The organism is Flavobacterium chungangensis (assembly GCF_042654045.1).
GTDB lineage: Bacteria > Bacteroidota > Bacteroidia > Flavobacteriales > Flavobacteriaceae > Flavobacterium > Flavobacterium chungangensis.
Window position 1 is genome coordinate 1 of sequence record NZ_JBHSFY010000017.1, and the last position, 57,671, is coordinate 57,671.

Below are 57,671 nucleotides of genomic sequence, written 5' to 3' on the forward strand. Positions count from 1 at the left end.
AAGCTAAAGTCTTAATCAGGATATGAGTCTCAAGCTCAGAGGAACGAACAGTTTACTTTTGCTTCCTTTCTCAATCATAAATCTACTTAAATTTTAAAAAACAAATCTAAAGGAGGAACGAAGGATCGCACTCGTAAATCAACAAAGATTGGAGAATTACCTTTCGATAGTTTCTAGTGTGATCCTTCGTTCCTCAGGATGACATGCTAGACGCTAAAAACAACAAATCCGACATGTTTAAAAAACCTGTCAGGTTAATAACCTAAAAAAAATCCCAAACTCCAACAAAATTTGGAATTTGGGATTTAAAAATTGAAAATTATTGTTTTTTTATTCAACTATATTAGAAGTAGTGACATAAAAATCTTTATCGACTTCTACTTTTCTGTCTTCGCTTGTTGTTTTTACTGATTGCCATTCTGTGGTTGGTTTCAGCCAAGTTTCAACACCGTTTAATTTTACTCTTACTGGCATATCAAATTTAGAAACACAGTTTGTCCAGTGGTAACCAAAAGTTCCGTTTTTAAACATATATTCAAATACCGGAATTTGAGTTGTAGTTAAATATTGTGCAAAAACTCTGTTGAAGTTAATTCCAGATTGCTCATTAATATAATCCTGAATCTGTTTTCCTGTAACTGTTTGATGATAGAAAGTCTTGTTCATACCTCTTAAAATCGATTTCCATTTTGCATCATCATTGATGACCTGACGAATCATATGTAGCATTGAAGCTCCTTTTGGATACATATCGCCAGAACCTTCATTGTTCACATCATAATGTCCGATAATTGGAATATCATTTTGAATATTTTTTCTACATCCAATTACATACTCTGCACCAGCTTCTTTTCCGTAGTAATACTCCACAAAAAGGCTTTCCGAATAGTTTGTAAAACTTTCATGAACCCACATATCAGCGATATCTTTATAGGTAATATTATTGGCATACCATTCGTGCCCAGATTCGTGAATAATGATAAAATCAAACTTTAATCCCCATCCTGTTCCGCTCAAATCACGTCCTAAATATCCATTTTTATATTGATTGCCATAAGTTACAGAACTTTGGTGCTCCATTCCTAAATATGGAACTTCAACCAATTTATAGCTGTCTTCGTAGAACGGATAAGGTCCGAACCAGCTTTCAAAAGCCTTCAGCATTTTTGGAGCATCTTTAAACTGCTCTTTTGCTAAAGCTAGATTATCTTTTAAAACATAATAATTACAGTCTAAGTTTCCTTTTTCGCCTTTAAAAACCTCAGAAAAATTAACATAATCACCAATATTGATGTTTACGCCGTAATTATTAATCGGATTTGCAACATACCAATTGAAAGTTTTAGTCCCGTCTTTTTCTTTTTTAACGCTCTTTAATCTTCCGTTTGAAACCTCTGTTAAGTCTCCTGGCACATTTACGCTAATCAACATATTCTCCACTTCATCGTACATATGATCCTTACAAGGCCACCAAACGCTCGCGCCTAAACCTTGACAAGATGTCGCAATAAAATCTTTTCCGTTTTTATCTTTTTTCCAAGAGAAACCACCATCCCAAGGAGCTCTAACAGCTTCTTTCGGTTTTCCTTCAAAGAAAACTACAATTTCTTTTACTGCACCAACTTTTTGCTTTTCTATTAAAGTAATAAAGAAAGCATTTCCATTTCTTTCAAATTTTAAATCTTTACCATTCTGAGTCACTTTAGTAATATTCATTGGCTCCTGTAAATCGATCTGCATACGATTGTTCTCTGTTAAAACAGTATAACGAACAGTATTTGAACCTGAAATAAATTTTTCTGCAGGCTTAACCTTTACATCAAGGTGATAATATTTTAAATCCCACCAAGCTCTTTCTTTTGTAATGCTTCCGCGTAAAGTATCCTGATGTGTAAAAACGGTTTCTGACTTATTTAAAAGTCCCTGAGCATTTGCAGAGAAACCAACCAAAAAGGCGATAAAAATGCCACTAAAGTATTTTTTCATTATTTATAAATTTGTACGAAATAAAGGAATTAAATCAGTTTATTTTCAACAAATGTAAACATTCATATCTAGTATTTTAAAATTTTATGATTTTCGTCAGAAAAAAAAATCAGTTATTTCAATTAATCTTCTCTATTTTAGTGGTTTCAAAATATTAGAACTCAAATATGAGATTTAGCACAATACTTTCGTCTTTGCTGGTAATAATTACAACTACTGTGAATTCACAAAACACCCTCATTCATAAAACAAATAAAAAAATAAAGATTGATGGTGATTTAACCGACTGGAAAACACCTTTTCTCGGCCCTTTTGTGATTCATAATACAGGAGAAAATGCCACTCAAAAAACTTTTGTTTCACTTTCGTGGAATAATAAAAATCTTTACATCGCTTACAACTGCACTGATTCTAAAATTGTTGGAACGCTACAAGCAAAAGATTCGCAGATTTTTCAAACAGACGATTTAGCTGAAATTTTTCTTGACCCTGATGGAGACAGCCAAAACTATATTGAAATTGGTGTAAATGCATTTTCTACCAATTATGATTTACTTTTAAAATGCATTTCGGAAGAATGCGGCGGATGGAATACCTCAATGGATTTTGATATTAAAGACTTAGAAACTGTCAGTAAAATCAATAAAGACGGATACACTGTAGAAATAAAAATTCCTTTTTCTAGTCTTAGAAAAATTAAAAATGGCGGTTTTTCGAAACCTAAAGTCGGAACTAAATGGAAAGGAAATACTTTTAGAATTGATTACGGTAACACAACCGAATATCTTGCTTTACAGTCGTATAAGAGTTCAAAATTTGGTTTTCATCAGCCGCAAGAATTTGCAGTTTTTGAATTTGTGAAGTAATTATATAACAGGAAAAAATTGTACTTCTGTTGGCTTAAAATATTCTGCATTCTCAACTAAAAACTTAAAAGCCGAATTCGTTTTTGTCATTTTATAAACTTCAAAAATAGACTTGTTGCGCACAAAATGAGCATTTTGATAAAATCTATCATTAAAATTTCCATAAAATGAATACGTTTCCAAAAACATATAAATCCCTTTCTTTAGAATTGTAGGATTTACAAAAGCTTTGGGCAAGAATATATCGAGAAAAACATCATTATCTACATACAACTCTCCAGTACTTTCATTAATTGGATAAAAATTCCCATATGGAGATCTTTCCAAAAATAAAATCATTCTCTGTCCTTTTTTTAATTCTTTATTTCTGGGATCACATAGCCATTCTTTCCAGATTGCTACATTAATTTTTAAGCTTGATTTCCCTTTTATGAACTCACTTATCGTGAACTCATATTCATTTTCAGAAACTTTAGAAATAGTTCCGTCAACAATCAAAACAGCTTTAGAAATAACCAACGAATATGGCATTACATTTTTCTTAAAGCCATAATTTAAACTCGGAACCAAAAGCAAAAACAAGTATACAGCTAATCGCATAAATATAGATTTAATACTAAAATAGTATATTTTTTTGTTATGAAAACATTACAAACATAGCCCGCTGTTTCAACCGCGGGAGGGCACGCAATATAACAATACGTTTCCCGCGGTTGAAACCGCGGGCTATATTAACAGATGCTTATGGAATTATTTAAAACTATTTCTGACGTTTCTTCAAAACTTCCACAACATCATTCAATTGATATCCTTTTGCTTGAAGCAGAATCAAATAATGAAACAATAAATCAGCGCTTTCGCTAAGGAACAAATCATCATTATCATCTTTTGCTTCAATAACCACTTCTACAGCTTCCTCGCCAACTTTTTGAGCAATTTTATTGATTCCTTTTTCAAATAGAGAAGCTACATAACTTTTCTCCGAATCAGCATTTTCTCTTCTAGTTTTGATTGTATTTTCTAATTGAGAAATAAAACCATAATTCACGTCATTTGGTTCTTGCCAACAAGTATCTGCACCAGTATGGCACGTTGGCCCAACAGGTTTTGCTTGAATTAAAAGCGTATCACTGTCGCAATCATTTTTAATGCTTACTAAGTTTAAAAAGTTGCCACTCTCCTCACCTTTTGTCCAAAGTCTTTGTTTTGAACGGCTAAAAAAAGTTACTTTTTGAGTTTCTATTGTTTTTTGAAGCGATTCTTCGTTCATATAACCCAGCATCAAAACATTTTTTGTTTCTGAATCTTGGATTATAGCTGGAATTAATCCGTGTGCGCTTTTGATATCGATTTCCATAATTATTTTAGATTTTTAATTTCAGATTTTAGATTCTCAAAGCTGAAATTGATTTTTTTATTTATTGATTGAAATTTGGATTTTTTACAACCTTACTTCAATACCATTATCCCTAAGTTCTTGTTTCAAAGCTTTGATTTCGATTTCCTTAAAGTGAAAAACGCTTGCCGCCAAAGCCGAGTCCGCTTTTCCTTCTTTGAAAGAATCAACAAAATGCTGAATATTTCCAGCGCCTCCCGAAGCAATAATCGGAATATTTACTAATTCAGAAAGCTTAGCCAAAGCCTCGTTTGCAAATCCGTTTTTAGTTCCGTCATTATCCATCGATGTGAACAAAATTTCTCCCGCACCACGTTCTGCAACTTCAACAGCCCAATCGAATAAATTCAACTCAGTTGGCACTTTTCCGCCAACTAAATGCACAATCCATTGTCCGTCAATTTGTTTAGCATCGATTGCCACAACAACACATTGACTTCCAAACTTCTGAGCCAAATCATTGATTAACTGCGGATTTTTTACCGCCGATGAATTAATCGAAACTTTATCGGCTCCATTATTCAACAGAATATCAACATCTTCTACAGATGAAATTCCGCCGCCAACTGTAAACGGAATATTGATTTTCTCTGCGACGCTTCGCACCATATTTACCAATGTTTTGCGTCTTTCTTCTGTTGCCGAAATATCCAGAAAAACCAATTCATCTGCTCCTTCTCTTGAATAAATTTCAGCTAATTCAACAGGATCTCCAGCGTCACGTAAATCAACGAAATTAACGCCTTTTACGGTTCTTCCGTTTTTTATATCTAAGCAAGGTATTATTCTTTTTGCTAACATATTTTTGTTGTTTCACAGAGTCTCACAAAGAATCTACAGAGATTCGCAAAGATTTTTTTGTGAATCTTTGCGCTTTACTTTGTGCATCTTTGCGAAATAATCTATTTATTTAAAATATAATTTTCTAACTGTTTTAAAATAATCCTTCCTTCGTAGATCGCTTTTCCGATAATTGTTCCTTCACAGCCTAACTCAGCTAGTTTTGGAAGCTCATCAAAAGTAGAAATTCCTCCAGAAGCGATTAATTTTACTCCTTTCGCTTCTGCTAAGATTTTGCTGTATAAATCGAAACTTGGACCTTGAAGCATCCCGTCTTTTGCGATATCAGTACAGATAACATACTGAATTCCTTTTGACTGATAATTCTGAATAAACGGAACCAAATCTTCATTAGATTCTTCTAACCATCCAGAAACGGCAATTTTTTCATCTTTAGCATCAGCGCCCAAAATAATTTTATCTGAACCGTATTCTGAAATCCATTTTTCGAAAATTGCTCTGTTTTTGACTGCAATACTTCCGCCCGTAATTTGGTTTGCACCACTTTCAAAAGCAATTCTCAAATCGTCATCCGATTTTAATCCGCCTCCAAAATCAATTTTTAAACTAGTTTGATTGGCAATTTGTTCCAATATCTTATAATTGACAATTTTGCTCGATTTTGCACCGTCAAGATCAACTAAATGTAAATATTCAATTCCGTGTGCTTCAAATGATTTCGCTACTTCAAGCGGATTTTCATTGTAAATTATTTTAGTATCATAATCACCTTTGGACAAACGAACACATTTTCCTTCAATGATATCTATGGCTGGTATTATTCTCATGTTTTGATATTTTAGATTTTAGAGTTCAGATTTTAGATTCTCTAAAAATTGATATTTTGATTGAAATTGATTTTTGATATTGATTTTCAATTGGAATTTGGAATTTAAGAGATTGGAATTTCAAAATTTTACATTTTTAAAAAATTTCCTAGAATCTTTTCCCCAACATCACCGCTTTTTTCTGGGTGAAATTGAGTTCCGTAAAAATTATCTTTCTGCAAAGCCGATGCATATTCAACATCATAATTTGTTGTAGCAATAGCTTCATCACAATTTGGCGCATAAAAACTGTGAACCAAATACATGAATTCATTTTCACAAATACCTTTGAACAAATCGGTTTTTAAATCATAAATTTGATTCCATCCCATTTGTGGCACTTTTACGTTGTTTGAAAATTTCAAAACATCAACATCAAAAATTCCTAAACCTTCTGTATTTCCTTCTTCTGTTTTATTGCACATCAATTGCATTCCAAGACAAATTCCTAAAACAGGCTGTTTCAATTCTGGAATCAAACCATCCAAACCGCTTTCACGAAGTTTAGCCATTGCCGAACTCGCTTCGCCCACACCCGGGAAAATCACTTTATCGGCCGATTTAATTTCGTCCGGATTATTACTCAAAACTGCCTTAAATCCCAATCTTTCAATAGCAAACATAATGCTCTGAATATTTCCTGCTCCGTAATTTATAATTACTATTTTCATTTTGTTTTTTGTTTGTTTTGTTTCAAGTTTAAAGTTTCAGGTTTCACGTTCTGTTGAGCAACTTGAAACTTGAAACCTGAAACTTGAAACAAATTTTAAAGCATTCCTTTAGTTGAAGGCAAAATCATTTTCTCAGTGTCTCTTTTTACGGCTACTTTTATCGCTTTTGCGAAAGCTTTAAAGATTGCTTCGATTTTATGATGTTCGTTGATTCCTTCTGCTTTGATATTTAAGTTCGCTTTTGCGCCGTCTGTAAATGATTTAAAGAAGTGATAAAACATTTCTGTTGGCATTTTACCCACCATTTCGCGTTTAAACTCGGTTTCCCAAATCAGCCAGTTTCTTCCTCCAAAATCAATTGCTGCTTGTGCTAGACAATCATCCATTGGAAGACAGAAACCGTAACGCTCGATTCCTAATTTGTTTCCTAACGCTTTCGCAAAAACTTCTCCTAAAGCAATTGCAGTATCTTCTATGGTATGGTGCTCATCTACTTCTAAATCTCCTTTTACTGTAATTTCTAAGTCCATTTGACCGTGACGTGAGATTTGATCTAACATATGATCAAAAAACGCAATTCCAGTATCGATTTTGCTTTTTCCTATTCCATCAAGGTTTAAGTTGATGTAAATATCCGTTTCGTTTGTTTTACGCGTAATAGAAGCAGAACGCGCTTCTAATTTCAAAAACTCATAGATTTTCTTCCAATCCATTGTTTGTAAAACGATTGTTTCGTTCAATTCTTCACGTTTAGATGAAATCTCATTGCTTCCAGCACCATCCGTGTCATTCATAAAAATGGCCTTCGCACCAAGGTTTTTAGCCAATTCCACATCTGTTAAACGATCTCCTAAAACAAAAGAATTCTCTAAATCATATTCGGGATTGTTCAAATATTTAGTCAGCATTCCCGTTCTTGGCTTGCGCGTTGGCGCATTTTCTTCTGGAAAACTTCTGTCTACGAAGATTTTATCAAAAACAACTCCTTCGTTTTCAAAAGCTTTTAGAATAAAATTCTGCGTTGGCCAAAACGTATCTTCAGGAAAACTATCCGTTCCTAAACCATCCTGATTGGTTACCATTGCTAATTCGTAATCTAATTCGCTAGCGATTTTAGCCAGATATTGAAACGCTTTTGGATAAAACTCTAGTTTATCTAAGCTGTCTAATTGTAAATTTTCAGGTTCTAAAACAATCGTTCCGTCACGATCGATAAAAAGTACTTTTTTCATGTTTTTATTTTTGAGAATAAAGAAAAAAGAGTAAAGAAAATAGACTTTTCATTCTAGCTCAAAAGTTCTTTCATTTTTTTCTTTCTTCTTTACTCTATATTCTTTCTTCTATTTCAACAACTTCAATTCTCTAATTACAACTGCATTTTCTTCTTTCGTTCCAATTGTAAAACGAAGACAATTTTCGCATAAAGGCTGTGTTGTTCTATTGCGAATAACGATTCCTTTTTCAATTAATTGATCGTACCTTTTGTTAGCATCATCCACTTTGGCTAAAATAAAATTGGCTTCTGTTGGATATACTTTTTCAACAAAACTTACTTCAAGTAAAACTTTAAGCAATTCTTCTCTTTGCTCAATAATAGAAGCTATTTCCTGTTTTATTTTATCAGAATCTTTCAAACGTTCTTTCGCTCTTTGCTGCGTCAATTCGTTTACATTATAAGGCGGTTTAATTTTATTTAAAACCGAAATCACAGCTTCAGATGCATAACAGATTCCTAAACGAATTCCAGCCAAACCATACGCTTTTGAAAGTGTTTGTGTAATCACTAAATTTGGATATTCGTCAATTTCCGTCAGCCAGCTTTCTTTATCAGAGAAGTCAATATAAGCTTCATCAATAACAATTAGACCATTAAAATTTTGCAACAATTTCACAACACTTTCATCTGAAAACGAATTCCCTGTCGGATTGTTTGGCGAACATAAAAAGATGATTTTGGTATTCTCTTCAACCGCTTCTAGAATCTTTTCAACTTGAGGCTGAAAATCTGTCGACAGGAGAACTTCTCTGTTTTCAACAGCATTAATATTCGCTAAAACGCCATACATTCCGTATGTTGGAGGAAGCGAAATAATATTGTCTTTATTAGGCTCGCAAAAAGCTCTAAAAAGCAAGTCTAAAACTTCGTCGCTCCCGTTTCCTAATAAAATCTGATTTTGTTTTACTAAATTATTCTTAGCCAAAATAGCTTTAACTGAATTCTGCTGCGGATCCGGATAACGGTTTACGCCATTTTGAAACGGATTTTCATTGGCATCCAAAAAAATCATTTCGGCTGTATCAAAATCTTCAAACTCATCTCTTGCAGACGAATATGGTTTTAAGGATTTTACGTTTTCACGTGTTATTGTATTTATATCGAATTTCATTTCTTTTATTTATTTTTTAGAATATAGAAAATAGAATAAAGACGATAGACTCTCTTCTGATTTGCAGTTTTTTTACTCTTTGTTCTATATTCTATACTCTTTTCTCTTTATAAACTCTTCAATCTTAATGTTACAGCATTTTTATGCGCTTGTAAACCTTCAGCTTCAGCCATAGTTTCGATGGCGCTTCCTATATTCAGAATTCCTTCTTTAGTAATTTTCTGAAAAGTCATCGATTTCATAAAACTGTCCAGATTTACACCGCTGTAATTCTTTGCATAACCATTTGTTGGCAAAGTATGATTCGTTCCTGAAGCATAGTCTCCAGCACTTTCAGGCGTATAATTTCCAATAAAAACAGAACCTGCATTTACGATTCCATTACAGTAGAAATCATCATATTCAGAACAGATTATAAAGTGCTCTGGCCCATATTCGTTGATTAAATCTAAAGCGATTTGATCGTTTTCCACATAAATTAATTTCGAGTTTTCGATCGCTTTCTCTGCAATTGCTTTTCTTGGAAGTGCTTCTAACTGAGATTGTACTTCTTTTTCCACTTCTCCAATTAGTTTTTTTGAAGTCGAAACTAGAATCACCTGGCTATCTGTTCCGTGTTCTGCTTGAGATAATAAATCTGAAGCCACAAAAGCTGGAACCGCTGTATCATCGGCCACAATTAATAATTCTGAAGGCCCTGCAGGCATGTCAATTGCAACTCCAAATTGCGTTGCCAATTGTTTTGCTACCGTTACAAATTGATTTCCTGGTCCAAAAATTTTATATACTTTCGGAATGGACTGTGTTCCAAAAGTCATTCCTGCAATTGCCTGAATTCCTCCAACTTTTAGAATTTTAGTTACTCCGCATAAATTCGCCGCATATAAAATTGCTGGATTAATTTTGCCTCTTTTATCTGGTGGCGAACATAATACAATTTCTTTACAACCCGCAATTTCAGCAGGAACCGCCAACATTAAAACAGTAGAAAACAAAGGCGCTGTTCCTCCAGGAATGTACAAACCAATTTTTTGAATTGGTCTTTTCTCTTGCCAGCAATTTACTCCTTCAATTGTTTCCACTTCGACTCTTTCTGTTTTCTGAGCATTGTGGAATTTATAAATATTTTCTTTTGCTAATTCAATAGCTTCTTTTAATTCATTAGGAATCAAACCAATCGCTTCAGTTATTTCTTCTTCTGAAACTTCATAATTATCTTGTGAAATTCCATCAAAAATCGAAGTGTATTTCGCTACAGCTTCATCTCCTTTTCTTTGTACTTCTTTGAAGATTTCTTTTACTGTAACCTCAATATCATCAACGGTTTGAGTTGGCCTTTTTAATATTTCTGACCAGATTTCTGGTTTTGGATTATCTATTTTATTCATAATATTTTCAATATTAAATTCCAAATATCTAAAATCCCAAATTCCAATTCTTTATTTAAAAAATTAACGCTAAGCTTGGAATTTGGAATTTAAAAATTGAAATTTCTTTTTATAGTACCATTTTCTCGATTGGGCAAACTAGAATTCCTTCTGCTCCTACTTCTTTTAGCTGGTCAATTACATCCCAGAAAGTATCTTTGTCGATTACGGAGTGAACACTGCTCCAACCTTCTTGCGCCAACGGAAGAACCGTTAAACTTCTCAAAACGGGAAGGATTTTTCCAACCGCTTCGATTTTATCGTTTGGAACGTTCATTAGGATATATTTCGAATTTCTAGCTCTTAAAACCGCTTGAATTCTAAATTTTAAAGTATCAATGTGTTTTTGGATTTCTGGAGAAACTTTTGGAGAAACTGCTAAAACTGCTTCGCTTTTTAAAATAACTTCAACCTCCTTTAAGTTGTTTTTAAAAAGAGTGCTTCCACTTGAAACGATATCTACAATTGCATCTGCAAGTCCAATATTTGGCGCAATTTCCACTGAACCAGAAATTTGGTGAATATCTACCTTTATACCAAATTTACTGAAATATTCGTTAACCGTGTTTGGATAAGAAGTCGCAATACGAAGATTGGCTAAATCTTGAACTGAATTGTATTCGAAAGTTTTAGGAACTGCTACCGAAACTTTGCATTTTGAAAACCCAAGTTTCTGAACCACTTCGATTCCTTTTCCTTTTTCTACCAAAAGATTGTCGCCAACAATTGCTAAATCTACTACTCCATCAATTAAATACTGTGGAATGTCTGAATTTCTAAGATATAAAACTTCAAGAGGAAAGTTTGAAGCTTCTGCTTTTAACTGGTCGATTCCATTGTTGATTGAAATACCGCAGTCTTTTAGAATTTGAATGCTGTCTTCGTTTAAACGACCCGATTTTTGAATTGCAATTTTTAAAGTACTCATTTTTTTAGTTGTTTGTTGGATTAATAGTTTGAGTACAAAGAGAGTTAGAATTAAAAAACCCGTTTGATGTACTCAAACGGGTTTTAAAATATGATGATTTACACGCATATCATTAACACATCGCTTGAGAGCAATAATGTAAATGATGATGATGTAATTGAATTGAAATCATGATTGGTTTTGTTTTTTACTTCTTTGATTCGGTTGCAAATATACTAGATAAAATAATTAAAAAGCAATTTTTATTTTAACTTAACGACAGTTTATTGTTAAAAATCGTTTTCTACAGCATTTTACTTAATAAATTTAAAATTACTTTAATGAATTATCATATTCTTCAAAAACCAATAATACCTTGGTTCCTTTCCCGATTTCGCTTTCAATTTTAAATTTAATCTGAAGCAGATCGGTCATTCGTTTTACTATAAACAAACCAAGCCCTGTTCCTTTTATTTCAGAGTGATTTAAGGAATCTGATCTAAAAAACGGATTCAAAATAGATTCTAGATCTTTCTTTGCAATTCCAATTCCTTGATCTGAAATAGTGCACGAAATTTTTTGATTTTCTCTTGATAATGAAATTCTAATTTCGCTATTCGGTTTAGAATACTTAACAGCATTTGAAATGATATTTCGAAGAATAGTTACCACTAAATAATTATCAGAATAAATATAAAATTCTTCTTGAGCATCCAAAATCACATTTATTTGTCCTGACTTTATTTTCTCTGTATTTAATGTCAGCACGTCCAAAACGACTGCGTTCAGATAAACATTTTCTTTTAAAATGTTCTGTTTTTGATTCTCAAAACGAGCCATCATAAGCAACTGATCGACAAGAGAATTTAAATGATCAACTTCATTAATACAATAGTTAATCTTCTCTTCGTATTCCTTGCTATCACGAGGTTTACGAATAAGTACTTCAAGTGTTCCTTTAATTACAGTTAAAGGCGTTCTTAATTCGTGTGAGGCATCAGATGTGAACTGTTTTTCGCGTTCAATCGCGTCTTCAATTCGATTCAATAAATTATTAATGGTCTTTGAAAGTGTAAACAATTCATCCCTGGTTTTTGGCAGTGGAATTCTTGCTTTCAGATTGTCTTTCGTAATAATTTTCGAAGTTTGAATAATATTATTTATTGGTTTAATACTTCGTCCTGCATAAAATCTTGCTAGAAAGAATAAAATCAAAAGGATGATTGGAAAAGTAATCAATAAAGTATCCATTAGATTATCCAAAACTTTTGAAGAATCCGAAAGCGACATTGCAATAATCAAATAACCTACTTTTTCAGATTGTACATGAAGTGGAACTTGTATCTGGCGAATTTTACTGCCTAATAATTTGGTGTCAAAAGGATGAAATTCTTCTTTCTTACCATGAAAAACGAGTTTCTCATTTTTTAAATTAGGTGATTTTTCGATAATTTTTTTGTTCAAATCCAAAAACTGAACAAAAATAGGGTTTACATCTACTGAATTATGTTCTCTTTCCTCCCATTCTTCGGCATCCATAAAAATTACAGCGCCTTTTTCTATTCTTAGTTCTTTAAAGTGGTCCTGAACTTCTATATTTAAATTCTCGTCAATATGATTGTAAACAGTGAGTCTTACAATAAAATAAATAGCAGAAAAGACTACCAAAACTAGCAATCCTGTTCCTACAATATAATTTAATGCAATTCTATTTCTAAAGGATAATGAAGTCATTTTATTAATCATTGGCGATATATCCAATGCCACGGATAGTTTTTATATAATCTTCTTCAATTTTAAGATTGAGTTTTTTTCTAATTGCATTCATAAAAACATCAATAACACCCGTGTCGTATTCAAAGTTGATTTCCCAGACATCTCTTAAAATCTGATTTCTTGTACAGACTTTCCCTTTATGCTGAATTAAATAGGCCAACAATTCGAACTCGCGCTGTGTAAGCGATATCTCTTCATCTCCTTTTAAAACAATATGTCTGGCCAAATCCATCGTAATGTTTCCGAGTGTCAAGGTTTCAGCTTGCTGTTTATTTCTAAAGTGAACTTTAATTCGCTCCACCAATTCCTCGAAGCTAAATGGTTTTTTGATATAATCGTTTGCTCCAGCTTTTAATCCTTCTATAGTTTCCTGAACTGTATCTTTTGCAGTCAAAAAAATAATTGGAGTAGTATGATCTTTAACTCTGATTGCCTTACAAAGATCTAAACCATTGATTTTTGGCAACATCCAATCTAAAAGAATCAAGTCAAATTTTTGTTCCTGAACCAATTCGAAGCCTTTAGAACCATCGGCTGCGGTTGTAATTTGATACCCTTCTTCTTGTAAGCCTTGTTTTAGAAACTGAACAATTCCTACTTCGTCTTCTACTATTAAAATATGCATCTATCGTATTTAATTAAGATTCGCATTCAATTATACAATTCAAAGATAGAGAATTTCACTCTCAGAAATAAACCTAATTATCAAGAAATAAAGATAATCAGCATCTTAAGCAAACTTTAAGTTAACGTTAAGTAAGGTAAAAGTGGAACTTAATCTGGCATTAATCATTCAAAAGTAATTTTGTAAAAAAAATAAAACATATGGATTTTTATAAAAAACTTTCACCTTTTTACAATCTTACAGTATTCTATTTTATTGTGAGTTTCATACTTAGAATAGTTTTACTGTTTCATCCAATTACACAAAGTTCGTTTACTTTTGCTGAAAGCTTGAAAATCTTTTCATTAGGCTTAGTGTCAGACTTTTTTGTTTTTATTTTAGCTTCAGGTTTCTTGTGGCTGTATCTTATTTTTATTTCAAATTCTAAATACAACAAACCTTACGGATATATTATTTTTGGAAGTTTTGTGGCGCTTTTAATTTATATCGCTTCTGGAAAAAGCATTTTTGATGAATATGGCGGCGCTTTGCCTAGAATTATTTTAATTTTTGTTTCGATAAAAACACTTCTTTTTTCGCTTTTTCTTTTCTTGCCAAAACACAGAGATAAGATCCGATTTTGGCTTTTTGCTTTTGTAATTTTTCTTTATGTTTTACTGATTTTACAAAACGCAATAAGTGAATTTTTCTTCTGGAATGAATTTGGTGTTAAATACAATTTCATTGCTGTCAATTACTTGATTTACACCAATGAAGTAATTGGAAACATTATGCAGTCTTATCCTGTAATTCCTATTATCTCTGCATTATTTATTATCACTGGAATTATTACGTTTTTTATCATAAAAAAATCAAGAAACTATATTGACAAGATTCCTAGCTTCAATGAAAAATTAAAAATTACAGCCATTTACGGCATTTTATTTGTTTTTTCTTTATTGGCGATTCCTAGCTTAGCTAAAACAGAAAACTCTAAAAACATATTTGTTAATGAGCTGCAATCGAATGGTATTTATAAGTTCTATTTGGCTTTTCAAAACAATAAATTAGATTATTTTAAATTCTACAAAACGATTCCAAACGAAAAAGCTTTTGCAATTCTAAAGCAAGAAATGCCCGCTATTTCAGGAAAAAACACTTTGCACGAAATAAAAGAAGATTCGCTAGAACAACATAAAAATGTAGTTTTAATTACGATTGAAAGTTTAAGTGCGGATTTCATGAAAACGTACGGAAACGAACAGAATATTACCCCATTTTTGGATAGTCTTGCTCAAAAAAGCCTGCTATTTACAAATGTGTATGCGGCTGGAAATAGAACTGTACGCGGTCTAGAAGCCGTAACTTTGTGTCTTCCTCCAACGGCTGGAGAAAGCGTTGTAAAAAGAGAGGATAATAAAAACAAATTTTCGACTGGATCTGTCTTTCTTCAAAAAGGTTACAATGTAAAATTTATGTATGGAGGAGATGCTTTTTTTGATAATATGCAGGATTTCTATACTGGAAATGGTTACCAAATTATTGACAAATCTAGTTTTGCCGAAAATGAAGTTACTTTTTCTAATGTGTGGGGAGTTTGTGATGAAGATATGTACAACAAAGCGATTAAAGTGATGAATGCTGAAGCGAAGGAGAATAAGCCTTTTTTCAATCATATTATGACAGTAAGCAATCATAGGCCTTTTACTTATCCTAATAATAAAATTGACATTCCTGGGGATATTAAATCTCGCGATGGCGGTGTAAAATATACCGATTTTGCTTTAAGCCAATTCTTTAAGCAAGCTCAAAAACAGCCTTGGTTTAAAAATACGGTTTTTGTAATTGTTGCCGATCACTGTGCATCGAGTGCAGGAAAAACAGAACTTCCGTTAGATAAATATAGAATTCCAGCTTTAATATATACTCCAGATATGAAGCCTGAAAAATGCACTAAATTAATGTCTCAAATAGATGTTATGCCAACATTATTTGGCCTTTTAAATTTTGATTACCAAAGTAAATTCTTTGGATGTGATGTTTTCAAACCAGATTATCAGCCAAGAGCTTTTATTGCTACCTATCAGGATTTAGGATTAATAAAAGACAATGTTTTGACTATTTTATCTCCAAAACAGCAGATCAAACAGTTTCAATTAAAACAAAATAGCAAAGCTAGTATTTCTCCCGAATTCCAAATTCATTATGATGAAATACCATTGAAAACAGAAAACAAGAATCTAGTTAACGAAACTATTTCTTATTATCAATCAGCTTCTTACGTGTTGAAAGAGAAAGAATATCAGCTTAAAGATTTAACCAATAAGAATAAAAAATTATACGCAAACATTCGTTAATGTAAGCAATCAAAAAAGCCGCAAATTATGAATTTGCGGCTTTTTTTCTATTTCAATAGGAAACTTGAAACAAAAACTTAATCGTTTTGACTTTTCATTCCAAACAAATCTCCTTTTTGGAACATTTTCAAATCATCCTGTAAAAATTGATAGTTTCTTTGAGTCACAGCTGGCGCATCTAAATCACTCAAATCTGGTTTTCCAGCATTTATCCAAGCCGTATACCAGAAACTTGCAGTTGCTGCAATAGCTTTTTTCATTTGGCTTTCAACCATTCCGTTCAATTGTTCGTGCAGTTTTTTAGCATAGTCATCAGAGAAAACAGCTGTATTGTATTTCGTTTTCAATACATTTCCTTCAGCATCCATTTTAAACACTTTGTCTTGCGGAGTTGCTACTCTTAATTTTTTGTCGATATCCAATAAAGGCTGTGCTAAACTGTGCGTATCGTTGATCAAGTCCCAAATTGCTTTGTGAACATCTGGATAATATTGCGCTTCAGGAACATTTAATTTGTAATTTTTAACAAACAACTCTGGCAATCTGCTTTCCCAAAGTGAATGAATTCCTTTTTGGTCTGTTAATTGTCCATCGTGATTTGCAGAAGTATGCAATGGCATGTGTGCATCACCAACATAATGACCTAAATCTGCCGCTAGGAATAAGATTTCAGCTTTATTTTTTTCTTTAAAAGCTTTAGTCAGTTTTGCCATCATTTCTTCCAAATACCATGGCAAGATTCCGTTATCCGATAAGAATTTAGCATCGTATTTTTGTTTCGCTTCTTCTAATGTTTTTGGATAAGTATCAGCAGCACCAAAGTTTTCCATATCAAAATAGTGTCTTTGGCCTTCTTCTTTATAATTTAAAGCATATTTACGGATATCTGGAACCGAAGCTTCTTGTGTAATAAAATCAATGTGATTGTAGAAAAATATCTGTAATTGTTTTGGTAAAGCCATTACAGCAGCTTTGTTAATACGCTCATGGCCAACATTTCCCCATGACAGCATAATAAAGCCAATAATTAATGCACCGAAAGCGATTAATTTTGGTCTCATTTGGATTTTTTTCATTTGTTTTTTTATTAGAGGGAGCAAATTTAGCTTTAATTAAAGAATACGCAAAAAATACTATCAATAAGATTCTACAATTTTTATTTTTTGATATTTTGAGCTTTAAAAACAGCATAAGCCTATATTAACACTAATTTTCTTTATACATTTGCTTTACTAACAAAATCCAATTTTATGCGCCATATTACCTTAAATTTATTTCTATTAATTTCTACTTTTTGCTTTGCACAAGAAACTGATTTACAGCTAAAAAATGTTAGCGATACACTATTAAACCCAAAAAGAATCCTTAAAGTTTCCGATCCGCTAAACGGTGAGAAAACAATGCAAAAACTATTTCCTGGCAATTTATATCATCTTTCTGATAAAAATACGTTTATAAGCTGGAAATGCAAATCATGCCAACCTTCTCCTTTTCTTGATGTAAATGGCGTAGAAGGCGATCAAATGTTTCCTTATGCAGAAGGCGTTGCCACTAGACTTATAGCGAATATTGATTACAGCGATTCAAAAGGAAATCAATTTAAAATTTTAGCTTTTAATCATTCTGTTCATGACGAAGACGGACTTCAAACAGGGCGTTTTTCTGGTGGATTGTTGGGCGTGGCTAAGTTTGCAAAGAATGATAATGTTTGGGAAATGAGATCTTTTCAACCTGCAGTAGCTGCGTTTGGGGCTTTTGCGCGATGTCCGACTCCTAAATTGGTTGAAATTGGAGAAGATCAATATGCTTTCACTTTAATTCATGCAAACGGTGGTGCTGGCGGCGCTTATGAAGGCTATCTTTATCTGATTGCTGGTTTTGGCGGAAAATATCAGCCTATTCTGGAAGTCAATAATTATCAGTTGACTAACTCTTCTTTTATCGCTTGGAGCGGATCTTACAAAGTAGTCAATGAGAATCCTAAGAAACATTTTAGAGACATTATCATTACCACAAAAGGAACTTATAATATAAAAGCAAGAGGTGAAGATGAATTTGACGTTGCGTTTCCTGAAGAAATTGCAACAATGGCCAAAACCAAAAAAGCATTTGATTTTGAGATTGAAAGACGTTATTCATTCAAAGGAAAATTTTACAAAATGATTGACAAACCAATTGTAAAATTCTCCAATGTAAAATAATAGTTGAAAAACTTTGAGTATAGTTTTACCACAAAGAACGCAAAGTTTATTTACCTAAAATTTTGAATAAAACGCAAAGTTCGCAAAGCTTTGCACAAAAAACTTTGCGAACTTTGCGTAATTCTTTGTGCTCTTTGCGGTTAAAAAATATTAGCTCAAATAAAGAATTGACACTAAAGCTAAAATTGCAATAAAAATCCAAAGAAAAACGCCTTGTAGCAATGGCTTTACTCCTACTGCTTTTAAAGTGGCAAAGTTTAAAGTCGCTCCAATTAGGAACAAAGTTATGGTTAGACCAATTTTTGCAATGCCTACAAGATGTCCTGTAAAAATGGCTGTTGACGGAACATACGTATTTACTAGCATCGCTATAACAAACAAACCAATAAAATAAGGAATCTTTATTTTTGAATTTTTGCTTTTAAAAAGAAGAGCGGTCAAGATTGAAATGGGAATAATCCATAAAGCTCTGGCTAGTTTTACTGTCGTAGCAACTTGCAATGCTTCTGCGCCATATTTATTGGCAGCACCAACTACAGAACTTGTATCGTGAATGGCAATAGCGCACCAAAGACCGAAATCTTTTTGTGACAAATCTAATTGATGGCCGATAAACGGAAAAATGAACAAAGCAATTGAATTAAGTATAAAAATAACTCCCAAAGCAATTGAAGTCTGATTTTCATTTGATTTGATAACGGGCGAAATGGCAGCGATCGCACTTCCTCCGCAAATTGCTGTTCCGCAAGAAATCAAGTGAGACGTTTTTTTCTCTGTTTTAAGCCATTTCCCTAACAATAATCCAAAAAGTAAAGTGCTGAAGATTGAAAAAACCGTTAGAACAAAGCCTTCTTTACCCGCTGAGACAGCGCTATTGGCGTTCATTCCGAACCCTAAACCAACAACCGAAAACTGTAGTAAAAATGTAATGGCTTTGTGATTAAATTCTACAAATGGATTTCCGAAAAGATTCACAATTAAAACGCCTAATAAAAGAGCCATTGGCGGAGAAATAATCGAAAATACACACAATAGAATTACGGCAAGAAAAAGGACTTGCTGTAAGGACTGATTAATTTCAAATAATTGTACTGTTGTTTGTTCTTTTGTTTTCAAAATAAATGGATTGTTATTATGAAGCAAAGTTCCGCCGTTTATATTGAAAACGCCAATCGTAAATTGCAATTGGCTATAACTTCAAGTTATAATGAGAAGCTAAATTTTGAATAAACAGTTCTGATAATGAATCTGATTTTCCTTGTAAGGTAGCCACATAAAAACATCTTTCTATTGATAACTTTTCTACATCTAAAACAATCAATTCTTTATTTTTCAACTCTTTTCTCACAGCATGAATAGACATAAAAGCAAAACAATCTGAGTTTAGTAAATATGATTTTATGCTTTCTGTACTTCCTAATTGCATTTCTATCTGTAAATCGGTTAGTTTTAAATTTACTTTTTTTAATGCAAATTCTATAACTTCAAGTGTTCCAGATCCGCGTTCACGAGTTAGAAATTTCATTGATTTTAAATCGTTTACCGAAATTTCATTTTGTTTGACAAAAGGATTATTGCTGTTACAGACCAAAACCAATTCGTCTTTTAAAAACGGAATGTATTTTATAGATTGATTTTTAGATTGTCCTTCTACAATTCCGATTTCGATTTCTTTATTGATTAAGGCATTTTCTATTTGTTCTGTATTTCCATTCAGCAAATTCACTTTTATATCTTTTTGCTTCTGATGAAAACGCGCCAAAACGGGAGAAATAATATATTGAGAAATAGTTGTACTCGCTCCTAATCGTAATAAACCTTGACGTTCTTTATTGAAAGAACTCATTTCAAAGTCTATTTCGCGATAGATATCAAAAATACTTTTAGTATATTTTAGAAGGATTTTTCCAGCTGGAGTTAAAGCGATTTTAGAACCGTTTCGTTCAAAAAGTTTTGTTTTATACGTTTCCTCTAATTCCTGAATATGTTTGGAAACTGCTGGCTGTGTAATATATAACTCTGTTGCCGCTTTAGTAAAATTAAGGCGGAGCGCAACGGTGTAGAAAACTTTTAGCCTGAAATCCATTTCAAAAAAATTAAAGATAAACAATTATTGCCAATCTATTGGAAATGTTCCAGATTCGTTTAATAATAAAACTAAATTATATTTATCTATTTTTTTATCTTTTCTATAAATATAAACTTTTTTTGAAAATGCTTTTTTAACTAAACTGTCGTCTTTTTGAATATCGATCTTATAAGAATTAAAATTAGCAAAATTGAATTTCTTTTCCACACCATCCACAGTGATGTTACCTTTTACATTTTCATTAATTTCAGTGATCACAAATTGATAGTCATTTCTATTTTCTTTTCTAGCGTTTATGTAAATCCAAAAAAAAATAGCACAAAAAAACAGACTAAAGAAAATGAAAACTTTTTTAAAAGACATAAAACTTCATTTTAAAGCAACCCATTATACTTTCTAACAAACCATTCAATTGTTAGTAAAGTAGCAATCAAAATCAACAACCAAACCCAGTCAATAATTGGAGTTTTACTTGAGATGTTTTTTTCTATTGATTTGTATTCTTTGTTTTCTAAAAGAGTATTAATCAACTGATCGGCTTGATCTTCGAAGAAAGCTTTTCCTCCTGTTTGCTGAGCCAATTGCTGTAATTTAAGTACGTCTGGATTTACGAATTGCTTTTCGATATCAAAATCTAAAATTTCAAAATGACTTGCGTATGAAGTATTCGAGTTTAATTCTTTTACTGTAAAGTTATATTTTCCTGCTGGAAGTCCTTCTAAATTAGCAGAGAAAGAATTACTTCCTTTCAATAAATCATAATTCTTAGTTTGTTTCGTCGCAGTATTTACAACAGTAATGGTAAGTCTGGCTTTTTCATCAAACTCATAATTTTTATTGAAATATTGCGCGTTAATAATGATTTCTTCTCCAGAATTATAAAAACTTTCGTGAGATACTACTAACGATTTCTTTGAAGTCGATGATGCTAAATATTGAATAATTTTATCCATAAAAACATCATATTTTTCAAATGACTGATTATCGACATGACTTTGCAAACGCCATTTCCAGCTATTTTCACCTAAAAGAAAAGCGGTTCTTTTTCCTTGATTTTCGGCAAAAGCCAACAATGGAGCATTTGTAGAAACGTTTCTAATTTTTGAAGAAAGTAAAACAGAGATATTTCCGTTGGTGCTGATATTTCCAAACGGATTTTGTAAAGGCGGGAAATTTTCAAAACCGATATTATCTATTGCAAACAGGTTGAAGGCTGATTGGAATTCACATAAAAAATCTTCTCGCTGATTACTCATTTTAAAAACAAGATTGTTCTGCTGCTGATTTAGAAAATTGAAATCGGTATTGTTTCCTGTGATAATAAAGGTATTTGTTCCTTTTAATTTATTGTTGTCAAATATCGCTTTGAAAGCTGTCGTTGGCTGATATAAAACCAAAACAGAAATATCGTCTAAATCGCTAATTTGATTTGGTTTAACTAATATTACTTTACGCTGTGCATTAACTTCAATTGAACGTTTTAAAGCGGCAATATCTGGATGATTTATAACTGAAACAATCGCAACAGTTGATTTTTGATCTATGATTTCTACTGCAAAATTTTTGACATTATTGTAACTATTTTTTTCTTTTGCAGATGATTGAATATTGGCTTTATAAATCTGTAATCCTACTTTGTCGGCTGGAAGAAGCAAATTTAGAGAAGCTGTTTTCTTTGATGGCGAGAAAGATAGTTTTTCTTTTGCTACAACTGTACTTCCTTGCGTAATGGTAAATTCTGCATTTGTAGTTTTATCTCCTGCATATTGCAGAAAAACTTCAACTGGAAATTTATTTTTGTGAAAAGCGTATTTATTTACGTTTAACTGATTGATTTTTAAATCAAAAAAAGTGGTTGTATCTCCCACAACCAAAGGATAAACTTTATTGACAGGATCAAAACGATATACATAATCGTTTCCTGTAGTTTGATTTCCGTCAGTAATAATGACTGTTGGGAAAATCAGATTTTTGTGGATGCTTTTTAGATTTTTGGCAACTTCGTCTAAATTAGTCTGATTTCCTTTGAAATCAAATTGGTCTGAAGTTTTAAAATCATTGTCAAACTGATAGGTTTGAACATCAAATTTTTCTTTTAAAGCTGGATTCGAAACCAATTTTTGGTATAATTCAACCGCTTTCTGGTCTGATTTTAAAGCAGCAATAGAACTCGAATTATCAACAACAACTGCTAGAGGTGTTTTGGTGATTTCGAGAGAATTCTTTGAAATAATCGGATTGATCAATAAAACCAACAATCCGAAAATGGCCAGAAAACGTAAAAAAGCCAAAAGTATAATCACATTGGATTTACTTTTGGCTTTGAAAAAATATTGAAAATACGACAAACCACCAGCAATTACTAAAGAAAGCAATAATAAAAGAATCGTGTTTGTAGTCATATTTATTTGGTGTTCAGTAATCAGTTTTTTAGTGATCAGACTTGTTTTAGTGTTCAGAGTCAGAAAAACTGAATACTAAAACCTGAACACTGAAAACTATTAAGTAAGCATTCCTCCGCAAACATTAAGAACTTGTCCTGTAATGTAAGCACTCATGTCTGAAGCTAAGAAAAGACACGCGTTTGCAACGTCTTCTGTAGTTCCTCCGCGTTTCAACGGAATACCTTCTCTCCATCCTTTTACTACATCTTCGCTTAATTTTGCAGTCATTTCAGTTTCGATAAAACCTGGAGCGATTGCATTGCAACGAATATTACGAGAACCTAACTCAAGAGCTACAGATTTAGTAAATCCGATTGCACCTGCTTTAGAAGCTGCATAATTTGTTTGACCTGCGTTTCCAGAAACTCCAACAACAGAGCTAATATTGATGATAGATCCTGCTCTTTGTTTCAAGAAAGTTTTCTGAATCGCTTTTGTCATATTAAAAACCGATTTCAAATTCACATCTATTACTTGGTCAAAATCTGCCTCAGACATACGCATTAACAAATTGTCTTTTGTAATTCCAGCGTTGTTGATTAAGATGTCAACAGTTCCAAAATCTGCTAAAACAGCATCAACAAAAGTCTGCGCTTCGTTAAAATCTGCTGCATTAGATTGGTATCCTTTAGCTTTTACTCCTAAAGCATTTAATTCTGCTTCTAAAGCTTCTGCAGATGCTGCAGATGAGCTGTATGTAAAAGCAACATTTGCTCCATTTTTAGCAAAAACTTCAGCAATTCCTTTTCCAATTCCACGGCTTGCACCAGTAATAATTGCAACTTTTCCTTCTAGTAATTTCATATTCAAAATTAATGTTAATATTTCTTTACAGCTTGTGCCATTACTTATTTGCATTTTCTGCTAAAAAAAGAAAATTCCATAAGTTTTACCTATGCTATAAATGACTTGTCAAATATATAATATTTCCCTTTTTAAAAAAAATAGCATTAGTGTAATTTATAAATAAGAGCTTTTCTTTAGCATAAAACAAAAAACCGTTTCAATTTGAAACGGCTTTATTACTTAAAAGTTTCCCTGACACTATGATTAAGGCAAATCAAATTCTGGAGCTGGAATAATCTCAACTGGCTGATCAATACATGGATGAATGTATTGCCCCATTACGGCTCCATCTCCTGTTTGACAATCCCAAGTTAAGTCTCCAGCTTTAATACTTCTTTGCTCGTCGCGGTTCAAAATCTCAACCCCTTGAAAATTTAAAATTGATTTTAACATAATTATTTGTTCTTTGGTTTTTTGGTAAACTCAATCCTTTAGTGTCTGTTGAGTTTTCAGACATGAAAAATTAATTTCAGCTTTAAATATAAGAAAAAAAGTATAATATATTTACATAAAGAAAGATTAAACTTAAAAAACAAAAACAGCTCATAAAATGAGCTGTTTCCCCCAAAATAAAAAAACAAAACTAAAAATCTTCAATGTGATTGTGCAGCATTTTTAAAGATGCAGTTGGTACCACTATTATATTTTTGCAGCCTTAAAACTTATTGGCAATATTTATTCGTCTTTATCTTCATTAATCTTATCCATGACTACACAAGCAATCGCAATTATTATTGACAGATACAAATAAGGTCTTAAATATGGATAATAATATTCATTTACAATCAGCAGTCCTATTAGCCAAAAGAATATTGCTATTGTTGCTGGTGTAATTATTTTTTTAATCATAATATCTATAAATTAAGAAGTTATATACTTGATTCAGAAATTATGCTGGATAAAAGCAGCTCAAAAAAATGAGCTGCTCTTTAAAATTAATTAAGTTTCCAAGTTGTCATTCTAAACGGACTTGAAGCACTTGTAAATGTATAAACCGGATCTGCGTAGAATAATCTGAAACTTTCTGCTTTTACATAAATTCCTTGCGGATCCATGAAGTATTTATCAATACTTGCCAAGAAGAATGGTGTCGCTACGGTAGTATTTCCGTTCCATGATTTATGTTTCAAAATCATTTTCTTACCTGCTGCGTCTTCTTCAATAGTAACATGATGCTGTAAAGGAGATCTTCCGACAAAAGTGTAATAGATAAAAGTTCCGATAGCATGATTGCTATAGATTTCAATAGATGCGATGCTTTGTCCTGCCGGCAACGATGCGTTTACTTTTGCTAGTTCAGCGTAAAATAATGGTGAGTTTGCAGGAGAATCGATTGTGTAATCGTCTACAAAGAATCCAAACCAAGCTAATGGCTTACCTGGAAGCAATAATTTATAATCGTCTGTAAGAACTAAAGGTTTGTCAGTATACTTTATAACTGCAGACACACCACCCGTTCCAGTAGCAGTAAAGCTTCCATCGGTATCGTTATAAACAAAGTTTGATAGTTTTTGCCCGCCTACTTCAACTGCTGGACTTACAACAATTCCTGTTGGAGAATATCCTATTCCCATGTCGTAGCTTACAGAATAACCGTTTTCAATCGAATTTGAGTTTGCAAAACGCGTTACTGCTGTAAATGAAAAATCAAATTTATGCTTAGTCGTGCCATCATTTGTTTCTAATAGTCTAAAAAGTGGTCTTTCTTCTCCTCCAATAACATTTTTTTCCATCAGAAGATTTTTAGGCAATTCTGTCCAATCTTCTGCAGTTGCTTTTACAAAACGTAATTCTTGATTACTTCTGTTGGTTCTAAAAATGATTTCTCCATTTTCTTGTCCATAGTACAAAAATTGAAAATCTCCTAAATAACCTTTTGCTCGCAATGCTGGAATGGGATAATTGTCTGAATCTGACAAAAGATGAATTCTATTTTTTGTCGTAAAAGTTAAACTCACCGTGCTTCCTACTTGAATTGCATATTCACTTTTATAGGTGGCTGTATCAGCATCAAAATCTGATGCCATTTGCACAGTTCCATCGTCAGCAAATCTGAATAAATGAGTATATCCTCCTAAAACCGTATTATCTGTAAAATAAACTGCTTTCCACCCATATTGAGATGAAAGCAATGCTTCGCTTAACTCTGTTTTTTGCTTATTTAATCGAGCGGTAGGCGTATCATTAAAAAGTTGTTCTGCATCTGTATTATTATTACAGGCGATCAATTGCAGTATTAAAACAGCTGCAAATAAGTACTTATATAGTTGTTTCATTTTCATAATGCTTGTTTTAATTTATTACAGATGTTGTATTCTTTTCTGCTTCGTCTCTTAAAGCATAAAAATCCATGTTGAATGCTTCTTTGAAATACTTAACCACAATAGCTTCTTTTGATTTTAAAGCCTGAAGAGCAAAAGGATTTTCTATACCATCCAAAAATGCCGCGTATTCTGCTTTTGTATAAATTAGAATCATTGCTGCCGTTTCTGCAAAATCTTCATTAATATTTGATCTTGCATAACTTGTAATAAATCCAAGCTCATTTGATTCTTCAATTTCAAAATTGTACCAATCTGCAGTATAACCTCCTGGTGTAAGCGTTTTCCATGTTTTTTCGTCAAAAGGTTTGTTCTGATTTAAAATATGAATGTATTCGTGCTGAATTGTATGTATAAACTGTGCTACGTTTTCGCGATCCGATTTATCGATATAATCGGTTTCAAACAAAGTAACTCTTTGTCCTCCTTCGGCCAAACCTAAAGTTTTGGTTCCAACGCTATTTAAATTAACTCCTCCAACCAAAACAATTTCTCTTGGCGCAATTTTCTTTACAAAATCTGGACCTCCAATGGCAGCATAACTTTTAAGCCAAATTGTTTCAACTATTTCAAGAGCAGGTTTTACTTTATTAACGTCTGGCGGAAATAAATAACGGCTATTGTCTACCGTATTTTGATTCCATTTATACTGAACATTAATGTTGTATGAATTTAAATAAGTAGCATCAATCCAATTATCTAAAGTTGTTTTTTCTGGTTGAGTAAAATCTAATTGGCTTTCTCCAGGCAAGTCATCGCTTCCACATGAAAATAGAGTTATCGAAACTAGAGTTAAAACCGCAATTTTATTATATTTTAATAATTTCATAATTTTCATTTTTAAGATTATCTAGGATTTAGTTCGATACCAGTACTTGAAGCGTGCAACGGAATTTGCAATGCTCTTCTGTTATCGTCTTTTACTAAAATATTAGCTGGCTTGTTTGATGTCTCATGTCTAACCACTAGGTTAAAACGTTTAATATCAAACCATCTAAGTCCTTCGTGTATAAAATCTCTTCTTCTTGTTTCTGCAATTGCTTTTACATAAGAGGTCTGCACTGGATTCATTGTATAGAATGGCGTATATTCGTCTGCAATTACAGGGAATTTAGCCACTACTCTAGCCTCAGTCAATTTATCTGTTGTCGGATTGTATGTTGGAGTTCTTGTTGCTAAGAAATATTCTAATTCTCCAGTAGCAGTAGCGATATCTCCTTTCATAACATGCGCTTCGATTCTATTTAAGAAAAACTCATCGTTGCTTAATAATACTTCAGCAACATAAGGATCTCCAATTCCAGCTGTTACGTTAGAATATTTAAAGTATTCATAAAACTTAGGCAAGAACAATGTAATACTTCCGTTTGAAGAATAGAAATTATAATAATACGCTTTTCCGAAAAGATTTGTACTTGTTCCAAAAATTTCTGGACGGCGTAAACCTGATAAATTAAAACGATTTAAATGGTAAACTCTACTTACGATAGTATTTGCAGAAACGATCAAAAGATTGGTTCCAACATCACTAGCTCCGTATTTTAACTGTTGATCTTCTACACTTAAAGGTTCGTAAACTGAAAAATCTCTTATTGCTGACGGTCTAGAACCTAAATCATCAGACAATTCAATTACCTTATCCCAATTCCCTTTTACTAAATAAAATCTACTAGCAAAAGCTTTTGAAGCCGCTACATTAAAATGAAATTTTGGTTCTTTATAATCGTTTGTCACATATTTTAAACCCTCTTCAATATCTTTTTCAAGAAAAGCATACACTTCAGCAAGCGTATTTCTTTTGTATTTTGTTATCAATTCCGTTTCTGGTTTTGTTACATAAGGAACCCCTAAATCTGTATCTGCAGTTGCTGGATTGTAACGTTTTGACCATAATGAAACCAGCATAAAGTGCGAATACGCTCTAGCCATCAAAGCCTCACCTTTTTGCGGATTTAAGCTTGCCGGACTTCCCAACTCTTCTATTGCTTCTAACGCTTTGTTAGCATGTGCAATTGCTTTATAACAAGCATCCCAGTAATAAGCCTGAGTATCAATATCAGTTGCATCTGTATTAATTTCCCAATTGTAATTTTGCTCATTCCTAATAATCGTAGTTGGCAATCCGCTATCAAAAACATTATCAGACATAGTTTCAGCAATCTCGAAATAACTCATTTGAGGATAAGCTTCTACTAATAATTCTTTTATTTTTTCTGGCGTATCAATTTCGGTTCTATTATCTGGTTTCTCCGACAAGAAATCATCGCAGCTAGTAATACAAATAAGTATTAATAGGGATAATGCTATTTTTAAGTTTTTCATGATTTTGACTATTATAATGAAAGGTTTAAAGTAAATGTGTATTGAGTTGTTACAGGAAAAGCAACTCCTCCAGAATTACGAAACTCAGGATCTTGTCCATTTAATCTTTTATCAGAATAAACTAACCAAGGATTTACCGCCGAGCCTTTTAATGTAAAAGTGCTCACACCGATTTTCTTTTTAAAATCAGCAGGAAATTCCCAGCTTAATGATATATTTTTTAATCTAACAAAATCTCCATCTGCAATACGAACATCAGAATAATTGTAAGTATTATAAGCTCTTGCCAAGGTACGGTCTCCGCCATAATTAGCATTTAAACGTCTGTCTGCAATAACTGGCACATTGGTATAATTTTCATCACCAGGATTAATCCAACGGTTTGTAAAGTCCTTTGTAAACACCGTTAAATCATCGTAAGTACTATCATACACAGGATTTAATCGAACTTTATTTCCTCCCGAACCTACAAAGAATATGTACAGAGACAAGTTTTTGTATGTGAATGTATTGGCAAAACCAAATGATTTATTAGGCTCGATTGAACCTTCATATTTCAAATATTTAGTAACATTTAAATTATCCTGAAAATTAGCATCTGTAATATTATTCTCTGCTCCGTCTTGCAATATAAACGTAGGAAGACCTTGGTTGTTTAAACCTGTAAATTGGTATGAGTATAATGAATTTCTTGGGTGTCCAACCGTATTTCCTCCGTTTGAATCAACTAAATCGAATGCCGTTGGCGTGTTCTGTAATTTTGTAATCTCTTGGTGATAAACAGAAAAATTAAGGTTTGTAGACCATTTAAAATCTTTACCATTAATATTTTTAGTTGTAATACCAACCTCCAAACCTTTAGTTTCCATATCGGCATTATTACCTTGTCTAATTCTTTGACCGCCAATACCAGAAGTAATTACATAATCTACAAGATCAAAAGCTTTACGACGGTAAACGTCTGTTGTAAGCTGTAATCTGTTATTAAACATTCCAAGATCAAGTCCGATATTAGTTTCAAACTGTTTTTCCCAAGTTAAATTTCCGTTTTGAAGCTCTTCAATTCTAATTCCAGATTCTCTATCATCAAGTCCGAAACGATCTGTAATGGCACTTTTGTAAATCGCCAAAGAGTTTGTTGCAGGTCCTGCAGTAGCTGTTAAACCATACGAAGCTCTTACTGCTAAAGTATTTACTGATTGCACATCTTTCATGAAGCTTTCTTCAGCCACATTCCATTTTCCACTAAAAGTATAAGTTGGCAGCCATCTTGACGAATCGCTATCTCCTTGTCTATTAGACCCATCATAACGTCCTGTAACAGAAGCTGTATAACGTCTATCATACGTATAACCTACTTTACCAAAGAAACCTACTGTTCTTTCTTTTTCTTCATTAAAACCGTAGTATGAATCTCCCGCATTAATTATTTTTTCAATAATTCTCGGATCTGTAAAAGCAGTTAAACCACGATCGTATTGCAAACCTGCAGCCGTAAATTGATCACTAGTTCTGTCAACAACTCTCATTTCAGTTCCAAACAAACCTTCTACTTCGTGCTTGTCGCTAAATATATTTCTGTAACTAACACTATTTCTTAAATTGTAAGACGTCATGTCGTTTGTAAACTTTCTTAAGAATCCTCCATTTGGCAAGACTGATTCTTTTGGAGCTGTTAAATCGTTTGGATCTTGGTATAAAAAGATATTCTGATCTCTAACCAATGTGTTTACCCCATCTTCTCCAATTGCTGTTCCTGCTCTGTATGCACCAACAACGTTTGAACCTTCTAAAATTTTATGCTCACGGCTTGTATTAGCATAACGAGCTGAACCTGTTAAATTATAAGTTAAATGCGGATTAATTTTATAATCTAAATCCAATTGAAAACGAATGTCTTTTACCTCAATTTCCATGAAGTTGTTAGCTAATTCGTTTACGATGTTCATTTTTGCCCAGTTATTTCGGTAGTATTCCAAATTTCCATTATCGTCATACGGACGTAAAGTTCTACTTGTATTCAACACATAATTAAAAGGATTGATATCAAAATCACGTGTTACTTTACCAAAAACAACATCTTTTTCACTTTCGTAACTTCCTGGAGCACCTTGATCTCTAATAGATGCCAATGTAGATAAGGTTATATTTAATTTATCATTAACATAAAAAGTACCTTTAATGTTACTAGAAATCTGTTTTACATCATCGGCAATAGTCCATCCTGGATCTGTATAGTAGCCCAATGAAGCATAAAATGTATTGTTTTTGCCTCCACCAGAAAAACTCAAAGAGTGATTTTGTGTAATGGACGGTCTAAATAAAACGCTGAACCAATCTGTATTGGCTTGTTCGTATTTCTTCAAAAAATTATTACGGCTAACAGGATCATTATTAACTAAATAAGTTCCAGTTTCAGGATTATAAGTATTTATAGCTCTTCCTAAAATATTGTAAGCGCCTCCATATCTTCCGTTTACAGTAGTTGGCAAGTCTAAATAACCTTTAGCTTCCATCTCTTTAAAAATACTCATAGATTCCTGAGAATTTAGAATATCAAATTGGCTATAATTTGGAACTGTTCTTACAGTCTGCTCCAATCCGTAGCTAATTTTTAATGGAGAATCTCTACGTCCTTGCTTTGTTGTTACAACGACAACTCCATTTAACGATCTTGAACCATAAATTGACGTAGCCGATGCATCTTTAAGAATTTCAATACTTTGAATATCGTTTGCACTTAAGCCTGCTACAGATGAACTTAATAATGTCTCTGAATTTCCAGATGCCAAATCAGCAAAAGACATATTGATAATATCTTCTTGGACAACACCATCAATAACCCATAATGGCTTTGTATCTCCAAAAATTGAAGAAGATCCACGAACGGTAATTTTAGGAGCTGTACCAAAAGTTCCTGTAACATTCTGTACCGTAACCCCAGCCGCTTTACCTTCGATCATTCGGCTTACGTCAACTACACCATCTATTTTTAATTCGGTGCCCGAAATTTTACTAATAGCACCAGTAAACGTTCTTTTTGAAGTTTTTTCGTATCCAGTGGTAACCACAACCTCTTTTAGGTTCTGACCCGCTTCGGTTAAAACAACTGTTGGAGAAGTATTGTCAATACCAATTTCTTTTGTCTCCATACCTACATAAGAAATAAGCAAACGGTCTACGTTTGCAGGCATTTCGATCGTAAAATTTCCATCAAAATCTGTTAAGACAGCTCTTTTTGTGCCTTTTGCCATTACAGTAGCACCAGGTAGCGGACTTCCTGATTGGTCTGTAACTTTTCCTTTAATAATGGGTCCAAAAGTCAAAATCTCAAACAAAGAATCATGATTGTTTCCATAAGAAAAAGTATTAATCGTATTCTTTTGAAGGACAATCTGATTGCTTACTTCTGAAAAAGTAATGTTAAAAGGAACCAATATTCTGCTAAGTACACTCGACAGAGTTTCTTGGTTTGCTTCTATACTAACCTTCTCTCCTAGTTGAGGAAGTCTTGAGTTATAGGAAAATTTTACATGAGCAGACTTTTCGATTTTTGATAAAGCATTGTCTAAAGTTAGATTATCAACTGTAATAGTAACTTTAGTATCTAATTTTTTCTGCCCATTTACATTATTTGCGAGAGTAACACTTGAAAACACAAGCGCTAACACAAACTGAAACAGCGTTATTTTCATGATTTGGTGAAGTAATCGTTGCTTGACAACAGGTTTTTTCATAATTTTGGTTTGTTTTGATTAATACTATTCGCGTGTATTTTAAGAAACATCATAAATTACCCTTTACAGAGAGTGATTTATTCAGATTTAAGTGTCGATAATGTTACAGCATTCTCGGCACTTTTTTTATGCATTCATTTTTTACATAGGCAATTACAAATTATTTTTTAGTTTTTGAATTAGTTAAAATTTTGGATTTTTTCTTTTTATTTTAATTGAATTAAGAATTCTAGTTACAGCCAGAAGTCGTAATTACAATCTGATTTCCATTCATTTCATAATTGGTATCATTGCCGATGCTTTTGCAGATTATTTTCAGCTTTTCGGCCAGCGGCTGATCGCTTAATGAAGTAGTTAATCGGCAGTCTTTTAATTTGTCGTGAGGAAAATCTATATCTACTAAATAAGCCTGCTCTATAGTTTCAAGTATTTGTGCCACAGGAATATCTGTAAACTCAAAACTTAATTGCTCGATATTTCGCACACTGCTCACTAAAATTGGATCTTGCGTAATATTGGTTATTTTATTAAAAACCAATTCCTTACGAGCAAATCGCAGTGCCTGATTTGGAAGCAGCACAATTTCTTTGTTTTCGTTACTTCGAACTAAATCATTCGATTTTACCTTTACTTTACCGGTGCGAACAAGAACTTCAACATTCTGCTGATCTGGATAAGCTTTTATTCTAAAGCTCGTTCCCACAACTCGAGTTACAATTTCATTAGCATAAACAAAAAAAGGCTTTTTAGGATTTTTACTAATTTCAAAGAAACCTTCGCCGGATAAATACACCTTTCTTTCGTTTCCGGTAAAGATTTTAGGGTAACTTAATTTACTATTGGGCTGTAATAAGACCGAACTTCCATCAGATAAAGTAATGGTTTGAGATTTTTCAGTATTGTTGGTTTGTTCTACTAAACCTTCATTGTTTTCTTGAACCAGTTCGTTGTAAGTAACTTCATTATCATTTGCGGTCAATTCAGTTCTAAAAAACCATACAGAAAAAATACCAACTAGAATAGCTGCAGCAACACCGCTAATCCAGTATCTCTGTACTTTTAATTTTTTTATTTTTGAGGTTTGCTGAGAAAGTTCTTCTCTTTGTTCAATCTTACGCCAAGTTTCCTGTAAGGCTTCATGAACTTCATTTGAAGATAAGTTAGATTCTGGAACTCGCATTGCCAGCAACACAAGCCTTGCATCTTCAACAAGTTTGGCTCTTTGAAGATTTTCGAGAGTCCATTCTTCCCAGCCTTGTTCATCAATCTTGGACAAAATCCATAATTGAAAAGATTCATCAGCTAGGAAGTCTTCTATTTCGGTATAATTGTTACGTTTTTGCATCTCACTATTAGGGTTACAAAAACATAGAGGACAGTTTTTTTATTATATACTCATCTATTTAAGATTTTTTTTTGATTTTCTCTTAAATTTTTAAAAAACCCCTGAAGATATAAGGATTAAAAGGGGAATACTACCTTTCCATTCTTTGCGAAGACTTAACAAACCACGATGCAAAAGATTGCTAGCCGATTGATAATTTACATCCAATAAATCAGCTATTTGATCTACACTTAGACCTTGGTGATAACGTAGATACAAGGCTTCTTTCTGGCGACCAGGAAGATCGTTCAACAATTTATTTAAATACAAAACACGCTCGGCTGTAACTTCATCTTCAACCAAACGGTTTTCTATAGAAAAGTCAAAAAGAAATTCTAAAACATCGGTCGTCGTTGTTTTTCTAAATACATGATCTCTTTCATGCAAACGCGCAATTCGCTTTCTAACACTAGAAAGCAAATAAGCCTTAACAATAACATTATCTTGAAGAGAGTCGCGATAAAGCCAGATATCAGCAAAAACATCTTGAATACAATCTTGCACTTTCTCTTCATACGGACAAAGTGAATTGCCGTAACTGATTAAGTCTCTATAATATTTTTCAAAAAGTAAAGAAAATGATTTCTCATTACCATTTTTCAAATTATTCCATAGAATAAAATCGTCTAAAACTTTGTTCTTTAAAATTTGGCTCATACAAAAAAGCTTTGGGGCGTAAAATCAAATTATTTAAAATCAATTTGTTTAAATAACAGATTAATTACAGGGATTAAATTGTATACTAAATTTGATTTTTTTCTAGAATTAAAACTAACCTATAAAAACGCTTAATTAACAAAAATTAAACAAGTATTTTACATGCCAACTCATTTTAAGACCTAAAAAAAGAATCAAATTTTAACATTATTTTTTGTTTTTGTTTGATAAATATAGAAAAGTCAATAATCAAAACCCAACTTATTACAAAAAAAGATAAACTTTTTCCAAAATCATCAGAATTTACCTTTTGTTTTTGATTAAACTTAAATTTACTATAATTTAAATTTAAATTAACTAAAATAGATTCAGCTATTAAAATTTTAAGCTCTCAAAACATTTCGCCACGATTTTATAAAATATAGTACACTTATAAAAACTGAAACTTTATCCTACAAAAAAAAGCCTTACTGTTTTCAGTAAGGCTTTTCTTCTATAAATTTTGTATTGCTTAAAAAGCCACATTCCATCTTGGCAATTTACCATTTGCCTCTAAGAAATTTTGCAAAACTTGCCCTTCTACAGCAGTTGGAATCGCTTTTACATCTCCAGCAAAAGTTTCGTACCAAACTACTTCTAATGCTTCGATGTTTTCTAATTTCATTTGCGCTGGCCAAGAATATTTTCTTCCAGTTTTAGCAAATTGGTGTCCGTTTACGATTTTGTCATAAAGTCCGCCATTTTTACTTTTTAAAGTCCCGTCATTCTGAACAGTTCCTGTAGAACCAACCATGATCAATTCTTTTTCATCACCTTCAACAGCATAAACAACAAAGATTCCTGCACTTCCTTCTGGCGCGTTGCAAGCTTCTTCTAAACTATCATTTACAGTAAAAACAAAACTGTTTGTTGACTTAAATTTTTCTAATTCTTTGTACATATTTCTTTTTTAAGCTTCTAAGATACTGAGGTTCTATGATGCTAAGTTTTTTTCATTTACGCCTCAGCCTTTAAAATGTAAAAAAGTCTCAACAGGATATTGAGACTTTTTTTTTGGAATTTTTTATTTTGAAACTTGAAAATTATCCAAGTACTTCTTTTACTTTTTTACCAATTTCCGCTGGTGAATCAACAACGTGAATTCCGTTGTCTCTCATAATTTGTTTTTTAGCTGCAGCTGTATCATCAGAACCTCCAACGATTGCACCTGCGTGACCCATTGTTCTACCAGCAGGAGCAGTTTCTCCAGCGATAAATCCAATAACTGGTTTACGGTTACCATCAGCTTTTACCCATCTTGCAGCATCAGCTTCAAGTTGACCACCGATTTCTCCAATCATGATGATAGCTTCAGTTTCTGGATCGTTCATTAATAATTCAACAGCTTCTTTAGTTGTAGTTCCAATAATTGGATCTCCACCAATTCCGATAGCTGTAGTGATTCCTAAACCTTGTTTTACAACCTGGTCAGCAGCCTCATAAGTTAAAGTTCCTGATTTAGAAACGATACCAACTGTTCCTTTTTTGAAAACGAAACCTGGCATAATACCAACTTTAGCTTCACCTGGAGTAATTACACCTGGACAGTTAGGACCAATTAATCTTGAATTTCTTTCTTTAACATAATTATTTGCTTTAATCATATCTGCTACAGGAATTCCTTCTGTAATAGCAATAATTACTTTAATTCCAGCATCAGCAGCTTCCATAATTGCATCAGCAGCAAAAGCTGGCGGAACAAAAATGATAGAAGTATCAGCACCAGCTTGGTCAACAGCATCTTTTACTGTATTAAAAACTGGACGATCTAAATGGCTAGTACCACCTTTTCCTGGAGTAACACCTCCAACAACATTAGTACCGTACTCAATCATTTGAGAAGCATGGAAAGTACCTTCGCTTCCTGTAAATCCCTGAACAATTATTTTGGAATCTTTATTAACTAAAACACTCATGATATATATTTTATGTAGTTTTTAAATTTGTGTTGCAAAAATAAGGTTTTGTAATGTATTTTGCTTCTTTTATTGTCAAAAAAATATTAAGAAAATTGACTCATTTGATAACCTCTATAAAGTTTATCATCTTTTATCTGCCAAATGGTTGCAAAATGCGCTAAAAGCATTTCTTCTCTCGGATTCTCGATTGTTTTTACAAAATGAGAGTAACGTACTGATACTAAATCATCTTCGCTAATAATGTGGCTAATTCTAACCTTAGAGCGCACATAGGCACGGCTAAGTTCATTGGCCATTTCAACTATCGAATCATAATCCATTTGAATAAAACCTTTACTGCTGTTCCATTCAAGAATAACATCAGGATGCAGATAAGTTTTTAAAATTTCGCTATCAATTAAGGCATCTGACTTGTAAAATTTCTGAACAAATTCTTTAATAGACATAATTACTTCAACTTATTTAAAATTTCAGGAATCTTCTTAATATTGGCTAATTGTTTCAATTTTTCTCTAGACTCTTCAATTGGAGTACCAAAATACGATTTTCCACCTTCAACTGACTTAGTTACACCTGTCTGCCCCATTACAACGGCTTTTGCACCAATTGTAATGCCACTAGTTGTTCCTACTTGTCCCCATAAAGTTACTTCGTCTTCAATAATCACACAACCAGCAATACCAGTCTGTGAAGCAATTAGACATTTTTTACCAATTACAGTATCATGTCCAACATGCACTTGATTGTCTAGTTTTGATCCTGCACCAATTGTTGTATCTCCAGTAACACCTTTATCTATAGTACATAAAGCACCAATACCAACGTTATCTTCAATAACAACTCTTCCTCCAGAAACCAACTGATCAAAGCCTTCTGGACGTTTCTTATAGTAAAAAGCATCGGCTCCTAAAATAGTTCCCGCATGTATGATTACATTATCTCCAATTACAGTATGATCGTAAATAGAAACATTAGAATGTATTAGACAGTTTTTTCCAATTTTCACATTGTTCCCAACAAATGAATTTGGCTGAATTATGGTTCCCTCTCCTATTTCTGCAGATGCTGCAATAGCAACATTAGCAAACTGAAAAGGCTTAAAATGTCTGGTAAGGATATTAAAATCTCTAAAAGGGTCCTCTGAGATTAAAAGGGCTTTACCTTCTGGGCATTCTACTTCTTTGTTTATCAAAACAATGGTCGCAGCCGATTGTAAAGCTTTATCATAGTATTTTGGATGGTCCACAAAAACAATATCTCCAGGCTGTACAACGTGTATCTCGTTCATGCCTAAAACTTGAAAGTCTTTGTCTCCAATAAATTTGCAGTTAAGCAAATTGGCAATTTCTTGTAAAGAATGACTCTTTGGAAATTTCATATAGTATAATTAGAAAACTTGTAAATTAGAAAATGAGTCAATTAGAATGTGAATATACAAAATTATGTCGATTCACAGATTATCTAATTGACTCATTGTCAAATTATCTTAATTAAAATTACTATTCTTTAACACGCTCCATGTAAGAACCTGAAGCTGTATCAATTTTAATTTTATCGCCTTCGTTGATAAACAAAGGAACGTTTATGTTTGCTCCAGTTTCTACTGTAGCATTTTTTGTAGCATTTGTAGCAGTATTTCCTTTTACTCCTGGCTCAGCATAAGTAACTTCAAGAATTACAGATGCAGGCATATCTACTGATAATGGCAAATCTGTTTCTGTGTTGATTTGCACCATAACGTTTGTTCCTTCTTTTAACAAATCTGGAGCATCCAAAATGTTTTTGTTTAAAGAAATCTGCTCAAACGTTTCAGCATTCATAAAATGAAATTCATCACCTTCTGGGTATAAATATTGAAATGTATGTGTTTCAACACGAATAACGTCAATTTTGTGACCTGCTGAAAAAGTATTGTCCAATACTTTACCAGAAGTTAAACTTTTCAATTTTGTTCTTACGAAAGCTGGACCTTTTCCAGGTTTTACGTGAAGAAATTCAATGATTTTATAGATATCGTGATTAAATTTAATGCACAATCCATTTCTAATATCTGATGTAGATGCCATTTGTTTTTTTATTTTAGATTTTAGAATGTAGATTTTAGATTCTAGACAAAGAATCAATCTTCATTTTTTTTTATTTTTTATTTTTCATTATAGCTTAGAAATCTAAAATCAGAAATCTAAACTCTAAAATTAATAGTTACCCGAGTAACCTTTCATAATTCCTCGAGAAGAATTTCTAATAAAATCTAGAATTTCATCTCTTTCTGGAGTCGCTTCCATTTCAGCCTCAATAATACTTAAAGCTTGAGTTGTATTGTAATTCTTTTGGTATAAAATTCTATAGATTTCCTGAATTTCTCTAATCTTTTCAGTAGTAAAACCTCTTCTTCTTAAACCAACAGAATTGATTCCAACATAAGACAACGGCTCTTTTGCCGCTTTTGTAAATGGAGGAACGTCTTTTCTAACCAATGATCCACCAGAAATCATGGCATGATCTCCAATATGGATAAACTGGTGAATTGCAGCTAAACCTCCAATAACAGCATGGTTACCAACCACTACGTGTCCAGCTAATGCAACACCATTTACAATAATTGCATTATTTCCGATCTCACAATCGTGCGCGATGTGAGCATAAGCCATTACTAAACAATTATTACCAATTACAGTCTGACCAGAAGCAATTGTTCCTCTATTTATAGTTACACATTCTCTAATTGTACAATTATCACCGATAATAGCAAGAGAATCTTCACCTCCAAATTTTAAATCTTGTGGCACTGCAGAAATTACAGCTCCTGGAAAAATATTACAGTTTTTTCCAATTCGAGCACCTTCCATAATGGTCACGTTTGAACCAATCCAAGTACCATCACCAATAACAACATTATTGTGAATTGTTGTAAATGGCTCTATTACAACATTTTTAGCGATTTTCGCGCCTGGATGAACATATGCTAATGGTTGATTCATCTGTATGTTTTATATTTTTAATTAAAATATTCTAATTTGAAGCAACAAACCTAAACAATAAATTTGATAATTTATTATTGTTTTCTTGCTATTTGTGCCATTAATTCTGCCTCAGTTACTAATTTTCCATTTGCGTAAGCGTTAGCCTGCATATGGCAAATTCCTCTTCTGATAGGAGAAATTAACTCGCACTTGAAAATTAAAGTGTCTCCTGGCAACACTTTGTGCTTAAATTTAACATTGTCAATTTTCATGAAATATGTTAAGTAATTTTCAGGATCTGGAACAGTGCTTAATACTAATATTCCACCTGTTTGTGCCATTGCTTCTACAATTAATACACCTGGCATAACTGGAGCTTCTGGGAAGTGACCTACGAAGAAATTCTCATTCATAGTAACATTTTTCAATCCTACTACATGACGATCAGACATTTCAATAATTCTGTCGATTAACAAGAATGGTGGTCTGTGAGGTAGCATAGACATGATTTTATGAATATCCATCAAGGGTTCTTGATGCAAATCATAAGTAGGAACATGATTTCTCTGCTCTATTTTGATAATTTTTGCTAATTTCTTTGCAAATTGAGTATTTACAAAATGCCCTGGCTTGTTAGCAATAATTTTTCCTTGAATACGAACTCCAATAAGAGACAAATCTCCAATTACATCAAGAAGTTTATGTCTTGCTGCTTCGTTTGGATAATGTAAAGTCAAGTTGTCTAAAACACCATTTGGTTTAACCGAAATCTCGTCTTTACCAAATGCTTTCTTTAAATTCTCCATTGTAGATTCAGAGATTTCTTTGTCTACATATACAATTGCATTGTTTAAATCTCCACCTTTAATAAGTCCGTGCTCTAACAAAGACTCTAATTCGTGTAAGAAACTAAAAGTTCTTGAGCTTGCAATTTCAGATTTAAAATCTGTTAAACTTTTAAGAGTAGCATTTTGAGTACCTAAAACTTTAGTGCCAAAATCTACCATAGTAGTAACCTGATATTCGTCGCTTGGCATAACCAAAATTTCGCTTCCTGTTGCTTCGTCTGTAAAAGAGATAACTTCTTTTACTACGTAAACATTACGTTGTGCGTCTTGTTCTTCGATTCCAGCTTTTTCAATAGCTTCAACAAAATATTTTGATGAACCATCCATAATTGGAAGTTCAGAGGCATTCAATTCAATAATAATATTATCCAAATCACATCCAACTACTGCAGCTAAAACATGTTCTGGTGTTTGAATTTTTACACCAAGTTTCTCAAGATTTGTTCCTCTTTGAGTATTAACAACATAATTAGCATCAGCTTCAATTACTGGTTGACCTTGCAAATCTACTCTTACAAAAGTGAAACCATTATTAACGGGTGCAGGCTTAAAAGTCATTGTAACTTCTTTTCCAGTGTGTAAACCAACTCCTGTTAGCGAAATTTCATTTTTGATGGTCTTCTGTTTAACCATTATTTCCATTTTTTGGGTTTATTATTTGTTTCTTTAATTCTTCAACTTCAGCCACAATTTTAGGCAGATTCTTAAAATGAACGTACGATTTATTAAAATCTGTATATCCAAGAGATGGAGTTCCTTGTAGAACTTCATCATCTTTAATGTTTCTAGCTACACCCGATTGCGCTTGAAGCCTAACATTATTTCCTATTGTTAAATGACCTGCAATACCTACCTGCCCTCCAATCATACAATTCTCTCCAATTTTTGTAGAACCAGCAACGCCACTTTGAGCGGCTATCACGGTATTTTTTCCAATTTCTACATTGTGAGCAATCATAATCTGATTGTCTAACTTAACTCCTTTTCTAATTATTGTAGAACCTAGAGTTGCTCTATCTATTGTTGTATTAGCACCAATATCTACATTATCTTCAATAATAACGTTCCCAATTTGAGGAACTTTACTATATTCACCGTTTTCATTTGGAGCAAAACCAAAACCATCAGCACCAATTATAACGCCAGAATGAATTGTGCAATTGTTTCCAATTACAGTTTCTGAATAGATTTTTGCACCAGCAAAGATGAATACGTTGTCGCCAATAGTAACATTGTCGCCAATAAAACTATTTGGATATATTTTTACATTATTACCTAAAACTACATTTTGTCCAATATAACCAAAACTTCCTAAATACAGATTTTCTCCATATTTGGTTCCTTCAGACATAAATGACTGTGGTTCGATTCCTGTTTTGTTTAATTTTACCTGATTATAAAAATGCAAAAGTTTAGAAAACGCCGCATAAGCATCTTCCACTTTAATTAGTGTAGTTGTAATTTCTTGTTCCGGAATAAAGCTATCATTAACAATTGTTACCGTCGCTTTTGTAGTATATATATAATTGATATACTTTGGGTTAGCCAAAAAAGTAAGCGATCCTTCGTCTCCTTCTTCGATTTTAGAAAGCTTAGAAACTTCTGCATTGGGATTTCCAACAACTTCTCCTTCTAAAATTCCTGCTATTTGTTCTGCTGTAAATTTCATCGCGACAAAAATATAAAAAATAGGTTTTAAATGTTAATTTTATATAAGTTGTTTTGGAAAACAGATATAATATTTTGTCACCAATTTAGATAACGATTTCAAATTCAGCTGGTCAGAAGCTTCAACAACATCTTCAATTGTTTTATCTTTTTTCAAAATACGAATAGGTTCTGCTTCTTTACTGTACGCTTGGTTTTTTATTTTTCCTCTAAAAATGAAATATCCTGCATCTACTGCCGAAATTTGATGTGCTTCTGCAAACTCTTCTTTTAAAGACTGAGATTCTTCCATCGGAATTTTTTCTGCACTAAGCTTAATTTTCAATAAATCTCTGTTAATAATCATTTTACTTAAGGTAGAAAGTATAAAATCATTATGTCTCTGCCAAGCTTTCAACGCGCTAATAATATCAAAATCATCTAATTGTGAAAACAAATCCAAATTTTCGGCATCAAAATCTTCTAGTGTAATTTTATTTTGCATGAAATACATCAGAGGCTCACTGCAAGGCAATTTAACTCCTTTTAAAGTCAGTTCTTTCGCTCTCTTCAGAACTTTCATTAAAATTAACTCAGCTACTAAACTGGTTTTGTGCAAATAAGCCTGCCAATACATCAATCTCCTAGAAAGCAAGAATTTTTCTACAGAATAAATTCCTTTTTCTTCAATTACCAAAACATCGTTTTCAACATTCATCATCTGAATCAATCGTTCAGAATTTACATTCCCTTCAGCTACACCTGTATAAAAACTATCTCGCTTTAAGTAATCCATTCGATCCATATCCAACTGACTTGAAATCAATTGCAACATGAATTTTCTATGGTATTCTCCTTTAAAAACCTGAATTGCCAAACTTAATCTTCCGTCAAATTCTTCATTCAACTGATTCATAAACAATAACGAAATTGCTTCGTGATGCACATCTTCTACAATACTTTTTTCCATAGCATGCGAAAATGGCCCATGCCCAATATCGTGAAGCAAAATTGCTATTAAAAGTGCATTTTCTTCTTCTTCAGAAATCACAACATCTTTAAAACGAAGCGTATCAATTGCTTTCTTCATCAAATGCATACATCCTAATGCGTGATGAAAACGAGTATGATTTGCTCCAGGATACACTAAATACGATAATCCCATCTGCGAAATACGTCGAAGACGCTGAAAGTAAGGATGCTGAATTAAGTCGTAAACTAGTTCGTTCGGAATCGTAATGAAACCATATATAGGGTCGTTGAATATTTTTAATTTATTGATCTGAGTCACAGTCCAGTTATTTTTTTGGTCAACAAATATAAGTAAATAAGTATAAAGAGTTTGGTGTTTTTTATTTAAAAATCGCACTTTAAATTACCATGATTATCAATAAAATACATTTAAAAATGTTAAAATTCAAAATAAAATCATACTTCAACTTTGGTAATTTTATACTATTTTTAATACTTTTTAAGTTCTATAACTTTAAATTGCAGTAAAATTAAATTGATTTATGGATAAGATAAAAATACTTTGGGTCGACGATGAAATCGATCTTTTAAAGCCTCACATATTATTTCTAGAAAAAAAGAATTACGAAGTCACTACTTGCAATAACGGATTAGACGCGATTGCCTTGTTTGAAGAAGATAATTTTGATATTGTTTTTCTAGACGAAAACATGCCTGGAATGAGCGGATTGGAAACGCTTTCTGAAATGAAAGAAAAAAAATCAGCCATTCCGATGATTATGATCACCAAGAGTGAGGAAGAATATATAATGGAAGAAGCCATTGGTTCTAAAATTGCAGATTATTTGATTAAACCCGTAAATCCGAATCAGATTCTATTGAGTTTGAAGAAAAATTTGGATGATTCGAGATTAATTACAGAAAAAACAACTTTAGATTACCAGAAGGAATTCAGAAAAATTTCAATGGAATTGGCAATGGTTAATTCTTATGAAGACTGGATTGAATTGTATAAAAAATTGCTTTTTTGGGAATTAAAACTAGAAGACATCAACGATACAGCGATGATCGAAATTTTAGAATCTCAAAAAGTAGAAGCCAATTCGCAATTCGGAAAATTTATTGAACGAAATTATGAAGATTGGTTTGCTCCAAAAGCAGATAAACCGATACAATCTAACACCTTATTTAAAGAACTTGTTGTTCCTGAACTTAAAAAGAAAGACAAGCCCATTCTGTTTGTTGTAATAGACAATTTAAGATACGATCAATGGAAATCTTTCGAATCTGTCATTTCAAATTATTACAAATTAGAAAAAGAAGTACCTTACTACTCTATTCTTCCAACAGCTACGCAATATGCGCGAAATTCAATTTTTTCAGGTTTAATGCCTTTAGAAATGGAAAAACAGTTTCCTGAATATTGGAAAAATGATGTTGAAGACGGCGGAAAAAACCTTTACGAAGCAGAATTTTTATCGGCTCAATTAAAGCGCTTAGGTTTAAATATTAAAGAGGATTATTTTAAAATCACCAATTATGCGGGCGGAAAAAAGTTAGCAGAAAACTTTAAAGCTTTAAAAGGAAACGACTTAGTAACCGTGGTTTACAATTTTGTTGATATGCTTTCGCACGCTAAAACCGAAATGGAAGTAGTAAAAGAATTGGCTTCAGATGACAAAGCGTATCGCTCTCTAACTTTAAGTTGGTTTAAAAATTCTCCTTTGTTAGAAATTATTCAGCAGGCACAGCTTTTAGGCTTCAAACTAATCTTAACGACAGACCACGGAACAATTAATGTAAAAAATCCGTCGAAAGTTGTGGGAGATAAAAATACAAGTCTAAATTTGCGTTATAAAACAGGACGTAGTTTAACTTACGAACAAAAAGATGTTTATGTAGTAAAAGAGCCTAAAACCATTGGTTTACCTGCCATAAACATGAGTAGTTCTTTTATTTTTGCCAAAAATGATTTTTTCTTGGCCTATGTAAACAACTATAATCATTATGTGAGTTATTACAAAAACACGTATCAGCATGGCGGAATTTCTTTAGAAGAAATGATTATTCCGTTTTTGGTTTTTAATCCGAAATAAAAAAAGTTTGCAGTCGCAGTTTTCAGTCGCAGTCTGGAAACACAGATTAAAAAAATCCTCGAAAATCTTTTTAATCTGTGGCAAAAAAAATAATTTCGCTTTCGCGGAAGACCATTAAAAGTTTTCAGACTGAGACTGAAAACTGCGACTGAGACTTATATATAAATAAAAATAAAAATGAACATCGTTTTTTCATTAGATCAAATTCAAGAAGTTGCAGAGCAGATTATTGCTTCAAATCCTAAAAAAATCATTCTTTTTAATGGCGAAATGGGAGTGGGAAAAACAACTTTAATCAAACAGTTGTGTAAAAGCTTAGGTGTTAAGGATGCTACCAGCAGTCCTACTTTTTCTCTTGTAAATGAATATCAAACTTCTAATAATCAAACCGTTTATCATTTTGATTTCTACAGATTAAACAAAGAAACCGAAGCACTAGATATGGGAATTGATGATTATTTATACTCTGGAAATTGGTGTTTTATTGAATGGTCTGAAAAAATTGCGAGTCTCCTTCCTGAAGATACTTCAACTATAACAATTGAGTTATTAGCAGATGGAAAAAGGGAATTAAAATTAGCTTAACATCAATCCTCACTATTAGCAGAATTTTTGCACTAATTTTAAAACTTTTTACGTAATTTGTACCCTTAATTTTTTGCATTATCCATGTCAATCACATTAACTCCATTTACAAAACAACAATTAATACCACAGGAAGAAAAACTTGAGGTAGGTCGTTTTAAAAGAGAACTTTTTATAGGAATTCCTAAAGAAACAAGTTATCAGGAACGTCGTATCTGTCTTACGCCAGATGCAGTCACTTCCTTAACTTACGAAGGTCATCGCGTTATGATCGAATCTGGAGCGGGAGAAAGTTCGAGTTATACAGATAAAGAATATGCAGATGCAGGTGCAGAAATCACAAAAGATACTAAAAGAGTTTTTGGCTGTCCGTTTCTATTAAAGGTAGAACCTCCTACTTTAGCAGAAATCGAAATGATTAATCCTGAAACAGTTATCATTTCTGCTATTCAGCTTAAAACTAAAAAGAAAGAATACTTCGAAGCGCTAGCGCAAAAAAAGATTACAGCTTTAGCTTTTGAATATATTAAAGATGAAGATGGATCTTATCCTGCAGTAAAATCTTTAAGCGAAATTGCAGGAACAGCTTCAATCCTTATTGCAGCTGAGCTAATGATTACTAACGAATTTGGAAAAGGCCTTTTGTTTGGAAACATTACAGGAGTCCCTCCTACTGAAGTTGTTATTTTAGGAGCTGGAACAGTTGGTGAATTTGCTGCAAAAACCGCTATTGGACTTGGTGCAAACGTAAAGGTTTTTGATAATTCTATTACAAAACTACGTCGCCTTCAAAACAATTTAAATCAAAGAATTTTTACTTCGACTATTCAGCAAAAAGGTTTATTAAAAGCCTTAAGACGTTGTGATGTAGCAATTGGCGCTATGCGCGGAAAAGAAAGATGTCCGATTGTTGTTAATGAAACAATGGTTGAGCACATGAAAAAAGGCGCTGTAATTGTTGATGTCAGCATCGATACTGGCGGTTGCTTTGAAACTTCAGAAGTTACAACTCACGAAAAACCTACATTTATAAAAAGTAACGTTTTACATTATTGCGTGCCTAATATACCTTCACGTTATTCTAAAACGGCCTCATTATCAATAAGTAATATTTTAACTCCTTATCTGCATCAGATAGCTGAAGATGGTGGTATCGAAAGCGCAATTCGTTGCAACAAAGGTCTTAAAAACGGAATTTATCTGTATCACGGAATTCTAACCAATAAAGCAATTGGTGATTGGTTTGATTTACCTGATAACGATATTAATTTACTTGTATTCTAAAGGAACTTTAGTGTACCTTTGCAAAAAATTTATTTCATGAAGTTCGCATACCGTTTTGCATATTATCTGATTGGTCTCGTAATGGGATGTTTTATTGTATCAGGATTTTTTATTGGAAAAGACACTCGTTGTAATTATTTCCCAAATGCTCGAGTTTTAAACAACCTTAGAACAAAACCTTTTCAATATTCTCCAAAAGCCGTTCAGACTTTAAGCGAAAAATGGGTTGATACAGCAGATGTCAAAAATACATTAACTTATGGAGATGTAGATTTTGATAAAAGTAATGTTCCGTTTAATAAAGGAAAACTTTATATCATTGAAGGAAAAACAGTAAAAAATCAGGAGATTATTCTAAAAGTAGTTAATTATGAAAATAAAGCTGTTTTAGAAGAAATTGTAAAAAAATAAAAAGAAAGCCTGTTAAATAGACTGCACCCAAAAGTTTAGACAAATTTATAATTAAGTTTGATAATAATGAGCTCGATATTTTATCGGGCTCATTTTGTTTAAATTTAATTTAATTCTTTCGTTATTGTAATATGTTATGTACTTATTAATTTCTTTTTTTAATTGTTCTATTGACTTGAATTTTTGGGTATAAAACATTTCCAGATTTAATATTCCAAAAAAGTTTTCAATAATTGCATTATCTAAGCAGTTTCCTTTTCTTGACATGCTTTGTTTGATTCCTTTTTGTTTTAATAAATCTTGGTAATGTCTCATTTGATATTGCCAGCCTTGGTTTGTCTGATTTACGTTTTCTGCCTTTATCACTCATTGCTGGTCTGCCTCTTTGTTTTGGTTGTAATTCTACTAGTCCAAAGTTAGCAAAATCTTTTTTCCATTTTAAAAATATGGAAATATCGGGAATATTAAATCTTAAATTAGCCTGCATTAAAGGAAGAGATTCCTTTTCTATGCTTTTGAGCACTTTCAGCTTAAATTTTGCTGAATAGGTTTGATTTATTCTTGGCAATAAACCAATTTCGCCATATGTCTTATAAAAACTCACCCACTTTCGAATATTCCATCTTGAAGTCTGCTTCAATTTTGAAACTTATTCAGCTGGATAGTGCTTCTTTAAAACCAATTCTACACATTCTAACTTAAATGCATAGTCATACTTTACTTTTCTTTCCATAAAAAATGCCCCAAATAGTGTCTAACTTTTTGGGGCATGTTCAAAAAAATAACAGGCTTTCTTTTTTTTATTGTTTTATAATACTCCTTACATCAACTTTATTCTCTGAATCTATAATTTTAATGTAATAAATTCCTTTACTAAAATTCTTTATAGAAATTTGATTATAATATCCTTCAGAATTCTTATTCAATAATAATTTCCCATTACTGTCATATATAAGTATAGTATGTTTACCAAAATCAGTTAAAGTAATATTAATAATATCAGATGTTGGATTTGGATAAACTATCGTTTTAAGGACTTTTTCAAAATTTACAACATCTAAAGTATTACAATTTTCAGAAAATTTCACATCTAGATATGACAATCGGTTAGCCAGCCAATTAGAGATATAATCTATTTCATTTTCATTAGCACTATAATCTGGCCAAGCAAGATGTTCTCTTTCATAAACTCCATTTTCTTTCAGTGTATTATAATTACTTGTAAGCATAAGCATTAACTTATCATGAGTAATTAATGTACTTCTTAATTCCTGCCATCTTAAATTAAGCTTTTCACGAAAACCATCTTTTGAGCAATCATTTAAAAGACGATCGTAAAGTCCGTTAGATAATAAATCATTTGTAATATTTTCATGCTGACCATTCCATATCGTTCCATAAGTTCCGTCTAAATCCCATGGGACATAAAAATAAGGTTCATTGTTTGTGTATTTAGCAATATATAAATTTTTACCTCTATTATCTGTGGCTCTTATCAAATTAAGAAATATAAAATAATCTACAGCATTGTTAAGATCAAATTTAGTTTTATACACAGCATAAAAATTACTATTTGTCTCATTTACGACGAAATCAACAAATTTATATAAATTACTCCAATCCGTTACTTCTTTTGGATGTTTGTATTCCATACCACCCCACAATAAGTCATCATTATTATATGGAATCAAAGATGTAAACGTTGAACTATTTCCCCATTGATCTCCTTTATAGAGCTCTCCTCTTATACTTCCGTTATGTTTTTTTAATTTCAATAATTTTCTGTTTACTTTTTCACCAACACAATATATTCCTCTATATTCACCATTTAAAAATAGTTCAGCATATTTCATTTCAATACCACTTACTACTTCCCGTTCTAAATTCAGGTAATATGGCTCGTGCATCAATTTCCATAAATCATTATTGGTTTTACTATGAAACCGAAGAGATTCATTATACATTGCCTGCAAATTATACCCATCATCAGAATGCATACCCAACAAACTCACATCATGAGTTTCATTACCATTTTGATCTTCCCAAAATTCAATTTCAAATGATTTTTTAGGTAAACTTTGTGAATAAGCTCCTCTAAGTTGTATTCCTATATCGGAAGTTAGACTGTTTTGATTGCTCTCAATTAATTTAAAACTAGCTAACACATTAGGTTCATCTACAATTTCATTATTTGCAGTAATTGTAATTAAAGGTAATGCAGTAAAATAAAGAATGTATTTTTTGCCATCGCTTGGATTAATTAAATTATATGGAGTCCCTAATTTAATTACATTAACAGGAATTTCAAAATTATAACTAACATCCAATGTTACAGAAGATTTTTCACCTTCCCACGTAGTGTTAACATAGTTTACATCCAGATTGGTTACAATGAGTGACTTGTTGATATCAATATTATATTGATTAGAAGGAATAATAATTATTTCTTGTGAATAAGAAATATAAAAAGAAAAAAAAAGAAAAATTAAAAGTAGTTTTTGTTTCATATGTGGCATTTTATCAAAAATGCAAAAATAGTCTTAACCATAACAAATCCTAGATTTGCACAAAAAAATGCCTAGCCTTTAAAGATATTTTTACTCCTAAAAAAAACTTTTTAAAACACAATTATATAAATATCAACACTTTGTATTATGAAATTAAATTTTAAAAAAAGCTTTTAAAAAATTAATTTAAAAGCTTTTTTCTGGTTAAATAATATTATAAATATCAAGAATAAAAAAGATAATTAAAATAAGCATAAAAACCAATTTAACATTTACGTCTGTTACCATTCAATCTCTTTCAATCCTTTTGATTTCAGAAAAGTATTTGTTTGACTGAAATGTTTGTTTCCAAACCAAAATCCTCTATTTGCGCTTAATGGCGAAGGATGTCCCGATTTTAAAATATGATGTTTTGAAGCATCAATCAAAGCAGCTTTCTTTTGAGCGAAACCACCCCATAGCAAGAAAACAACATTTTCTTTTTCAGCAGAAATCTGCTTGATAACTGCATCTGTAAATTTTTCCCATCCTTTTCCCTGATGACTTCCTGCTTCAGATTGTCTTACCGTTAAAGTTGCATTTAACAGAAAAACACCTTGATCTGCCCAACGTTCCAAATTACCTGTGTTAGGCATTGGTATATTGAAATCATCTTGAATTTCTTTAAATATATTTTGAAGCGATGGCGGAAAAGGAATTCCGTCATTTACAGAAAAACACAATCCATTGGCTTGATTTGGCCCATGATAAGGATCTTGTCCAATAATAACAACTTTAACTTCATCAAAATGACAATGATCAAAAGCTGAAAAAATCTGATTCCCTTTTGGATAACAAACTTTTGTTGCGTATTCGGATTTTACAAATTCGATTAAATCGTTGAAATATGGTTTTTCGAATTCTTCATTCAAAACTGGTTTCCAAGAAGAATGCATTTTTACGTCCATAATTTTTTTTATGCGAATTTCAGAAATTATTACTTAAAATCATATTTACTAAAAAGAAAAATATCAAAAACAGAAAGTCAAAAGTCAAAATGATAGCAAAGAAAAAAACTTATAATTCATAATACATAATTCACAATTCATTATTGTTTTCGTACTTTTGCCTCTACTTTCATAAAGAAATTAAATGATCAGTATTACAGAAAAAACATTACAAGACTTACAATTTCCAACTGTTCTGGAAACCATCTCAGATGGTTGCAACACCGATATTGGAAAAGAAAAGGCTTTACAAATAAAACCATTTAGAGATAAAGAAGAATTGATGCAATCGCTGATGCAAACATCAGAGTATGTATCTTCTTTTCAAAATAATAACGCAATTCCGAATCACGGATTTGATGCTATCACGCACGAAATTAAATTCTTAACAATCGAAGACAGCTTTCTTGAAGTTGGAAGTTTTAGAAAAATCGCAAACCTTTCTGCAACAACAAATGTCTTATTGAATTTCTTGAAAAAATTCGATGACTATTATCCCAATTTAAATGCTAGAGCTTCAAGAGTAGAATTAACCAAAGACATTATCACTGCAATTGATGCAATTGTAGATAAGTATGGAGAGATAAAAGACAATGCTTCTCCTGCTTTGGCTGGGATTAGACAAAATATGAACCTGGTTCGTGGAAAAGTAAACCAGAGTTTTGGTCTAGCTTTAACGCAATACAACGGTTTAGGTTATTTGGACGATATTAAAGAAAGTTTTGTACAAAATCGTAGAGTTTTAGCGGTTTTAGCGATGTATCGTCGTAAAGTAAAAGGTTCAATTTTAGGGAGTTCCAAAACCGGAAGCATTGCCTATATCGAACCTGAAGCCACTTTGAAATATTCTCGTGAATTAGCCAACTTGGAATATGAAGAGAAAGAAGAAATTACAAGAATTTTAAAGAATTTATCGAATGTAATTCGTCCGTATCTTTCTTTATTAATTGAATATCAAGACTTTTTGAGTGATATTGATGTAGTTGCAGGAAAGGCAAAATATGCAAATCGAATAAACGGAATCTTGCCAACAATTACAGAAGAGAGAAGATTATTCTTTAGAGAAGCGTATCATCCAATTTTATATCTCAACAATAAACAGAAAAAAGAAGTTACGCATCCGCAGACCATTGAGTTAAAACAAGAAAATAGAATTATTGTAATTTCGGGACCAAATGCTGGAGGAAAAACCATTTCCTTAAAAACAGTTGGTTTATTGCAATTAATGCTACAATCTGGAATTTTAATTCCGGTTCACGAAAGAAGCGAAACTTTCTTATTTGATAGAATCTTAACCGATATTGGTGACAATCAATCTATTGAAAACCACTTAAGCACATATAGTTATAGATTAAAAAACATGAATTACTTTTTAAAGAAATGTAATAGCAAAACCATGTTTTTAATTGATGAATTTGGTACAGGTTCTGATCCTGAATTGGGTGGTGCTTTGGCTGAAATTTTCCTGGAGGAATTTTATCATCGTGAAGCGTTCGGAATTATCACAACACATTATTCCAATTTAAAAATTTTAGCAAACGAGCTACCATATGCTACAAATGCGAATATGATGTTTGACGAAAAATCTCTTGAACCAATGTATAAATTAGCTTTGGGTCAGGCAGGAAGTTCGTTTACATTTGAAGTTGCTCAAAAAAATGGAATTCCGTTTGGATTGATCAATCGTGCAAAAAAGAAAATTGAAGTCGGAAAAGTTCGTTTTGATAAAACAATTGCTACTCTACAGAAAGAGCGTTCGAAGTTGGAAAAAACTTCTTTGAATTTAAAAGAAGAAGAAACTCGTGCTCGAGAAGAAAGCAAAAAGATGGAAAACATCAATACAAGAATCCAGCAAAAATTGGAAAGCTATCAGGAATTATATGATAGCAATCAAAAGATAATTTACATTGGACAAAAAATTGATGATATTGCCGAAAAGTATTTTAACAACAAAAACAAAAAAGAACTGATCGGTGAATTTTTGAAAATTGTTGAGATCGAAAACTCTAAACGTAAAAAAGCAACTCCGAAAGAAGTAAAAGCAAAAGTTGAAAAACAAAAAGAAATTATTGCTGAAGTACAGGTAAAAGTTGAGGAAATTCGAAAAGAGAAAAAAGAGAAGAAACTTAAACCCGTTATTGAAAAACCAAAACCAATTTTGAAAGTTGGCGATAGAGTAAGAATGCTTGACGGAAGATCTGTTGGAAGCATTGATTTAATCGAAAAAAATAAAGCAACAGTTAATTACGGAATTTTCACTTCGAAAGTAAGTTTAGATGAATTGGAATTGGTTGAAGCGGTTAAAAAGTAAAAATTTCAATCTCGGTGGCAGTTTTCAGTCTTTAAAAACAGCTAAAAACTATAAAACCAAAATAAAACGATTTAAGAAACGTTTTTCTAAAATACGATAAAATAGATGCTTTATTTTTTAAAATTCATTTTAAAGGATTTATTAAAGCCATTTTTGATTTATAAAATTTATTAAAAACAACAATTCAATAAACAAAACAAATAAGTACTAATTTAATTAATCCAAGTTCACTTTCATGTATATCTAAACATGAAATGTAAAATTTGAAATAAATATAATAAAATGGAAAGCCTTCCAGAAAATAAAAAAATAGTTCTTTTTGATGGAGTTTGCAATCTGTGCAGTTCTGCTGTACAATACATTATAAACCATGACAAAAAAGACATTTTTAGATTTGTTGCATTGCAATCAGAATTGGGCATTTCAATCTGTAAACACCTAGGAATCAGTTTTTCTAAAATGGATAGTATTATTTTGTACGATCCAAAAACAGCTTATTTTTATAAGTCTTCGGCAGTAATCGAAATAGCTAAAAATTTTGGAGGCTTATGGAAGCTCATTTCAATTTTTAGAATTGTTCCCATTTTTATAAGCGATAGAATTTATGATTATGTTGCAAAAAATAGATACAATTGGTACGGCAAGAAAGAAAGCTGTATGATTCCGACTCCAGAGTTGAAATCTAAGTTTCTTTAAGAAATTTCAAATTCTTAAATTCCAAATTCTAATTTCCACAATATTGTCATTTCGACGAAGGAGAAATCTTCGTAAGTAACTCCGTAACGAAAACCCAATCTTTGTCGAGCTTCTCGCGAAGATTTCTCCTTCGTCGAAATGACATACTTTACCTAAAAAAAATATATTCAATTCAAACCCGACAGGTTTTAAAAAACTGTCGGGTTTTCTTTGCGTATATAATTCAAAATAAAAATCCCAAACTCCGGTAAATTTGGAATTTGGGATTTTTTATTTGAAAATTTATCAAAAATTATCTGATCAATTTTCTATATTTCAAACGCTTAGGAGTTAAATCACCACCAAGACGTTTCTTTTTGTTTTCTTCATAATCAGAGAAACTTCCTTCGAAGAAATAAACTTCAGAATCTCCTTCAAAAGCTAAAATGTGTGTACAAATTCTATCCAAGAACCATCTGTCGTGAGAAATAATTACAGCACAACCTGCAAAATTTTCTAAACCTTCTTCAAGAGCACGAAGTGTATTTACGTCAAGGTCATTCGTTGGCTCATCCAGTAAAAGTACGTTTCCTTCTTCCTTCAAAGTCATTGCCAAGTGTAAACGGTTACGTTCTCCACCAGAAAGCATAGAAACTTTTTTGTTTTGCTCGCCACCACCAAAGTTGAAACGTGATAAATAAGCTCTTGAGTTCACTTGCTTTCCTCCCATCATAATCAATTCCTGACCATCAGCAAAGTTTTCCCAAATAGATTTGTTTGGATCAATATTAGAGTGCGACTGATCTACGTAAGCAATTTTTACAGTTTCACCAACAGAAAATTCACCACTATCAGTAGCTTGTTCGCCCATAATCATTTTGAAAATAGTCGATTTACCAGCACCGTTTGGTCCGATAATTCCAACAATACCAGCTTGTGGCAAAGTAAAGTTCAAATTATCATACAATAATTTTTCACCAAAAGCTTTAGCAACGTTTTTAGCTTCAATAACATTTGTACCTAAACGTGGACCGTTCGGGATATAAATTTCTAGATTTTCATCTAGTTGTTTTTGATCTTCATTTAATAATTTGTCGTAATTCTGTAAACGTGCTTTTTGCTTCGTCTGACGACCTTTAGCTCCTTGACGAACCCACTCCAACTCACGCTCTAAAGTTTTTCTACGTTTAGAAGCCACTTTTTCTTCTTGAGCCATACGGTTTGATTTTTGGTCTAACCAAGAAGAATAATTCCCTTTCCACGGAATACCTTCTCCTCTATCTAACTCTAGAATCCATCCGGCAACATTATCCAAGAAATAACGGTCGTGCGTTACAGCAATTACAGTTCCTGAATATTGCGCTAAATGCTGCTCCAACCATAGAACTGACTCAGCATCAAGGTGGTTGGTTGGCTCATCTAATAACAATACATCTGGCTGTTGCAATAACAAACGGCATAAAGCTACACGACGACGCTCTCCTCCTGAAAGGTTTTTGATTGGAGTATCTCCTTCTGGAGTACGCAACGCATCCATTGCGATTTCTAATTTGGTATCGATTTCCCAAGCACCAAGAGCATCAATTTTGTCTTGTAATGCCGCTTGACGGTCCATCAATTTATCCATTTTATCCTGATCTTCGTAGTATTCTGGAAGACCAAATAAGTCATTGATTTGGTTGTACTCCTCTAAAACTGCCATTGTTTCTGCAGCTCCTTCACGTACAATTTCGATAACTGTCTTAGAATCATCAAGAATTGGTTCTTGCTCTAAATATCCTACTGTATATCCAGGTTGAAAAACTACATCTCCTTGGTAGTTTTTGTCAACTCCAGCAATAATCTTTAAAAGAGAAGATTTTCCAGAACCATTAAGTCCCAAAATACCAATCTTAGCACCATAAAAGAAACTAAGATAAATATTCTTAAGAACCGGTTTGTCTGCTCCTTGATAGGTTTTGCTCAATTTCTGCATTGAGAAAATTACTTTCTTATCGTCTGACATTTTTTATTTTTTTATTATAATTATTTACTTTTTTTAAATCTCAAAATTCTAAACTCTGCCTTTCAAAGCATTGAATACCCAAGCATTAGCAAAAAATCCAACTCCAACAGCAGCAAATCCCCATCCTGAAACATCACTATATCTAAAGATTCCAAGAGCTATAAGCAACAACCCCATAAGTACCATTATCAAAGTTGCCCATCCTAAAATGGTATTTTTATTCATTCCCATAATTGTGCAATTATTTTTAAGTAGTAAAATTTTTAGAAACGCAAATATCGTGAATTTTAATGGCTTAATTAAATATTTTATAGAGCATTTCTTTTAGCAAATCCGATTGCGGTAAAGCATTGGCTCCCACACCTTTACTTTTAACATCAATATCACGTAAGGCTCCAACAATTTGACTCACCTTTCTCATTGGATAGTTTTTTACTGCCAAATCATACTCTTTTAAGAAATACGGATTAACTCCAAGTGCCGAAGCGACATTTTTAGGGTTTTTATCTTTTAATCCATGATATTTTAAAAGCTGGACAAAGAACCCAAATACCAACCCTGTAGTCATAACTAATGGATATTCTTTAGGGTTATGAGCAAAATTTTCTGCTATCTTATAAGCTTTCAATTGATTGCGTTCTCCGATTGCTTTTCTAAGTTCAAATACATTATAATCTTTACTAAAACCAATATTCTCTTCAATATGCTCTGCAGTAATCATCGTGCCTTGCGGTAAAATAATCTGTAGTTTTTCTAGCTCGTTGTTGATTTTACTCAAATCTGTACCTAAAAATTCTACAAGCATGGCATTGGCTTTCGGATCAATTGTATATTTTTTCCCAGCCAAAACGCGTTTAATCCAGTCTCCTACTTGATTTTCGTATAATTTTTTACTTTCGTAAACAACACCTTTTTGTCCTAATAGCTTAGTAACTTTTTTACGTTTATCTAGTGTCTTATATTTATAGCAAAAAACTAAAACCGTTGTTTGCATTGGATTTTCTACATAAGACTCAATTTTATCAATTGTTCTGGATAAATCCTGCGCTTCTTTCACGATAACAACCTGACGTTCAGCCATCATAGGATAGCGTTTGGCCGTTGAAACAATATCATCAATTGATACATCTCTTCCATATAAAACTGTCTGATTAAAACCTTTTTCTTCTTCAGCTAATACATTCTGTTCAATATATTCAGACAATTTATCTATATAATAAGGTTCTTCACCCATTAAAAAATAAATCGGTTTAATATCTCCGGCTTTAATTTCATTAACAATTTTTACTACTTCGTCCATTCAATCTTTTGTTTCAAGTTTCAGGTTTCAAATTCTGTTTCAAAACTTGAAACTTTAAATTTGAAACCTGAAACTATTTTATATTTTTGCTTTATGCTTAAACTTAATTTCCCTGCTTATACTTTCCGATTCAAAAATAGCGAAAATAAAGTGTCTATTTTTGATGAAATCAGGAAAAAATTTATAATTCTTACGCCAGAAGAATGGGTTCGCCAACACGTAGTTCATTTTTTAATGCATGAAAAAAAATATCCCAAATCACTTATTAATGTTGAGAAAGTTTTAACCGTCAACGGATTACGAAAACGATACGACGTTGTTGTATTTAATCCAAATGGTTCTATACACATATTAGTAGAGTGCAAAGCGCCAGAAGTTAAAATCTCTCAGGCAACTTTTGACCAAATTGCCCGTTACAATATGACAATGCAGGCACGGTTTTTGAATGTTACCAACGGACTGAACCATTTTTATTGTCAAATGGATTTTGAAAACGAGAAATATGAGTTTTTAAAAAATCTGCCCGACTATAAAGAAAACCACTAACAAATAATAAAGAACTAAGTACTTTTGGATAAAATAGCAGTTGTAATTTTAAATTGGAACGGAGTAAAATTGCTGGAGCAGTTCTTACCCTCTGTTATTCAGTTTTCAGAAGGAGCAGCAATTTATGTTGCTGACAATGATTCTACGGACAATTCTGTCGCGTATGTTACAGAACATTTTCCAACCGTAAAAATTGCAAAAAACTCTGGCAATTATGGTTTCGCAAAAGGTTATAATGACGCCTTAAAACATATTGATGCTGAAATATATGCATTAGTAAATTCAGATATTGAAGTCACAGAAAATTGGCTTCAACCCATTCTAGACACTTTCGAAAAAGAAAATCAAACCGCTATTATTCAACCTAAAATTCTTGATTTTAAAAACAAGGAATATTTTGAGTATGCAGGTGCTGCCGGTGGTTTTATCGATAAATACGGATTTCCCTTTTGCAGAGGAAGAATATTCGATACAATTGAAAAAGACAATGGACAATACAATGACAATATTGAATTGTTTTGGGCTTCAGGTG

At 32.3% G+C, this 57,671-nt stretch carries 52 protein-coding genes and 1 pseudogene (1 of these 53 running past the window's edge); 11 read left to right on the forward strand and 42 right to left on the reverse strand.

Annotated features, from left to right (window positions below; genetic code table 11):
* Window positions 1-330 precede the first annotated feature (330 nt).
* Window positions 331-1,986, reverse strand: coding sequence for a M1 family metallopeptidase (locus tag ACFO3N_RS21545; RefSeq protein ID WP_379800938.1), 1,656 nt, complete (start codon window positions 1,984-1,986; stop codon window positions 331-333).
* Window positions 1,987-2,153: 167 nt separating this feature from the next.
* Between ACFO3N_RS21545 and ACFO3N_RS21550 the strand changes: the two genes are divergently transcribed.
* Window positions 2,154-2,852 (forward strand): carbohydrate-binding family 9-like protein, encoded by a 699-nt coding sequence (locus ACFO3N_RS21550; protein WP_379800939.1) that lies wholly within the window; start codon window positions 2,154-2,156, stop codon window positions 2,850-2,852.
* Here the strand turns inward: ACFO3N_RS21550 and ACFO3N_RS21555 are convergent, their stop codons facing one another.
* The 11 genes from ACFO3N_RS21555 to ACFO3N_RS21605 all read right to left on the reverse strand — a co-directional run bounded on the left by ACFO3N_RS21555 (window position 2,853) and on the right by ACFO3N_RS21605 (window position 13,708).
* Window positions 2,853-3,452, reverse strand: a complete 600-nt coding sequence (locus ACFO3N_RS21555; protein WP_379800940.1) for a hypothetical protein — start codon at window positions 3,450-3,452, stop codon at window positions 2,853-2,855.
* A 160-nt stretch (window positions 3,453-3,612) separates the two neighbouring features.
* Complete coding sequence (gene hisIE, locus ACFO3N_RS21560; RefSeq protein WP_379800941.1) at window positions 3,613-4,209, reverse strand: bifunctional phosphoribosyl-AMP cyclohydrolase/phosphoribosyl-ATP diphosphatase HisIE; 597 nt, start codon at window positions 4,207-4,209, stop codon at window positions 3,613-3,615.
* Between the two features lie 84 nt (window positions 4,210-4,293).
* Complete coding sequence (hisF, locus tag ACFO3N_RS21565; RefSeq protein WP_379800942.1) at window positions 4,294-5,049, reverse strand: imidazole glycerol phosphate synthase subunit HisF; 756 nt, start codon at window positions 5,047-5,049, stop codon at window positions 4,294-4,296.
* Window positions 5,050-5,150: 101 nt separating this feature from the next.
* Window positions 5,151-5,876: a 1-(5-phosphoribosyl)-5-[(5-phosphoribosylamino)methylideneamino]imidazole-4-carboxamide isomerase gene (hisA, locus tag ACFO3N_RS21570; protein ID WP_379800944.1), complete on the reverse strand. Its 726-nt coding sequence runs from the start codon at window positions 5,874-5,876 to the stop codon at window positions 5,151-5,153.
* A gap of 128 nt (window positions 5,877-6,004) precedes the next feature.
* Window positions 6,005-6,586 (reverse strand): imidazole glycerol phosphate synthase subunit HisH, encoded by a 582-nt coding sequence (hisH, locus tag ACFO3N_RS21575; RefSeq protein WP_379800945.1) that lies wholly within the window; start codon window positions 6,584-6,586, stop codon window positions 6,005-6,007.
* Between the two features lie 95 nt (window positions 6,587-6,681).
* Window positions 6,682-7,818: a bifunctional histidinol-phosphatase/imidazoleglycerol-phosphate dehydratase HisB gene (hisB, locus tag ACFO3N_RS21580; RefSeq protein ID WP_379800946.1), complete on the reverse strand. Its 1,137-nt coding sequence runs from the start codon at window positions 7,816-7,818 to the stop codon at window positions 6,682-6,684.
* A 108-nt stretch (window positions 7,819-7,926) separates the two neighbouring features.
* Window positions 7,927-8,973, reverse strand: a complete 1,047-nt coding sequence (gene hisC, locus ACFO3N_RS21585) for a histidinol-phosphate transaminase (protein WP_379800947.1) — start codon at window positions 8,971-8,973, stop codon at window positions 7,927-7,929.
* Window positions 8,974-9,080: 107 nt separating this feature from the next.
* Complete coding sequence (gene hisD, locus ACFO3N_RS21590) at window positions 9,081-10,361, reverse strand: histidinol dehydrogenase (protein ID WP_379800948.1); 1,281 nt, start codon at window positions 10,359-10,361, stop codon at window positions 9,081-9,083.
* A 109-nt stretch (window positions 10,362-10,470) separates the two neighbouring features.
* Window positions 10,471-11,328, reverse strand: a complete 858-nt coding sequence (gene hisG / locus ACFO3N_RS21595) for an ATP phosphoribosyltransferase (protein ID WP_095929293.1) — start codon at window positions 11,326-11,328, stop codon at window positions 10,471-10,473.
* A gap of 312 nt (window positions 11,329-11,640) precedes the next feature.
* Window positions 11,641-13,041, reverse strand: coding sequence for a sensor histidine kinase (locus ACFO3N_RS21600; protein ID WP_379800949.1), 1,401 nt, complete (start codon window positions 13,039-13,041; stop codon window positions 11,641-11,643).
* A 4-nt stretch (window positions 13,042-13,045) separates the two neighbouring features.
* Window positions 13,046-13,708, reverse strand: a complete 663-nt coding sequence (locus ACFO3N_RS21605; RefSeq protein ID WP_379800950.1) for a response regulator transcription factor — start codon at window positions 13,706-13,708, stop codon at window positions 13,046-13,048.
* A gap of 200 nt (window positions 13,709-13,908) precedes the next feature.
* Between ACFO3N_RS21605 and ACFO3N_RS21610 the strand changes: the two genes are divergently transcribed.
* Complete coding sequence (locus ACFO3N_RS21610; protein WP_379800951.1) at window positions 13,909-16,044, forward strand: LTA synthase family protein; 2,136 nt, start codon at window positions 13,909-13,911, stop codon at window positions 16,042-16,044.
* Window positions 16,045-16,121: 77 nt separating this feature from the next.
* Here ACFO3N_RS21610 and ACFO3N_RS21615 read toward each other — a convergent pair whose 3' ends face one another.
* Window positions 16,122-17,120 carry a zinc dependent phospholipase C family protein gene (locus ACFO3N_RS21615; RefSeq protein ID WP_379800952.1) on the reverse strand — a complete coding sequence of 333 codons (999 nt, stop codon included), beginning with the start codon at window positions 17,118-17,120 and terminating at the stop codon, window positions 16,122-16,124.
* A gap of 324 nt (window positions 17,121-17,444) precedes the next feature.
* On the opposite strand from ACFO3N_RS21615, the gene ACFO3N_RS21620 reads away from it, so the two are divergent.
* Complete coding sequence (locus ACFO3N_RS21620) at window positions 17,445-18,245, forward strand: hypothetical protein (protein ID WP_379800953.1); 801 nt, start codon at window positions 17,445-17,447, stop codon at window positions 18,243-18,245.
* 150 nt (window positions 18,246-18,395) lie between these two features.
* Here ACFO3N_RS21620 and ACFO3N_RS21625 read toward each other — a convergent pair whose 3' ends face one another.
* From ACFO3N_RS21625 to ACFO3N_RS21730, 22 genes are all read right to left on the reverse strand, one after another.
* Window positions 18,396-19,361, reverse strand: a complete 966-nt coding sequence (locus tag ACFO3N_RS21625; RefSeq protein WP_379801022.1) for a YeiH family protein — start codon at window positions 19,359-19,361, stop codon at window positions 18,396-18,398.
* 73 nt (window positions 19,362-19,434) lie between these two features.
* Complete coding sequence (locus tag ACFO3N_RS21630; protein WP_379800954.1) at window positions 19,435-20,331, reverse strand: LysR family transcriptional regulator; 897 nt, start codon at window positions 20,329-20,331, stop codon at window positions 19,435-19,437.
* 24 nt (window positions 20,332-20,355) lie between these two features.
* Window positions 20,356-20,697, reverse strand: coding sequence for a hypothetical protein (locus ACFO3N_RS21635; protein ID WP_379800955.1), 342 nt, complete (start codon window positions 20,695-20,697; stop codon window positions 20,356-20,358).
* Between the two features lie 11 nt (window positions 20,698-20,708).
* A complete protein-coding gene (locus tag ACFO3N_RS21640; RefSeq protein WP_379800956.1) occupies window positions 20,709-22,736 on the reverse strand; it encodes a hypothetical protein in 2,028 nt (675 codons plus the stop codon).
* Window positions 22,737-22,835: 99 nt separating this feature from the next.
* Entirely contained in the window at window positions 22,836-23,582 is a 747-nt protein-coding gene (fabG, locus tag ACFO3N_RS21645) for a 3-oxoacyl-[acyl-carrier-protein] reductase (protein ID WP_248726777.1), read from the reverse strand.
* A gap of 246 nt (window positions 23,583-23,828) precedes the next feature.
* A complete protein-coding gene (locus tag ACFO3N_RS21650; RefSeq protein WP_379800957.1) occupies window positions 23,829-24,017 on the reverse strand; it encodes a hypothetical protein in 189 nt (62 codons plus the stop codon).
* A gap of 282 nt (window positions 24,018-24,299) precedes the next feature.
* On the reverse strand, window positions 24,300-24,473 hold the full coding sequence (locus ACFO3N_RS21655; protein ID WP_379800958.1) for a hypothetical protein: 174 nt from the start codon (window positions 24,471-24,473) through the stop codon (window positions 24,300-24,302).
* 86 nt (window positions 24,474-24,559) lie between these two features.
* Window positions 24,560-25,900: a DUF4302 domain-containing protein gene (locus ACFO3N_RS21660; protein WP_379800959.1), complete on the reverse strand. Its 1,341-nt coding sequence runs from the start codon at window positions 25,898-25,900 to the stop codon at window positions 24,560-24,562.
* Window positions 25,901-25,916: 16 nt separating this feature from the next.
* Window positions 25,917-26,774 carry a substrate import-associated zinc metallohydrolase lipoprotein gene (locus tag ACFO3N_RS21665; protein WP_379800960.1) on the reverse strand — a complete coding sequence of 286 codons (858 nt, stop codon included), beginning with the start codon at window positions 26,772-26,774 and terminating at the stop codon, window positions 25,917-25,919.
* A 17-nt stretch (window positions 26,775-26,791) separates the two neighbouring features.
* On the reverse strand, window positions 26,792-28,267 hold the full coding sequence (locus ACFO3N_RS21670) for a RagB/SusD family nutrient uptake outer membrane protein (RefSeq protein WP_379800961.1): 1,476 nt from the start codon (window positions 28,265-28,267) through the stop codon (window positions 26,792-26,794).
* An 11-nt stretch (window positions 28,268-28,278) separates the two neighbouring features.
* On the reverse strand, window positions 28,279-32,004 hold the full coding sequence (locus ACFO3N_RS21675; protein ID WP_379800962.1) for a SusC/RagA family TonB-linked outer membrane protein: 3,726 nt from the start codon (window positions 32,002-32,004) through the stop codon (window positions 28,279-28,281).
* 229 nt (window positions 32,005-32,233) lie between these two features.
* Entirely contained in the window at window positions 32,234-33,349 is a 1,116-nt protein-coding gene (locus ACFO3N_RS21680; protein ID WP_379800963.1) for a FecR family protein, read from the reverse strand.
* 90 nt (window positions 33,350-33,439) lie between these two features.
* A complete protein-coding gene (locus tag ACFO3N_RS21685) occupies window positions 33,440-34,045 on the reverse strand; it encodes an RNA polymerase sigma factor (RefSeq protein ID WP_320493586.1) in 606 nt (201 codons plus the stop codon).
* A gap of 511 nt (window positions 34,046-34,556) precedes the next feature.
* Window positions 34,557-34,985 (reverse strand): hypothetical protein, encoded by a 429-nt coding sequence (locus ACFO3N_RS21690; RefSeq protein ID WP_379800964.1) that lies wholly within the window; start codon window positions 34,983-34,985, stop codon window positions 34,557-34,559.
* Window positions 34,986-35,127: 142 nt separating this feature from the next.
* Window positions 35,128-36,000: a succinate--CoA ligase subunit alpha gene (sucD, locus tag ACFO3N_RS21695; RefSeq protein WP_057118027.1), complete on the reverse strand. Its 873-nt coding sequence runs from the start codon at window positions 35,998-36,000 to the stop codon at window positions 35,128-35,130.
* Between the two features lie 86 nt (window positions 36,001-36,086).
* A complete protein-coding gene (locus tag ACFO3N_RS21700) occupies window positions 36,087-36,449 on the reverse strand; it encodes a nuclear transport factor 2 family protein (protein ID WP_379800965.1) in 363 nt (120 codons plus the stop codon).
* Between the two features lie 2 nt (window positions 36,450-36,451).
* On the reverse strand, window positions 36,452-37,381 hold the full coding sequence (locus ACFO3N_RS21705) for a UDP-3-O-(3-hydroxymyristoyl)glucosamine N-acyltransferase (protein WP_379800966.1): 930 nt from the start codon (window positions 37,379-37,381) through the stop codon (window positions 36,452-36,454).
* A 121-nt stretch (window positions 37,382-37,502) separates the two neighbouring features.
* Window positions 37,503-38,069, reverse strand: coding sequence for an elongation factor P (efp, locus tag ACFO3N_RS21710; RefSeq protein WP_095929274.1), 567 nt, complete (start codon window positions 38,067-38,069; stop codon window positions 37,503-37,505).
* 129 nt (window positions 38,070-38,198) lie between these two features.
* The gene (lpxA, locus tag ACFO3N_RS21715) at window positions 38,199-38,984 is read right to left on the reverse strand and encodes an acyl-ACP--UDP-N-acetylglucosamine O-acyltransferase (protein ID WP_091497682.1); all 786 of its coding nucleotides are present in this window, start codon (window positions 38,982-38,984) and stop codon (window positions 38,199-38,201) included.
* Window positions 38,985-39,058: 74 nt separating this feature from the next.
* Window positions 39,059-40,447, reverse strand: a complete 1,389-nt coding sequence (locus ACFO3N_RS21720; RefSeq protein ID WP_379800967.1) for a bifunctional UDP-3-O-[3-hydroxymyristoyl] N-acetylglucosamine deacetylase/3-hydroxyacyl-ACP dehydratase — start codon at window positions 40,445-40,447, stop codon at window positions 39,059-39,061.
* Complete coding sequence (gene lpxD, locus ACFO3N_RS21725; RefSeq protein ID WP_095929273.1) at window positions 40,440-41,483, reverse strand: UDP-3-O-(3-hydroxymyristoyl)glucosamine N-acyltransferase; 1,044 nt, start codon at window positions 41,481-41,483, stop codon at window positions 40,440-40,442. The genes ACFO3N_RS21720 and lpxD overlap by 8 nt, the downstream gene beginning before the upstream one ends.
* Window positions 41,484-41,522: 39 nt before the next feature.
* Complete coding sequence (locus ACFO3N_RS21730; RefSeq protein ID WP_250836081.1) at window positions 41,523-42,752, reverse strand: HD domain-containing protein; 1,230 nt, start codon at window positions 42,750-42,752, stop codon at window positions 41,523-41,525.
* A gap of 223 nt (window positions 42,753-42,975) precedes the next feature.
* Between ACFO3N_RS21730 and porX the strand changes: the two genes are divergently transcribed.
* The 4 genes from porX (at window position 42,976) to ACFO3N_RS21750 (ending at window position 46,809) form a co-directional block, all read left to right on the forward strand.
* Entirely contained in the window at window positions 42,976-44,529 is a 1,554-nt protein-coding gene (gene porX / locus ACFO3N_RS21735) for a T9SS response regulator signal transducer PorX (protein WP_095929271.1), read from the forward strand.
* 177 nt (window positions 44,530-44,706) lie between these two features.
* Window positions 44,707-45,114: a tRNA (adenosine(37)-N6)-threonylcarbamoyltransferase complex ATPase subunit type 1 TsaE gene (tsaE, locus tag ACFO3N_RS21740; protein ID WP_379800968.1), complete on the forward strand. Its 408-nt coding sequence runs from the start codon at window positions 44,707-44,709 to the stop codon at window positions 45,112-45,114.
* An 84-nt stretch (window positions 45,115-45,198) separates the two neighbouring features.
* Window positions 45,199-46,398 (forward strand): alanine dehydrogenase, encoded by a 1,200-nt coding sequence (locus tag ACFO3N_RS21745; protein ID WP_095929269.1) that lies wholly within the window; start codon window positions 45,199-45,201, stop codon window positions 46,396-46,398.
* Between the two features lie 36 nt (window positions 46,399-46,434).
* Window positions 46,435-46,809: a DUF4258 domain-containing protein gene (locus ACFO3N_RS21750; RefSeq protein ID WP_379800969.1), complete on the forward strand. Its 375-nt coding sequence runs from the start codon at window positions 46,435-46,437 to the stop codon at window positions 46,807-46,809.
* 51 nt (window positions 46,810-46,860) lie between these two features.
* Here ACFO3N_RS21750 and ACFO3N_RS21755 read toward each other — a convergent pair.
* From ACFO3N_RS21755 to ACFO3N_RS21770, 4 genes and pseudogenes are all read right to left on the reverse strand, one after another.
* Window positions 46,861-47,148, reverse strand: a pseudogene (locus ACFO3N_RS21755) (transposase); the annotation flags it as partial.
* The gene (locus ACFO3N_RS21760; RefSeq protein WP_379801024.1) at window positions 47,048-47,449 is read right to left on the reverse strand and encodes a hypothetical protein; all 402 of its coding nucleotides are present in this window, start codon (window positions 47,447-47,449) and stop codon (window positions 47,048-47,050) included. The pseudogene ACFO3N_RS21755 and the gene ACFO3N_RS21760, both read right to left, overlap by 101 nt.
* Before the next feature lie 160 nt (window positions 47,450-47,609).
* Window positions 47,610-49,316, reverse strand: coding sequence for a CotH family protein (locus tag ACFO3N_RS21765; RefSeq protein WP_379800970.1), 1,707 nt, complete (start codon window positions 49,314-49,316; stop codon window positions 47,610-47,612).
* A 281-nt stretch (window positions 49,317-49,597) separates the two neighbouring features.
* Window positions 49,598-50,263 (reverse strand): uracil-DNA glycosylase, encoded by a 666-nt coding sequence (locus ACFO3N_RS21770; RefSeq protein WP_320493593.1) that lies wholly within the window; start codon window positions 50,261-50,263, stop codon window positions 49,598-49,600.
* Window positions 50,264-50,447: 184 nt separating this feature from the next.
* Here ACFO3N_RS21770 and ACFO3N_RS21775 point away from each other — a divergent pair, with 184 nt between their 5' ends.
* On the forward strand, window positions 50,448-52,613 hold the full coding sequence (locus tag ACFO3N_RS21775; protein ID WP_379800971.1) for an endonuclease MutS2: 2,166 nt from the start codon (window positions 50,448-50,450) through the stop codon (window positions 52,611-52,613).
* 282 nt (window positions 52,614-52,895) lie between these two features.
* Window positions 52,896-53,309 carry a thiol-disulfide oxidoreductase DCC family protein gene (locus tag ACFO3N_RS21780; protein ID WP_379800972.1) on the forward strand — a complete coding sequence of 138 codons (414 nt, stop codon included), beginning with the start codon at window positions 52,896-52,898 and terminating at the stop codon, window positions 53,307-53,309.
* A gap of 292 nt (window positions 53,310-53,601) precedes the next feature.
* Here the strand turns inward: ACFO3N_RS21780 and ettA are convergent, their stop codons facing one another.
* From ettA to holA, 3 genes are all read right to left on the reverse strand, one after another.
* Window positions 53,602-55,293 (reverse strand): energy-dependent translational throttle protein EttA, encoded by a 1,692-nt coding sequence (ettA, locus tag ACFO3N_RS21785; RefSeq protein WP_095929264.1) that lies wholly within the window; start codon window positions 55,291-55,293, stop codon window positions 53,602-53,604.
* A gap of 48 nt (window positions 55,294-55,341) precedes the next feature.
* Complete coding sequence (locus ACFO3N_RS21790) at window positions 55,342-55,524, reverse strand: CAL67264 family membrane protein (protein ID WP_095929263.1); 183 nt, start codon at window positions 55,522-55,524, stop codon at window positions 55,342-55,344.
* A 64-nt stretch (window positions 55,525-55,588) separates the two neighbouring features.
* Window positions 55,589-56,593, reverse strand: a complete 1,005-nt coding sequence (gene holA / locus ACFO3N_RS21795; protein WP_095929262.1) for a DNA polymerase III subunit delta — start codon at window positions 56,591-56,593, stop codon at window positions 55,589-55,591.
* Between the two features lie 93 nt (window positions 56,594-56,686).
* On the opposite strand from holA, the gene ACFO3N_RS21800 reads away from it, so the two are divergent.
* Together ACFO3N_RS21800 and ACFO3N_RS21805 are read left to right on the forward strand one after the other, a co-directional pair.
* Window positions 56,687-57,139 (forward strand): type I restriction enzyme HsdR N-terminal domain-containing protein, encoded by a 453-nt coding sequence (locus tag ACFO3N_RS21800; RefSeq protein ID WP_379800973.1) that lies wholly within the window; start codon window positions 56,687-56,689, stop codon window positions 57,137-57,139.
* 24 nt (window positions 57,140-57,163) lie between these two features.
* Window positions 57,164-57,671, forward strand: partial view of a glycosyltransferase gene (locus ACFO3N_RS21805; protein ID WP_379800974.1) — the 5' portion only. Its footprint extends 512 nt past the window's final position; only the first 508 of its 1,020 coding nucleotides appear in the window; it begins with the start codon at window positions 57,164-57,166; the stop codon falls past the right edge of the window.

Bases quoted from the DNA above. Each gene is read 5' to 3' on its own strand.
- ACFO3N_RS21545 (WP_379800938.1), bottom strand. From the start codon at position 1,986: ATGAAAAAATACTTTAGTGGCATTTTTATCGCCTTTTTGGTTGGTTTC.
- ACFO3N_RS21550 (WP_379800939.1), top strand. From the start codon at position 2,154: ATGAGATTTAGCACAATACTTTCGTCTTTGCTGGTAATAATTACAACT.
- ACFO3N_RS21555 (WP_379800940.1), bottom strand. From the start codon at position 3,452: ATGCGATTAGCTGTATACTTGTTTTTGCTTTTGGTTCCGAGTTTAAAT.
- hisIE (WP_379800941.1), bottom strand. From the start codon at position 4,209: ATGGAAATCGATATCAAAAGCGCACACGGATTAATTCCAGCTATAATC.
- hisF (WP_379800942.1), bottom strand. From the start codon at position 5,049: ATGTTAGCAAAAAGAATAATACCTTGCTTAGATATAAAAAACGGAAGA.
- hisA (WP_379800944.1), bottom strand. From the start codon at position 5,876: ATGAGAATAATACCAGCCATAGATATCATTGAAGGAAAATGTGTTCGT.
- hisH (WP_379800945.1), bottom strand. From the start codon at position 6,586: ATGAAAATAGTAATTATAAATTACGGAGCAGGAAATATTCAGAGCATT.
- hisB (WP_379800946.1), bottom strand. From the start codon at position 7,818: ATGAAAAAAGTACTTTTTATCGATCGTGACGGAACGATTGTTTTAGAA.
- hisC (WP_379800947.1), bottom strand. From the start codon at position 8,973: ATGAAATTCGATATAAATACAATAACACGTGAAAACGTAAAATCCTTA.
- hisD (WP_379800948.1), bottom strand. From the start codon at position 10,361: ATGAATAAAATAGATAATCCAAAACCAGAAATCTGGTCAGAAATATTA.
- hisG (WP_095929293.1), bottom strand. From the start codon at position 11,328: ATGAGTACTTTAAAAATTGCAATTCAAAAATCGGGTCGTTTAAACGAA.
- ACFO3N_RS21600 (WP_379800949.1), bottom strand. From the start codon at position 13,041: ATGACTTCATTATCCTTTAGAAATAGAATTGCATTAAATTATATTGTA.
- ACFO3N_RS21605 (WP_379800950.1), bottom strand. From the start codon at position 13,708: ATGCATATTTTAATAGTAGAAGACGAAGTAGGAATTGTTCAGTTTCTA.
- ACFO3N_RS21610 (WP_379800951.1), top strand. From the start codon at position 13,909: ATGGATTTTTATAAAAAACTTTCACCTTTTTACAATCTTACAGTATTC.
- ACFO3N_RS21615 (WP_379800952.1), bottom strand. From the start codon at position 17,120: ATGAAAAAAATCCAAATGAGACCAAAATTAATCGCTTTCGGTGCATTA.
- ACFO3N_RS21620 (WP_379800953.1), top strand. From the start codon at position 17,445: ATGCAAAAACTATTTCCTGGCAATTTATATCATCTTTCTGATAAAAAT.
- ACFO3N_RS21630 (WP_379800954.1), bottom strand. From the start codon at position 20,331: ATGGATTTCAGGCTAAAAGTTTTCTACACCGTTGCGCTCCGCCTTAAT.
- ACFO3N_RS21635 (WP_379800955.1), bottom strand. From the start codon at position 20,697: ATGTCTTTTAAAAAAGTTTTCATTTTCTTTAGTCTGTTTTTTTGTGCT.
- ACFO3N_RS21640 (WP_379800956.1), bottom strand. From the start codon at position 22,736: ATGACTACAAACACGATTCTTTTATTATTGCTTTCTTTAGTAATTGCT.
- fabG (WP_248726777.1), bottom strand. From the start codon at position 23,582: ATGAAATTACTAGAAGGAAAAGTTGCAATTATTACTGGTGCAAGCCGT.
- ACFO3N_RS21650 (WP_379800957.1), bottom strand. From the start codon at position 24,017: ATGTTAAAATCAATTTTAAATTTTCAAGGGGTTGAGATTTTGAACCGC.
- ACFO3N_RS21655 (WP_379800958.1), bottom strand. From the start codon at position 24,473: ATGATTAAAAAAATAATTACACCAGCAACAATAGCAATATTCTTTTGG.
- ACFO3N_RS21660 (WP_379800959.1), bottom strand. From the start codon at position 25,900: ATGAAACAACTATATAAGTACTTATTTGCAGCTGTTTTAATACTGCAA.
- ACFO3N_RS21665 (WP_379800960.1), bottom strand. From the start codon at position 26,774: ATGAAATTATTAAAATATAATAAAATTGCGGTTTTAACTCTAGTTTCG.
- ACFO3N_RS21670 (WP_379800961.1), bottom strand. From the start codon at position 28,267: ATGAAAAACTTAAAAATAGCATTATCCCTATTAATACTTATTTGTATT.
- ACFO3N_RS21675 (WP_379800962.1), bottom strand. From the start codon at position 32,004: ATGAAAAAACCTGTTGTCAAGCAACGATTACTTCACCAAATCATGAAA.
- ACFO3N_RS21680 (WP_379800963.1), bottom strand. From the start codon at position 33,349: ATGCAAAAACGTAACAATTATACCGAAATAGAAGACTTCCTAGCTGAT.
- ACFO3N_RS21685 (WP_320493586.1), bottom strand. From the start codon at position 34,045: ATGAGCCAAATTTTAAAGAACAAAGTTTTAGACGATTTTATTCTATGG.
- ACFO3N_RS21690 (WP_379800964.1), bottom strand. From the start codon at position 34,985: ATGTACAAAGAATTAGAAAAATTTAAGTCAACAAACAGTTTTGTTTTT.
- sucD (WP_057118027.1), bottom strand. From the start codon at position 36,000: ATGAGTGTTTTAGTTAATAAAGATTCCAAAATAATTGTTCAGGGATTT.
- ACFO3N_RS21700 (WP_379800965.1), bottom strand. From the start codon at position 36,449: ATGTCTATTAAAGAATTTGTTCAGAAATTTTACAAGTCAGATGCCTTA.
- ACFO3N_RS21705 (WP_379800966.1), bottom strand. From the start codon at position 37,381: ATGAAATTTCCAAAGAGTCATTCTTTACAAGAAATTGCCAATTTGCTT.
- efp (WP_095929274.1), bottom strand. From the start codon at position 38,069: ATGGCATCTACATCAGATATTAGAAATGGATTGTGCATTAAATTTAAT.
- lpxA (WP_091497682.1), bottom strand. From the start codon at position 38,984: ATGAATCAACCATTAGCATATGTTCATCCAGGCGCGAAAATCGCTAAA.
- ACFO3N_RS21720 (WP_379800967.1), bottom strand. From the start codon at position 40,447: ATGGTTAAACAGAAGACCATCAAAAATGAAATTTCGCTAACAGGAGTT.
- lpxD (WP_095929273.1), bottom strand. From the start codon at position 41,483: ATGAAATTTACAGCAGAACAAATAGCAGGAATTTTAGAAGGAGAAGTT.
- porX (WP_095929271.1), top strand. From the start codon at position 42,976: ATGGATAAGATAAAAATACTTTGGGTCGACGATGAAATCGATCTTTTA.
- tsaE (WP_379800968.1), top strand. From the start codon at position 44,707: ATGAACATCGTTTTTTCATTAGATCAAATTCAAGAAGTTGCAGAGCAG.
- ACFO3N_RS21745 (WP_095929269.1), top strand. From the start codon at position 45,199: ATGTCAATCACATTAACTCCATTTACAAAACAACAATTAATACCACAG.
- ACFO3N_RS21750 (WP_379800969.1), top strand. From the start codon at position 46,435: ATGAAGTTCGCATACCGTTTTGCATATTATCTGATTGGTCTCGTAATG.
- ACFO3N_RS21765 (WP_379800970.1), bottom strand. From the start codon at position 49,316: ATGAAACAAAAACTACTTTTAATTTTTCTTTTTTTTTCTTTTTATATT.
- ACFO3N_RS21770 (WP_320493593.1), bottom strand. From the start codon at position 50,263: ATGGACGTAAAAATGCATTCTTCTTGGAAACCAGTTTTGAATGAAGAA.
- ACFO3N_RS21775 (WP_379800971.1), top strand. From the start codon at position 50,448: ATGATCAGTATTACAGAAAAAACATTACAAGACTTACAATTTCCAACT.
- ACFO3N_RS21780 (WP_379800972.1), top strand. From the start codon at position 52,896: ATGGAAAGCCTTCCAGAAAATAAAAAAATAGTTCTTTTTGATGGAGTT.
- ettA (WP_095929264.1), bottom strand. From the start codon at position 55,293: ATGTCAGACGATAAGAAAGTAATTTTCTCAATGCAGAAATTGAGCAAA.
- ACFO3N_RS21790 (WP_095929263.1), bottom strand. From the start codon at position 55,524: ATGGGAATGAATAAAAATACCATTTTAGGATGGGCAACTTTGATAATG.
- holA (WP_095929262.1), bottom strand. From the start codon at position 56,593: ATGGACGAAGTAGTAAAAATTGTTAATGAAATTAAAGCCGGAGATATT.
- ACFO3N_RS21800 (WP_379800973.1), top strand. From the start codon at position 56,687: ATGCTTAAACTTAATTTCCCTGCTTATACTTTCCGATTCAAAAATAGC.